Source organism: Hymenobacter plasmatis, from assembly GCF_020711255.1.
In the GTDB taxonomy this organism is placed as follows: Bacteria; Bacteroidota; Bacteroidia; order Cytophagales; family Hymenobacteraceae; genus Hymenobacter.
In genome coordinates this window covers 115,344-171,440 of the sequence record NZ_JAJFAW010000002.1, presented here as the reverse complement: position 1 = coordinate 171,440, position 56,097 = coordinate 115,344, and the positions used below count along the sequence as shown (strand labels likewise).

The following is a 56,097-nucleotide window of genomic DNA, read 5'->3' as shown; positions in this document are numbered from 1 at the left end:
GGGCAGAGTGGGGCTGCCGTTGAGCAGCTCCTGCGTGCCGTTGGCGTAGCGAATCATGTACACATCAGAACGCCACAGGCTAATAAGGGGGCCATCGGGGTTGTCGGCGCGGCGGTACTTCACTTCGGAAGGGGTTATCTCAACCACTTTCACCGAGACGGCCTCGCCGGTGCGCTTGGTGAGCAGGTCTTGCGCGTGCGCGGTGCCGGCCAGCAGGCCCAGCAATGCAAAGAGTAAAGAGGTACGCATCGGGAACGGGGTTAAATGAGACGATGCGTAAAGGTGAGCGCGCCTCATGCCGAATGCCAGCGCATTTTAGCAACTATTAGACTTTGGCAATGGGGTGTTATTGTACATAAGTAATTGAATTATAGTGCGTATTTTTGTGATTGTGGGACATTGCTCTTGCACTTTGATTCCAAAGTCCTGGGTTAGCTCAACTTTCAATCTGCCGGGGCTAAAGGCCAACAAAAAAGCCCCGCTACGGTCGTAGCGGGGCTTTTGCAAGAAATTAAGAAGGCTTACTTCTGCTTGGTAGCGGGCACTTCTTCGATAACCTTATCAGCGGGCTTGTTCCGTACCACGGCGGTATCACCGGGCTCGCGGGCGATGTCGGCTTTGGCGCTGTCCACGGCGTTGTCCATGGCGTTGCCAGCATCGGAAGCGGCGTTTTCGGTGGTGGTAGCGGCGTCATCGGCCTTCTTCTCGGAGCAAGAAGTAGTGGCGAAGGCACCGAAGGCAGACAGGACAAGCAGGGTTTTGAACGAGAATTTCATAATATTGGAAAGAAAGGTGAAGATTCTACTTTAATCACGGGAATGTGAAAAGGTAACCCGCTTTTACCTAGTTCAGACCGGTAGGGTTTCGAAGGGGTGTCGCGGCCAGTCCCGAAGCAGCGCCGCAAAGGCAGGTCGCTTGTGCCCATTTCAACGGTTGATAAGTGCTTGTCCGCGTTCACAAAAGAGTCGGTGTATACAGCTGGCATCCGTAGCGTAATTTGCCAGCATGGACGATTTGCGCACGACGCTTTTAACGCTGGGGCCCGACGAGCGGCGTGATTTTGGCGTGTTCATTCAGCGGCAGCGCCGCAAAGCCGCCGGCAGGCAAGACTCCCGCCTGTACGAGCTGCTGGTGCAGCCCAAGGAGATTGCTGGCCCCCAGCTCATCGCCGCGCTGTACCCCGACGAGCCCAACCCCGTGGCCTACTACGCGCTGCGCAAGCGTCTGCTGCGCCACCTCACCGACTTCCTGCTGCTACGCCAACGCCAGCTCGACACCACGGCGGCGGCCTCGGTGCGCGGCCAGCTCACCCTGGCCCAATACCTGTTCGAAGCCGGAATTCCGCGCCTGGCGTGGAGCACGCTGCGCAAGGCCGAAAAGCTGGCCCGCGACAACGAGCAGTATGAGCCCCTGAACGCGGTGTACAACCTGCAGATTCAGTACGCCAACTCCCCGCACGCCGAGCCGCTGCTGGAGATAATTGCCCGCCGCCACGTCAACAAAAAAGCGGCCGACGAAGAGGAGCGGGCCAACATTGCCGACAGCCTGCTGCGGCAGCGCCTGCGCGAAGCCCGCAAAAAAGGCCGTGCCGCCGCCCCGCTCGATGCCATGATGCACGACATCCTGGCCGAGTACGACCTGCAGGAAGCCTTTGCGCGCTCGCCGTCGTTGCTGTGCCGACTCATGTCCATCGCGCGCAGTGCCATGCTTGTGCGCCGGGATTTTGCCACGTTTGCCGTGTACATCGAGCGCTGCTACCGGCTCATGGAGCGGCGCCACGGGTTTGCCCCGGCCCAGCGCAGCTACCAGCTGCGGCTGCTCTACATGCTGGCGCACGCGCTGTACCGCTCCCGGCACTTTGCCCAATCCATCGCCTACCTGGAGCAGGGGCGCGCCCTACTGCAGGCATCTTCTGGCCGCAAATACGCCGAGTTTGTGCCCCGCTTCACCTTTCTGCTGGCTGCCAATTTGGGCTTTATCCACCGCAACTCGGAGGGCATCGACTTGCTGGAACAGGCGCTGAAAGCCACGCCCGCGCTGCCCCTGGTGGAGGAGCTCACCGCCCGCCTGCAGCTGGTGTTCCACTACTTTGCCGAGGGCAATTTCAGCAAAGCCAACCAGGCCCTGCTGCGCATCGGCCGCACCGACCACTGGCTCGAGGAGCAGCTGGGACTGGAATGGCTGCTGAATAAGAACATGGCCGAAATGTTCATTCAACTCGAATTGGGCCACGAAGACATTGCCCTGGGCCGCCTCAAAGCCATCGAGCGCAGCCTACGGGAGCAGTTCCCCGCCGAGGCAGCAGCGCCCTGCCCCGCCGCCGATGACGCCACCTTACCGCCCGCGGCCGAAGTTGGGCTGGTGGGCGGGCCCTACCGCTACATTCTCAGCTTTCTTGAGCTGGTGCACGACGTCATCAACGACCCCGCGGCGGCCCGCCGGCCCGCCTTTGCCGCTCGCGTAGCCGATTTGCCCACTTTCCTGCCGCTGCAGCGCGAAGACCTGCAAGCCCTGAGCTTCTATGCCTGGCTGCGGGCGCGCATGCTGGGGCGGCCGTACTACGAGGTGCTACAGGAAGTAGCAGGACTCTGACTTTAGCTCAATTCTCAAAAAGCCCGCACGCTATGCGTACGGGCTTTCTTGATATGAACTGATGTTGACTGTCAGCGAAATGCGAGCCGATGTTTATTTCCTGGCGGCCTCTTTCGCGTTTTCTTTGGCTTGGGCAGCCGTGCGTTCGGCGGCATCACCTACGGCCTTCATTTTGGCATCCAGTTTCTCTCCGGCGGCGTCCATCTTTGCACCGGCTTTCGCCATTTTAGCGTCCAGCTTGTCGCTGGCGGCATCCATTTTGGCTTCCAGCTTTTCGGTAGCCGCGTCCAGTTTTTTGCTGGCCCGGTCAAGCTTGGCGTTGGTGCGGTCGGCTGCCGATTCGGTAGCGGTTTCGGCTGTGGTAGCGGCGCTCTCGGCGGTGGCCTCGGCGTTCTTCTTATCGGTTTCGGTGCAGGCAGCGGTGCCCAGGGCCACGGCCGCCGCAACAAACAAGGTTTTGAACAACGTTTTCATGGGAGTAAACGAGTTACGATGAAAGGATAGCATTAATCAAAGCCAGGCCGGAAAGGTAACCCGCGGCTCCTCGGTGCCGCCTATGGAGCTTCCTGGGAATAAGAGGGGCTAACTTTTTAGTCTCCGCGCTAGTATAGCCCCTTATATCCTCCTTAGCTCGTAATTTTTATGGATTCCATCGCCACCACTCCGCAATCGCCCGCCACTCCCGAAGTGCCCATGGCCGTGAGCGACCAGCAAAATACCGCTCTCCTCGACGATACCCTGACCTTCCTGACGGCGAGCACGCCCACCAATGCCGGGCCGCAGGGCCGCGTCGAGATTGAGCGCTGGGAAGCTGTACTGGCTTCCACCGAGCGTCCGGGCTTAGCCAAGATTAAGCAGGGCCTCCACCAGCTCAATCTTCTGCTATCGGATGCCAAAAGCCCAGCCCACGACATTGCTGAGGTACTCGCTACTCTCGGCGCCGAAACGGCCAAAGTAGCCGAAGAAGCCGGGGGCGACTACAGCACCCCGCTACACAACTTGAGCAAGCTGCTTATCAAAGCCAGCTCGTCGCTGTCTCGCTAGCCGCGGCCAGCTCCATTTTGTAACCGCCGTAGCGCGAACTTTGCAGTTCGCGTCGCCGCGCCCGCCGGATTTGTCCGTCGGAGCGGCGGCGTGAGCTCCTAAGTTCGCGTTACTCATTTATATGCCCCAGCTCACCCCCGCCGACCTCATTCCCTACGACCCCTTCGATGGAATGCGTTTTGGCCCCCAGACGTGTTTTCTCAGCGGCCAGCCCGTAGGCCCCGATGATACCATTCCCGTGTTTGCCGAGTGGCTGCAAGCCCGCTACAACCTGGCCGACCGCCCCATTCAGCTCCTCGACCAGCGCACGGTGCTCATGCGTGACCTGCGCCTGCCGGCCAGCCCAGCGGTGCGCGCCCGCATCGAAGCCCTCGAACAGCAAGTAGAAACCGCTTCCGCGCAAGGTCCCGAGGCCCTACGGGCGTTGGGCGACGAAACGCTGTTTTTGTGGATGGGCAAAATGTTCTACGGGGTGTTCATCACCGAGCTGCTGAATGAATTTGAGCCCCTGATAAAACCCAAGTACCCCCTGGCGGAAAACGCCGCGTTGGTTCGGCGGTTTCAGGCGTTTTTCCAGCTTCTACAGGGCCTACGTGTGCCCACCGAGTACGCCGACTTTGTGCCCGGCTCCGTTTTCGTGCTCGAAGCCGACCCTGCCGAAGATGTAACCCCCTTCGAGTACGACGACGACCTGAACACCCTCGTCTTCAGCATCAAGCTTAATAAAACCGTGCTGGTGGCCTGCCTGGTGGATATTGGGCTGATTGGCCAGGCCATGGGCAAGGTATACCACGATGCGCAACGCCCGCTGCACCCGGTGCAGATTGCCGAGTTTAAGGCCCGCGTGTACTACGCCGCCCACCTCTTGCACGTGGTGCCCGACATCTACCCCCGCACCCCGCGCCCCGGCGATACCCAACTGGTGTTCGACGCCCTGCTCGACGACGTGACCGGCGCCGTGTTCAACCCGTGGGAAAACGCATCCTATACCCAGACGCTGGCCGATATGTGGTATCGCTGGAATATTAGCTTGGCCGACATCGTCGAGAAACCCCTCGAGCCCATGAGCTTGTTGTATGACGAAACTGGCAAGCCCCGCCAGCTCAAGCACTGGCCCGCTACTATTTGATTGATAGAATAGAAGCTCATGCAGCGCGCCGCGAGGCATGAGCTTCTACATAAGATTTATACCTGTGCTAATATTCATGTTCCGCCGCTTCTACCCGCTTCTGTTTTTACTGCCGCTACTGCCCCTCGCTTCCTGCCTCAACCTCCTCAAGCCGCGCCACGATTTTGTGGCGTACACCCCCGCTACCGGGCCCAACTATGCCTTGGATAGCTGTTGGGCTGCCCTACCCACGCGCCTCGACTCGGCCGATGCGGTGCCCCTAAACTCCGGCCTGCGTGACGAGCAAGCCGCCGCAGCGGCCGACGTTTTCTTTATTCACCCCACCACTTTTTACCGGCCCAAAGGCTGGAATGCCGACCTCAGCGCCAATAAGCTCAACCGCTTCACCGACCGCAGCACCATCCGCCACCAGGCTAGCGCCTTCAATGCGGCTGGGCGCATCTATGCCCCGCGCTACCGCCAGGCCACGCTCTATTCCTTCTTCGATGAGGAGACCCCCAATGGCCAGGCTGCCCTGGACCTGGCTTATGCCGACGTGAAAGCCGCCTTCCAATACTTCCTCGCCCATTACAACCAAGGCCGTCCCATCATCATCGCCGGGCATAGCCAGGGCACGGCCCACGCCACCCGCCTGCTGCACGAGTTCTTCGACACCAACCCCAAGCTCCGCCGCCAACTCGTGGCTGCCTACCTCGTCGGCTTTAAGGTGAAGCCCGATGAATATCAAACCATTCGTCCCTGCGCCGATTCGCTCGAAACAGGCTGCTTCATTACCTACAATTCCGTAGCCACTAGCTTCGATTACCTGCCTTTCCAGCCGTTTGCCGTCACCAACCCTCTCACCTGGAAACTCGATACCCTGCTAGCCCCCGCCACGCTCAACCGCGGCGGCGTCAGCCAGGACTTCAAGCGCATCGACCCGCAGGTAACCGATGCCCAAATCCACAAAGGCCTGCTCTGGATAACCCCGCCCAAGCCCGGGGGATACCCCCGCTTTCTGCTCCCCGGCCGCCCCGAACTGCGCCACTCTTTCCACATCGCCGATTATGCCTTGTTCTACATGAATATTCGGGAGAATGCCAAAGCGCGGGTACAGGCATGGCAGTTGAGCAGAAAGTAGCGCCAGCTTTAACTGTGCATCCACAAAAAAGGCCCGCTGGCATTATGCCAGCGGGCCTTTTTAATCAAAGGGCTAAACGCAATTAAGCGCCGATAGCCACACGCTTGAAGTCCGAAACCGTCATGCCTTTCGACTTGCTGTCGAGCAGGGCGGCGATGGTCAGCGAGTTGTCTTTCACGAACTCCTGGTTCAGCAGGGTGTTCTCTTTGTAGAACTTATTCAGCTTGCCTTGGGCAATTTTCTCCAGCATGGCTTCGGGCTTGCCTTCGGCACGCGCCTGCTCTTTGCCGATTTCAATTTCGCGCTCCACCGTAGCCGAGTCCACACCGTCTTTGTCAACGGCAACGGGCTTCATGGCTACAATTTGCATGGCTACGTCGCGGCCTACGGCAGCAGCGTCGGCCGAGCCGACGTTCTTCAGGCCTACGAGTACGCCTTTCTTGCTGTCGGAGTGAATGTAGGAAGCTACTTTCTCCGCGGTCAGCGTGGCGTAGGTCAGGTCCAGCTTCTCGCCGATTTTGCCCATCAGGTCGGTGATGTGCTCCTGAATGGTCAGGCCATCCTCTTCTTTGGTAGCGAGCAGGTCTTCTTTGGTAACAGCGTTGGTGCGCACAGCAGCATCAAGGATGCGCTGAACCAGCTCACGGAAGTTAGCCACTTTGGCTACCGACTCGGTTTCGCAGGCCAGGGCCACCAGCTTGCCATTGGTACCGTCTTCGCTCACGCTCACGGCTACAAAGCCTTCCGACGTTTCGTTTTCGGCACGCTTGTCAGCGATTTTCTGACCAGCCTTGCGCAAAATGTCGCGGGCAGCTTCGAAGTCGCCATCGGCTTCGGTCAGGGCTTTTTTGCAATCCATCATGCCGGCACCGGTCATGGTGCGGAGCTTGTTTACGTCTGCGGCGGTAATAGCGGCCATTAGATGTTGTGTTTGTTGGGTTGGAATTCAGGGAAATGAAAAAGGGAACCTCCGGAGCCTAGCTACTCGAAGGTTCCCTTTTTTCAAAGAGCTAAGAAGGGACTATTCTTCGTCAGCAGCCGTTTTTTCGGCGATGGCAGCCTCGTCGGCTTCCTTGCGCTCGGCGTCTTCTTTGTCAACTTTGCGCTCCGACAGGCCGTCTTCGATGGCCTTGCCAATCACGCCCACGATGAGCTGAATGGACTTCGAGGCGTCGTCGTTGGCAGGAATCGGGAACTGTACCAATTCGGGGTTCGAGTTCGTGTCGCAGATAGCAAACACCGGGATGCCCAGTTTGTGAGCTTCTTTCACGGCGATATGCTCGCGCTTCACGTCCACTACGAACAGAGCAGCGGGCAGACGGCCGAGGTCGGCGATACCACCGAGTACGCGGTCGAGTTTGGCGCGCTCACGCGACATCATCAGCTTCTCACGCTTGGCGAGAGCGGCGTAGGCCGTGTTCTCTTTCACCATCTTGTCGATGGTGGCCATCTTCTTCAGGCTCTTGCGAACCGTGGCGAAGTTGGTGAGCATGCCGCCCAACCACCGGTCGGTAACGAAAGGCATCTTCAAACGCTCGGCTTCCGTCGTAACGATTTCCTGCGCCTGCTTTTTCGTGGCTACGAACATGATTTTGCGGCCGCTCTTCGCGATGTTGCGAATAGCTTGGGCTGCGTAATCGAGCGAAACCAGCGTTTTGTTGAGGTCAATAATGTGGATGCCGTTCTTCTCCATGAAGATGTACGGCGCCATTTTGGGGTCCCACTTGCGGGTGAGGTGACCAAAGTGGGCACCTGCGTCGAGCAGGTCCTTATAGGTAGTCTGGGCCATGATATATTTCCTCCTGGATTAGCGTTTCGAGAACTGGAACGAGCGACGAGCTTTGCGCTTGCCGAATTTCTTGCGTTCCACCATGCGCGGGTCGCGGGTCAGAAAGCCTTCCTTCTTCAAAGCAGGACGGGTTTCTTCGTTGTCGCTAACCAGAGCCTTGGTGATAGCCAAACGGATAGCCTCGGCCTGAGCCGAAATGCCGCCGCCGCGCACGTTCACCTTGATGTCGTACTGGCCGACTTGCTCCAGGATTGCCAGGGGTTGGTTCACGACGTTTTCCAGCAACTCGTTGCTGAAATACGACTTCATGTCCCGGTCATTGATAGTGATATTCCCTTGCCCGGCCTGCATGTAAATGCGGGCCACCGAGGTTTTTCTTCTACCAGAGGTGTTGGTAATTGCCATTTAGTGGAAAAATAAAAGCGTAAGCCGTCGTTGGCTTACAGGTTTTTGAGTTCGATAGCAACGGGCTGCTGCGCTTCGTGCGGATGCTCCATGCCGGCGTACACGTACAGGTTGCGGTACTGAGCCGAACCCAACTTGTTGCCTTGCAGCATGCCTTTCACGGCGTGCTCAATTACACGGCGCGAGTCGCGGTTCATTTGCTCGCGTACGGTGCGACGCTTCTGGCCGCCGGGGTAGCCCGAGTGCGTGATGTAGACCTTCTCGGTCATTTTTTTGCCCGTAACGCGCAGGTTGTCGGCATTGAGAACGATGACGTTGTCACCGCAGTCCGAGTTGGGCGTAAACGAAGGCTTGTGCTTGCCGCGCAGAATGTTGGCAATCTGCGAGCAAACGCGGCCCAGCGGGGCTACGCTGGCGTCTACGATAACCCAGCTCTTCTGGGCGTTGGCCTTATTGACGTGGGTCGTCTTGAAGCTCAGGTGGTCCATGAGTCGAAAAAAAGGTATGCTAAACTATTGAATAAGAGTTCGAAGCCCCTACGGCTTCGGGAAAAACGGACACAAAGGTACTGATTTATGGGGAAATAGGCAAACATGGACGAGTAGTTTTTCTGTCGTCGTCCGAAGTTAAGCCCCGCCGCAGCTGGGCACTACTGGCAGCCAAGTGAGCACAAGCGTACTTTTGGGCCTTTCGTTCCTTATGAATCCAACGGCTCCTATTTCAGATTGTTCGGCTTCCAACGGCCGCGCCCGACTGTTACTGGCCGTATTCCTGGGGATATCGGTGGTGGTGGCGTTCCTTACGAAGAGTACCTACGATTCGGGCGACAGCATCCAGCACTACCTGTTTGCGCGCTACGCCTTTCAGTACCCCATGAATTACATGGATTCGTGGGCCAAGCCGTTGTTTACGCTGCTGGCCTCCCTGCCGGCGCAGGCCGGGTTTATGGGCATGAAGCTGTTCCAGTGCGGAGTGGTGGCGTTGTCAGCGTGGTGCGCGTTTGTGGTGGCCCGGGCCCTGCGCCTGCCTGCGCCGGAATTGGCCATTCTGTTCGCCTACGCCGCGCCCGATTATTTCTTCATTCAGTTCTCTGGCCTCACCGAGCCGCTGTTTGGCTTGGTGCTGGTAGGCTCGGTTGCGCTGGCCGTTACGGGCCGGCCTGGGTGGTCGGCGGCGCTTATTTCCCTGTTGCCCTTCGTCCGCTCCGAAGGCTTTATGCTCATCGGCATTTGGGCGGTCTACCTCGTGTGGGAGCGGCAGTGGCGGTTTTTGCCGTTGCTACTGCTGGGCTATGCAGTGTTTAGCGCCGTGGGCGCGGTAGTGCTCGGCGACTTGGGCTGGGTTTTTGGCCACAATCCCTATGCTACGGTGTCGGTGTATGGGCACGGCGACTGGGACCATTTCTGGATTCATCTGCCCTACCTGCTGGGCCGGGTGTTTTGGGCCCTCGCGCTTATCGGCGCCGGGCGCATGCTGCTCGACTGCTTCCGGTCCGAGCGCCGCCGGGCCCCGCTGTTCCGGGCCGAGCTATTCCTGATTTACGGAAGCATCGTCGTGTTCGTGGGGGCCCACACTATTTTCTGGGCCAAAGGGCTGTTCAATTCTTTTGGCCTGACGCGGGTGCTTACCGTGACCACGCCATTATTTGCCGTGGCGGCCCTCAGCGGCCTGGCCGGCGTGGCACGGGTGGGGCAGACGCTGGCCGCCCGGCGTCGCATCCGCATCGCGGTGGCGGTAGCAGCCGTGCTGTTTCCGGCTGTGGAGCCGGGCAGCGACTTTCCCTGGCAGCACGATTTTGCACGGACGCCTGACCAGCAAGTGGTGGAAAGTGCGGCGGCCTGGATACGCCGGAAATATGGCCCCGTGTCGCGGCCCTTGGCGTATGAGTTTCCTTACGTGGCCGTGGCGACGCGCAACAACTTCTTCGACCCCAAAGACCATCCCGGTATCGTCCTGGATAAAGACGGGCAGGTCGCGTCGCTGCCCGTGGGCGGCCTTCTGGTGTGGGATGATTGGTACACGCCCGTAGAGCGCCACGTGTACTTGAATAAGGTTCGGGCCGATGCCCGCTTCCGGCAAATGTGGCAAGACTCCCTGCCCCGCCACCCGCTACACCCGGAGCGCGACACCACTCGCATCATCGTGTTCGAGCGGGTGCGCTGAGGCAAGGCTATTGGTTCTGCCGCAAAGCTTCCACCAGCACTCGGAAGTCCTTGGGATAAGGAGCCTCTACCACTATTTCTTCGCCCTGCAGCCCCGTGAATTGCAGGCGCATGGCGTGCAAAGCAAAGCGCTTGATGAAGGGCTGCTCTTCCTCGCCGGCCTTCATATTAAATTTCTTCTTCAGGGAAGAAAGGAAAAAATCTTCCCCACCATAAAGCGTGTCGCCCACGATGGGGGCCTGCAAATACATGAGGTGCAGGCGAATCTGGTGCATGCGGCCCGTGACGGGCTCGCAGAGGATAAGCGAGTGGCGGGTGAAATTCTCGAGCGTGGTAAAGTGCGTTTCGGCTGCTTTGCCTTTGTAGGCGAGGCGGGCCTTGCCCCGCGTCGTGTTTTCGATGCTGCGCTCCACAATCTGATTGTCGAACTGCGGCGTGCCCCACACCACGGCGTGGTACTGCTTTTTCACCTCGCGGTTTTCGAACTGCATGGCGAGGTGGCGGTAGGCTTCGGGGTTTTTGGCGAAGGCCAGCGCGCCACTAGTTTCGCGGTCGAGGCGGTGGGCGGCCTGAATGTCGTCGTGGTGCTGGCGGGCGAGCCGCAGCATGTTGGGCGCGCCGCCCACCCGCTCGTCGAGCGTGGCCAGGAACGGGGGCTTGTTAACGACGAGGTAATCGTCGTTTTCAAAAATAACGAGGTCGGAAAAATTGGGAAGCTTCATACGAAGCCCCAAAGGTACGGCCCGCGTGCTGCCGCGCTTGCGCCGGAACGCTACCGCTTCAGGTAGCCCAATGGATTAGTTGAGCTGAATTGATGCTTTGACCCGCGCCGCAGCCCAGTCTATTTGTCGCGCGGGCTGATGTTTCCGCTTTTGGGCTTGCTCAACTTAAATTCCAGCGTCGTGCCTTCCCCGATGGTACTTTTTACCCGAATGCTGGATTTGTGGGCTTCCACAATGTGCTTGCTGATGGCGAGGCCCAGGCCGGAGCCGCCCGATTCGCGCGAGCGGCTTTTGTCGATGCGATAGAACCGCTCGAAGATGCGCGACTGGTGCTCCGGCGCGATGCCTGCGCCGTCGTCGCGCACGGAAATGCGCACCGAGCGGCCGGATTCTACCAGGCCCACCACCACCCGGCCCTGCTCGCGGCCGTACTTGATGGCGTTGTCAACCAGGTTCACCAGCACCTGGCGGATGCGGTTACGGTCGGCGACTACCTGCAGGCCCGTTTCGGGAAGGTTGGGCGGAAACAGCTCGAGGGCCGTGCCACGCCGGGCAGCCTGCTGCTCCAGCAGCTCAAATATCTCACGCACCAGCGCCACCAGGTCGAAGCGCTGGCGGCGCATGCGCACCACGCCTTTTTCGAGCTGGGCAATGGTGACTAGGTCCTGCACCAGGGCATCGAGCGTGTCGAGGCTGGCGGCGGCTTTGCTCAGAAACTTCCGGCGTGTGGCCAGGTCAATTTCGTCGTCTTCGTCGTCCAAGATGGTGTGCACGAAGCCCTGGGCGGCGAAGAGCGGCGTTTTCAATTCGTGCGAGACGTCGGCCAGGAACTCCCGGCGCAGCGCCTGCAGGCGCACTAGTTCGTCGAGCTCCTGCTGACGGCGCTCGGCCATTAGCAGGATTTCATCGCGCACGCGCTTCACGGGCTCGGGCCGAAACAGGAATTTGTTGCTCAGGCGCTTGAACTCCTTGCGCTTGATGTGCTCCAGGCCCGCGTAGATGCCGTTGATTTCCCGAAAAATGAGCGCCTCAAACGACAAATACACCAGCAAGAAGCACGCAGCTACCGTGATGCCCGCCGCCAGAAAGGCTTCCCGGAACGGCAGCATGGGCCCAAAATGGGCATAGGCAGTGAGCACACCGGCCACCAGTAGCGCAATGAGGATGGCAATGGTGCGGGAAGAGAGGTTCATTTCATTTAGCAATTAACATTTATCCTTTAACAGCCCAGAGTTCCGCCCACGAAAAGTACGGCGGGGAGCAATATCTGCCCGCTGAGCTGTCGAATGTTAATTGACAAATGGTTAAGGACAATCAGTCGGCGTTGAACTTATAACCCACGCCTTTAATGGTCTGGATGTGGTGGTCGCCGACTTTTTCGCGGACTTTGCGCACGTGCACGTCCACGGTGCGGGCCAGCACAAACACGTCGTTGCCCCATATATTCTTGAGCAGCTCTTCGCGGTTAAACACCTTGTGGGGCGAGGCCGCCAGGAACGCCAGCAGCTCAAACTCCTTCTTGGGCAGCGTGATTTTGCGCCCCGCCTGGTACACGGCAAAGCCGGTGCGGTCGATGCGCAGCCCGTTGATGTCGATGGCGTCGACGGCGGCGTGGGGGTCGTGGTCGCGGCGCTTCACGGCGGCCAGGCGGCTGAGGAGTGCGCGGGGCTTAATGGGCTTGGCGATAAAATCGTCGGCGCCAGCTTCGAAAGCGGCTACTTCGGAGAATTCTTCGGCCCGGGCCGTAAGGAATAGGATGTACGTGTCCTTGAACTTGGGCTGCTCGCGTAGGAGGCGGCAAGCCGCAATCCCGTCAAGGTTGGGCATCATCACATCGAGCAGGATGATGTCGGGGTGGAAATCGGCGGCTACGGCCAGGGCTTTGCGGCCGTCGCTGGCCGAGGCGGTCTGGTAGCCTTCTTTCTTCAGGTTGAACTCCAGCAGCTCAACAATGTCCGGGTCGTCATCGACCACGAGAATCTTGTACACGGGCGATTTGGGAGCAGTCACGGCGATTGGGCTTAAGTGAAGCAAAGCAATGGTGCTGCAAAAGTACCGATTGCTGAGTCCCTGGCTATGTTACGTTTATGTGACCAACGCTCGCCCCACGTGCGGTGTGGCTGTAGGTGTAGCTGGCGCAGCTCAACTTTAACCAGCTCAGCCCAAGACCAGCCCAACGAATCGTTATTGGGCTTAGCTGCGAATGTTCTTTGGAATTCGTTCTACCTAAAAAGATAAAAGGCCCCAGCTCAATTAAGAGCCAGGGCCTTTGTAGTTGTGAGCTGATTACCTGCCGTTTCCCAAAAGGAAATTGAGCTAGTTTGCCATGTTTAGGCGGTACTTCAGGCCCTGGTACTTCACCATGTCCACTTTCACGGTCCCCACGAACATTTCGGCCTGAAACAGCACCGGAATCTTGTTGCGGTCGTCGGAAAGGTATACGGAAATGGCGTTTTCGCCCCGGAAGAGCTTGTTGTTGGGCAGCTTGGGCACCAACTTGAACGTGTGCACGTCGCCGGCTTTGGTTTCCACAATTTCGCGGCCCTTGTACACAACTTCAAGCATGAAGTTGTCGCCGTCGAGGTAGCCAGGCACTTTGATGATTTCACCCACCCGCATGCGGTCAAAGTTGAACGTGCGCAGGTAATAAAAGCCGCTCACCAGCTCCAGGGTGTTGTTGGCCACTTTCACGGTGGTGCGCTTGGGGTTGTCCTTGTCGTGGTCCTGCACCTCGGCCACGTCGTGGATGTGGTCGTAATTGATGGTTTCCTTCTTGCGATAGTTCTTCTCCGCAATGTCGCGCTGCGAACGCAGGGGCAGGATGCTGGTCGTGTCGATGTAAGCGCGCCACTGGTCGCGGATGCGCAGGAAAAAATCGAACGAGCCCGTGGTGCGGCCGCTCACGGTGGCCTTGTAGCAGGGCCGGTCGTTCACGCGCTCCAGGCTGCCGGCGGTTTCTACCGTGGCTTCGCCGCCGTTGATGAGGCCGTAGTGCACGGTGTACCGGATGACCTCACCGCGGCCAAAGCTGGACTGCGGAATAAACCGAACGGCGTCGCCGGGGCCTAAAGCGGGCTGCATGGCCACCAAGAGCAACAAAACAAGCGGAGTAAAGAGGAGCCAAAGGCGGTTCATAAGATTAAAAAGAAGAGAAGCCAGACCCGGTCCTGACAAACGCAGTGCCAGCCTGCAGACAGGTAAAGATACGGACGTAAAAAAGCCCGCTGCGGATTGCAACGGGCTTTTGAATATTCAGGTTCAACTCGCTTACAGCGTGTCTTCGCCGTCTTCAACGATGCTCAGGTCCACGGGGATGACATCGTCGTCGCCCTTCGCCATTGCACGAATTTTGGCTTCAATCTCATTGGCCAGCTCGGGGTTGTCGAGCAGCAGGGTTTTCACCGCTTCGCGGCCCTGGCCAATTTTGGTGTCGCCGTAGTTGAACCACGAACCCGACTTGCCGATGATGCCCATGTCGACGCCCAGGTCCACAATCTCACCGACTTTCGAAATGCCCTGGCCGTAGATGATGTCGAACTCGACCACCTTGAAGGGCGGCGCTACTTTGTTCTTCACCACCTTCACCTTGGTGCGGTTACCGGTCACGTTGTCCTTGTCTTCCTTGATTTGGCCGATACGACGGATGTCGAGGCGCACCGAAGCGTAGAATTTCAGGGCGTTACCACCGGTGGTGGTTTCGGGCGAGCCGAACATCACACCGATTTTCTCGCGCAGCTGGTTGATGAACACGCAGCAGCAGCCGGTCTTGTTGATGGTACCGGTGAGCTTACGCAGGGCCTGGCTCATGAGGCGGGCGTGCAGGCCCACTTTCGAGTCACCCATGTCGCCTTCCAATTCGCCTTTCGGCACGAGGGCGGCCACGGAGTCAATCACTATGATGTCGATGGCACCCGAGGAAATCAGCTGGTCGGCGATTTCCAACGCTTGTTCACCATTATCGGGCTGAGCAATGAGCAGGTTGGTGGTGTCGATGCCGAGTTTCTCGGCGTAGGATTTGTCGAAAGCGTGCTCGGCGTCGATGAACGCGGCCATGCCGCCTTTCTTCTGCGCCTCGGCAATCATGTGCATCGTGAGGGTGGTCTTACCCGACGATTCCGGGCCGTAGATTTCCACCACGCGGCCACGGGGCACGCCGCCAATGCCCAAGGCAATGTCGAGCGAGAGCGAACCGGTGCTGATGCTCGGGATGTCGCCAACCTTGTTGTCGCTGAGCTTCATCACGGTGCCTTTGCCATAGGCTTTGTCCAGCTTGTCAAGAGTGAGCTGGAGGGCTTTCATTTTTTCGGCCGCGACGTTGGTCTCGGCCTTGTCCGCTTTTGAAGCTTTGTCAGTAGCTACTGCCATGGGGATAGGAAAAAGGAATTAGGTTTGGTAAAGTTAAGGGTTTTGGTGCCGTCGCAATCGAATAAAACTATTCCTTGGTTAGGACTACGAAGAAGCCCTTTTACGTCGGCTTTTTCTAACACAATGCTCAGCGGTTTCGTGCCGTTGAAAGCAGAAATATATGGCGAATTATCTAAAAATTTTAGTTGCCCTTGTAGGTGTGCTAATTACAGTGGGAGAAGCGCGGGCGCAACTGGATAATCGGGCCTTTATTAGTCCTCCTGCCCAGTGGCCTCAAACCAAAACAGAATCCGATGCCTTGTACAGTAAACAAGGAAAAGAGGTTGATTCGGCGACTGTAAATTCCTTGCGTTCTCATGCTCCCGCCAAGGCCGGCGACATAAGGATTTCGCTCAACGCCTTCGTTTTCTTTAAAGACAACGAGTACTTCAACAAAATCGTCGACGGCTACACGCTCTACGGCACGCAGCTCAATCCGCAGCTTGTTTATTACCCCATCAAAGACCTGCGCCTCGAAGGCGGCGTGTTTCTGTGGAAGGACTTCGGCAACCCGGTCTTGCAGCAGGTGCGGCCCACGTTCCGGGCCACCTGGACCACTGGCAAGCAGCAGATAATATTGGGCAACATCCGGCCCCATCTGGCCCACAACTACATCGAGCCAATGTTCAACTTCGAGCGGGCCATGCTCAACCCGCTAGAGGAAGGCATCCAGGTGCGCTACCAGGGCACCCGGCTGTTTGTAGACCAGTGGGTGGACTGGCAGCGCCAGCAGTACCGCTATAGCAACTACCAGGAAGAAGTGGCGGGGGGCATCAGCAGCAACTACCGCCTCAGCCGCGATGGCAGCCCTTGGGAGGTGGCGGTGCCGTTTCAGTTCACGGCCATCCACCACGGCGGGCAGATTGATACCCTCGACAAGCCCCTGCAAACGGTGTTCAACGAGGCCCTGGGGCTGGAAGCACGGCACCGTCTGGCCGGGCCCACTGTGCAGGCCGTGCGGCTCAACGGCTACGTGCTCGGCTACCAGGACTACTCCTTCACGAAGGGCCAGTTTCCCTTCCGCTACGGCCGGGCCCTGTACCTGAACGCCACCCTCGAAACCCGCTACGCCGATGTGATGCTGAGCTACTGGCAGGGTTCGCGCTTCATCTCGCCGCTCGGGGGCGACTTGTACCAGAGCGCCTCGCGCACCGTGTCGAACCCGGACTTTGTGGACCCAAAACGCAAGATTGTGATGCTGCGGCTGCTGCACGACTTCCGCATCTCCGACGCGGCCTCGCTCACGGCCCGGGTGGAGCCGCTGTTCGACCTCAATGCCAAGCTGCTGGACTATTCTTTCGGCATGTACCTGAATTTCCGGCAGGACTGGCTGCTGGGCAACGCGGCCAAACGCGTGCGCGTGGCGCAGTAATACTACGCTTTAGCTCAGAATCCGCCCAACGAAACGCTGCCTCACGCCAGCCGGCCCGCAGCCGTCAGCACAAAGCGCTGGATGTTGCCCACCGCGTCAGCGTTGCGGAACCAGAGCGGGCGCCTAGGCTGAGGCTCGGGCAGGAAGCCTGCGGCGCGGGCCACGGCCTGGCCCCGCGCGTTCTGGGCGTAGCAGCGAATGAGCAGGCGCTGGCTGCCCAGCGCACCAAAGCCAAACTGCACCACAGCAGCCAGCGCCTCCCGGGCGTAGCCGTGGCCTTCGGCGGCGGCGGCGAGGTAGTAGCCAATTTCGGCCTGGCCCTTGGACTGCGGCATAATGCAGATATCGCCCAGGTAAGTGCCGTGGGCACGATGCCAGAGCCCAAATACGTAGAAGCGGCCCGTGCGCCAGTCGTCGGCAAAGGCCCGCAGGGCCACGGTGGCGTCGGGGAGGGTGCGCACGGCCTGGAGGCGGTCGGGAAAGGAGGTGCGAAAGCGGCCGCGGTCGCCATCGAGCAGGGCGAAGAACTCGGGCGCGTCGGTCAGCTCGTAGGGGCGCATGCAAAGGCGCGACGTGAGCAGTGGAGTGCGAGGCAGCATGAATTCTTGATACGAAATAAGCCCGGCTGCGGCGACCGGCCGCCACCTGAACCCGGAGAAATAAGTTGGGCCAGTCCCTGGCTTGCTCAACTACAAGGGCTGAATAGGTACGAATAAAAAGGCCGCCTCTGTCTAGCAGAAGCGGCCTTTTTGTAAAAACATTGTCGGGTTGAGCTATTTGTTTACGCCTTCGTACTGGCTGGGGCTGCCCAGGGCCTGCTGCGTGCGCATCACGTTTACCTGGCGGGCCGCTTCGTTGAAGAATTCCAGCCGCCGGATGAGCATCTCCTTGGCCAATACCCGGCCTTCGGGGGTGCGCATGGTGCCGCGCTTGTCGGCGAGCACGCGCTCCATAGCGGCTAGGGTCTGGCCCTCGTGCTTCATAAACTGCTGCTGAAACTCGGCCAGCCGTGCCACACCGGTAGCGGTGAGCACGAAGTCTTCGCCGGCGCCTTGGTTCAGGACCTCGCACAGCACATATACTTCGATGGGCAGGCTGGTTTCAAGGGACGTGGTGCGCAGGTCTAGGCCGGCGGCAAGGGCATCGAGAATGATGCGCACGTTGCGCTCAAATTGCTGGTAGTAAGCTTGGGCTTCCATGGGCTTTCGTCATGTTGAGCGGAGCGAAACATCTTATCAGGTTCGCGCCGTCGGGAATACTAAATCTGACGAAAGCAGCTTTGATAAGATGCTTCCTTCGTCAGCATGACAGGCGAGTTTTACAAAAGTTCTTTCACAATCTGCTCCACGCCGATGCCTTCGGCTTCGGCTTTGAAGTTGCGCACGAGGCGGTGGCGCAGGATGGGCACCGCCACGGCGCGTACGTCCTCAATATCGGGCGAGTACTTGCCGTTGAGCAACGCGTTGCACTTGGCGCCCACAATGAGGTGCTGTGAGGCGCGCGGCCCTGCGCCCCACTCCAGTAGTTGCGTGGAGCGAGCCGCAGCGCGCTCGGTGCCGGGGCGCGTCTTGTGCACCAGGCTCACGGCGTATTCCACCACGTTGTCGGCCACCGGCACCCGGCGCACCAGCTCCTGGAATGCCTGAATATCGGCCGCGTGCAGGATTTTGTTTACCGAGTGCTTGCGGTCGGAGGTGGTGTTTTTGACGATGTTCAGCTCCTCAGCATAGGTGGGGTAGCCCAGCTCAATATTGAACATGAAGCGGTCGAGTTGCGCTTCGGGCAGGGGGTAGGTACCTTCCTGCTCAATAGGGTTTTGGGTGGCCAGTACGAAGAATGGGCGGGCCAACGCGTAGCGCTGCCCGGCCACCGTCACGGCGTATTCCTGCATCGACTCCAGCAGCGCGGCCTGGGTTTTGGGGGGCGTGCGGTTGATTTCGTCGGCCAGGATGATGTTGGCGAAGATGGGGCCCTTCACGAAGTGAAAATCCCGCTGCTGGTTCATCGTTTCGGAGCCCACAATGTCGGAGGGCATCAAATCCGGCGTGAACTGAATGCGGTTGAACGACAGGTCCAGGGAGTCGGCGATGGTTTGAATCAGCAGGGTTTTGGCCAGTCCGGGCACCCCCACCAGCAGGCTGTGCCCTTGCGAAAACACGGCGGTGAGCACCAGCCGCACCACTTCGTCCTGCCCTACGATGACTTTGCCGATTTCCTGGCGCAGCTTCTGGAAGGAGTCTGCCAGGGCATCGGCGGCTTCTTTGTCGTTCCTCATAGATTCAGCTAGTAGCTATTGGCAGAACACCATTAGCTATTGGTAGAGTAAAGTAAAGCGGAGGCCAGACAAAAAGCTAATGGCGCGCAGCCATTAGCCAGCGGTTTAGCGTTCGGCCACGTCCAGCACCTTGCACTGGGCGTACTCCGGCGCAATTTCCAGGTACACCGTGCCGCGGTTCTTCAGGAACCACTCGTCGAGCGCCTTGTTGCGCTTCTCGTTCAGGGCCGCGGCGGCAATCTTCTGGTAGTCTTCCTGCAGGTTGGCCTGGTGAGGCGGGGTGCTCGACTTCAGCCACAGAATACGCATGGCGTCCTTGCCGTCGTCGGTGCGGTAAGGCAGGGGCGGGGTGATGTGGCCCACCTTCATCGTGTCGATGGTAAAGAAGATGGCCGGGTCGAGCTTGTCGAGGGGCAGGCGCGAGCCACTGTCCTGGCGGTTCTGGAGCAGGCCGCCGTTGCCGACGCTGGACTTGTCCGCCGAATTGTCTTTGGCCGCTTTGGCAAAGCTGATGCTGTCGGACAGGATTTGGCGGCGCAGCTTGGTCAGGAGCTTGGCAGCTTCGCTGGCATCGGCGGCGCCGGTTTCGGGCTTGAGCAGGATGTGGCGCGTCGAAAACGTATTGCCCTTGCGTTCAATAAACTGAATAAGGTGGAAGCCGAACTGCGACTGCACTACGGGCGAAAGCTGCCCCGGCTCCAGCTTCATCGAAGCCGCTTCGTACTCCGGCACCAGCTCCCCGCGCTTGAAGAAGCCCAGGTAGCCGCCTTCTTTGGCCGAGCCCGGGTCCTGCGAGTACTGCTTGGCCAGGGTGGCAAAGTCGGCGCCGGCCAGCACCTGCGCCCGGATGTCGTTGAGCTTGGCAATGGCAGCCTGCTTGGCCTTCTCGTTCACCTGGGCAGGTACCACAATCTGGCCCACTTCCACCTCGGTGCTGAAGTAGGGCAAGCTGTCCTTGGGCACCTTGCTGAAATATTGAGCCACTTCGCGCGGGGTCACTGCCACCTTACCGGTGATGGTTTCCTGCATTTTCTGCTGCGTGAGCTGGTCTTTGATTTGCGGCCGCAGGTCGTCCTTCAGCGCCTTGATAGGCTTGTTGTATTGCTCTTCAAGGCGCTTTTCGGAACCAATCTGCTGCACGAAGTAGGCCATGCGGCGGTCTACCTCGCTGTTCACCTGCTTGTCGTCCACCGTCACGGAGTCGACTTCGGCGCGGGCCAGCATGAGCTTGTTCAGCACCAGGCTCTGCAGGATTTTGCATTTCAAGTCCGGCGGCAGGGGCTTGCCTTCGGCGCGGGCCACTTCCTGGGAGTAGATGTTTTCCACATCGGACTGTAGCACAATCTGGTTGTCCACCTTCACCACAATGCCGTCGAGCAGCTGCTGGCCTTTGGTGCGGGTAATGCCCAGCTGGGCTTGGGAAGTGGGGGCAAAGCCCAGTAGCAACAGCAGCGTAAGCAGGGCCGACGCCGCAGCGCGATTCACTTTAAAAAGCATAGGGTAGTAGTGTAAAGCCGGCCGGCCAAATGCCGGGAGCTTGAGCCGTGCACGCATAACGCGCGAACAAGCCCACAAATTTCACGATAAATCCGTTGGCAGACAAAAACAAGGAGCCCGCGCCGGCCTAGAAGGTTGCAGCGGCCCGGCAGCGCGAAGCGGCGTTTCGGCCCCCACGGCCGTAGGGAGCCGAAACGCCGCTTCGCGCTGCCGGGCCAGCCCGGGCTTTATTTAGTTATGAGCTTGTTTACCTCGCCCTCGTTCACCTTCACCGGGCGCGCAGTGCGCAACTCATTAATCCATTCCTTCTCCAGGTAAGTCTGGTAGTCGGAAGTGGCCTGGCCGCGGGCTTCGGCCAGGGTTTTGGGGCCGGCCGGCAGGATTTTCTCGATGGTCACAGCGTTGTAGCGGCCGTCTTTCTGCACGGTGTAGGTGCCGGGGCCCTTGGCCATGAGCTCATCCACCAGCTTGTTGTCGCCTTTCTGGAACACGCGCTGCGTGATTTGCACCGACAGCGGGTTCTTCTCGTTCATTTCCGATTCGATGGCGGCGGGGTTCCCCGTAACCAGCCCAATCTGTACGCTGCCCTCGGCCGCCGGAGCAGCCTGCACTGTTTTGCTGATGCGGCGGGCCGGCACGCCCTGCGTCTGCAAGTACTTGGCGGCGGCATCGGCGCGGGCGCGGGCTAGGCTAGCCTTTTCGCCTTTCTTCACGCGGCCTGTGAATGTTACGCGGGCCAGGGTGTCCTGCAACATGCGCTTGGCTATGTCGGCCAGGGCATTACCCCCGGCTTTGCTCGGCGAGGCGGTGCCGGTGCCGAACGGCGCCGTTTTGGGCACGTTCCGGGTAACCTGGAAGCGGCCGGCTTTCAGCTCTTTCTGCACACGGGCTAGCAGGGCGGGCGTGGCGGCACTCACCACGGTGCCCTGCACGCGCTGGTCCCACTGGTACTTGGCCTGGTTGGCGGCGAAGTACTTCTTCAGGCCCACCGTGTCCTCAATGGCTTTGCTCCACACCTTCTCGTCCATCAACTGGAAGAGCAGGATGCCGTCGCGGTACTCCTTTACCAGCATGCGGTAGTCTTCGTACTTGTTTTCGAGGCTGCTCTTCTCAAAGTCGGTCAGCGACTGCTCCACGTACTGCTCGTAGAGCTGCTGCATGGCAAACGAGGGCTGCGCGCCGGTGCGGGGCCGCTGGTTCTGCTGCACATAGGTCAGGAAGTCCTTCACCGTATAGGGCTTGCCCATAATGGTGAACAGGGGCGAGTTGTCGTTTACGGCGCCTTTGCCGGCCTTGGTGCCCGCGGCCGGCGCCGCGTACTTAAAGCGGCCGGCTACCAGCGCGGTATCAGCCTTGCTGAAAACGTAGGTTTTAGCAGCTGGAATTTCCACAAACTTGTCTTCCTGCCGCACGCGCTTCAGGAAAGCAGCTTTGTTGAGCTCGGAGCGCGAGTCCTTGGCCACCTTGCTTTTCAGCGAAGCTTCCATGTCGGCAAACTTGGGCACCGGCTGCTTCTCAATCAGCTTGATGATGTGCCAGCCGTAGGGCGTTTGCACCGGGGCCGAAATGTCGCCAGGCTTTTGCAGCTTAAAGGCCACTTCCTCGAAGGAGGGAATCATGCGGCCCGTGCCGAAGGGCGGCAGCTCGCCGCCGTTGGCAGCCGAGCCGGCATCCTCCGAAAATTGAGCCACGAGCTTGTCCCAGTTTTCGCCCTTCTTCAGGCGGCTGTACAATTCATCCACTTTCTTCTTGGCAGTGAGCGAGTCGGACTTGGCCGCGTTGGCGTTCATCCGAATCATAAGGTGGGCCACCTTGATTTCGCCCTGTGCGGCCCGCTTGTCATTGACCTTGATGATGTGGTAGCCGAAGCGCGTGCGAATGGGGGCCGACACCTGGCCCACGGGCGTTTTGTAGGCCGCCGACTCAAATGGGTACACCATCTGCATGGCCGTGAAGTAGCCCAACTTGCCCGCGTTTTCCTTCGCCGAGGGGTCTTCGCTTAGGGTGCGGGCCAGCTGCGCAAAATCGGCGCCGCCCAGCGCCTGCTGGCGGATGCCCTCAATCTTTTTGTACGCGGCCAGCGTGTCCTGCGGCGTGGCATCGGGCGCCACGCGAATGAGGATGTGCGAGGCGTTCACCTCCTGGCTCATGCGGTCGTAGGCTTCGCGCACCAGCTGGTCGGTCACGCTTTTCTCCGTGAGGTAGGGCAGCGAGAGCTGCTGCCGGTAGCCGTCGAGCTCGCGCTTGAACGCCTGCGTGGTATCCAGGCCTTTCTGCTCGGCTTCCAGCACCTTGAGCCGGAAGTTGGTGTACAGGTCCAGGTAGTCGGTCACGCTTTGGCGGGTGCCAAAGTCGGGCGCCGAGCTGTTGTTCTTGCGGTACACGTAGGCAAACTCATTGGCCGGCACCGGGTAGTTGCCCAGGGTTTCGACGGCGGGCCCAGCCGCGGGCGAAGCCGTGGAGGCCGAAGCAGCCGGTTTAGAAGCCTGGCATCCAGCCAGCAGCGTAACGGCGGCAGCGCCGGCGTACAGAATGCGTTTGTGCATATAAAAAGTAAGAGACGATTGCGGCAAGCGGGAAGAAGCGGGCCGCGCGGGCATAAAAGTACCGATGCAAAATTAACTATTTTCCGGAGGTAAAGCAGCAAGTCCGGCTACCGCTGCAAGCGCCCCACAGTAAGTGACGAGAGAAAGCTTCAGCCCGGGTTTAATCACAATAAAAAGCAGAAAGACCAAAGGACAAGCTGAGCAGGCGGCGGTTTTTGAAATAAAAACCGGTCCTGCCCAGCCAGCCCAACCGGGGGCTGGGAAGCTGAACAGGACCGGTTGGGAGGCTGTGGGCGCAGTTCACCGACGTTAGGCCAGGTGCTTGCTTAGGTGGCAGACGGTGTGATTGCCGCGGGTAAAGAACTCGACTTTGTCCATGAGCCGGTTCACAAGCGTCATGCCCATGCCGCCCTTACGGCCCTGGCGAATGAAGTCGCGCAAGTCGGGGCTTTGGTGGGGCGCGGGCAGGAAGATGGTGTCGCCGTTGTCGGCAATTTCCACGTTCAGCTCGTGGTCATCGAGCTGCAGCTTGAGGTCCAGAAACTGGGTCTCGTCTTCGCCGTTGGCGTGGATAATGAAATTGGCCACTACCTCGTCTACGGCCAGCACCACTTGGTTGACCGTGATTTCGGGCAGCTGCCGGCTGCTGAGGTAATTCCGCACGAAGTCCCGCACCTGCTGGAGGTGGCTGCGGGAACAAGCAATGCGGAGCGCAGATTTCACTTCGAAAGTTTTGAGTGTTAGGGTTGAATGTTGGGTGAATGTGTTGAGCAGAAGGAAGGACGATGAAATCCTAATTAGCTCAACATTCAACCCTCAACATCCAACACTTTTTTAAGCGGCTTCTGCTTCGGTGGCGCTGGGAACGATGGTCATGAGGGCATCGAGCCCAAGAATTTCAAATACGTTGAATACCTTCTCTTGCATGTTGAAGAATATCAGCTTTACGTTGGCATCCTGAAAGCGCTGCAAGTGGGAAATGAATACGCCCAGGCCAGCCGAGGAAATGTAGCTGAGCTTGGCGCAGTCGACCAGCACCTTGCGGTAGTTGAGAATGTCTGGTTTAGCGAGCTCAGTATCAAGAACAATAGCGGAGCTAGCATCCAGCTCACCGTCCAGCAGGAGGGTGAGGGTATCGGCGGAGGGTTGGGCGGTAACTTTCATAATGAGGGCGATACGTCAGGCTAACAGTGGGGGTTGAGCCGACTTGAATTTTATAACCAGCAGGGTCTGGTCATCGTGGATGGGGTAGCCGTGGGTGAAGCCGTTCAGGTCGTTCAGAATAAACGACTTAATGCTCTCGGCATCCTGGAAATAACTTTCTTCCAGGCGCAGCTTCAGGCGGTCTTCGCCGTACTCGGCGCCCCCGGCGCCCCGCGCCTCCACGATGCCGTCGGTGTATATCACCATCACGTCGCCGGGGCTGTAGTCGTAAAACTGGTTTTTGATGTGCTTCTCGTAGGTCTCGTTCCGGATAATGCCTAGGCCGAGGCCCGTCGATTCGAAGTAGAAAACCTCCTCGCGCAGGGCGTGGTAGTACAGCGTGTGGCAGTGCCCGGCGCGGGCAAAGACGAAGCCGCCCTGCTCGTAGTCGATGATGTAGAGCGACGAGGTGATGAACGACGACCGTTCCAGGCAGTGGGAGAGGGCAGTGTTGGCCTGCGCCATAAACCGACTGGGCACTGGGAACTTGTCGCGCTCGTTCTTGGCCAGCGGATTTTCCTGCATCAGCGCATGGAAAATGCCTTTCATCTGGGCCATGTGGAAGGCGGCCGTCACGCCCTTGCCGCTCACGTCGCCGATGATGACGGCCAGCCGCCGGCCCGGCAGGTGCAGGAAGTCGTAGAAGTCACCGCCTACCTCTTTCGCCGCCAGCGAGTGCGAGCTGATTTCAAACCAGTTGTCGGTAGGCAGGTTTTTTGGAATGAGGCTGTCTTGCACCTGCGAGGCGATTTTCAGCTCTTCCTGGGTGCGCTGGTTTTCGAGCGAGGTGCGCACCAGCTCCAGGTTTTCGATGCTGAGCACCGCCTGGCTGGTGAAGGTCTGCAGAATGTTGAGGTCCTCGCGGTCGAAGGTGTGGGGCTCCACTTTCAGCAAGTGGAGCATGCCGTAGTTGTAGTGCAGCCCGCGTAGCGGCAGCTGCAGCAACGACCGAAACGCCTGCGGCAGCCCCGTAAAGCCCGGCCGCACGTTCAGGTCGTTGGTGATGAACTCGCCTTCCGGCAATTCGTGGCCCTTGAGCAGCTCCCGCAGAGAGTTGGCCTGCTCGGGCTGCAGGTTGTAGTAGAACGTGGCTTCTGAAGCGTCGACGCCGGCGTGGCCCGGGTCCAGGTCCAGCCACGCGGCCTCGGCCTGCACGGTTTGCACCGCCGACTCCAGCAGAATGTTGTAAACCTCGGCCGATGTCTGGCCGCGCTGAATAATCTGGGTGAGGCGCTGCAGGCGCAGAATTTCATTACGCCGCTGGTCGATGATGTCGGCAATGGGCATGTTGAAAAACGTGACCAGCAACCCCATTAGCGCATAAAAGGCCGAAAAGAAAGCGGTGAGCAATAGAAAGGCATACTGCGGCTGTGGCGCAATAAGCTGCGGGTCGACCTGCGTGATGCGGAAGTACTGCACAAAAATCAGCACCCCAAACAACAGGGCCGCCTGCAGCAGCACGGCGTTCCACTTGTCGCGCTGGCTGAGGTAGGCCACCCACTTCTGGTGGCCGCTGAGGTAGATGCCGTACAAACCTAGCAAGACCACCAGCGGAATGCCGATGTAGTTGGGCGGGTTCACGCCCAACAGGCGAAACAGCAGGGTAGCGCCCAGTGCCACCTCAAACGCCGTCCATTCGCGCTGGAGATGGGACGTAGAACGGAACAATACCAGCGCCCGCCACGCGTAGTTGGTACGGGCCAGAAAAATCACGAACAGCCCCAGGTTCAGCGTGTAGATGCTGGTAAAGAATACGCTGTTGTTGCTGAAGACGGGCTCGTCTTTCGCCAGCCGCTCCACCAGGTGCAGCGCCACGCAGCCCAGCGCCAGCAAGCCGGGACCCAACAGCAAGCGCCGCAGCAGCGGCACAAAGGCCTGCCCCTCGAGTGGCGACGGCTGGTACCGATAATATAGAAAAACGCCCAGCACAAAAGCGGCCTGGGTCAGCTGCGTGGTCCATTCCGGCCAGTTGCCCAGCCACGGGCCCGCTCCCGAGTGGCTGAGCGCACTAAGGAGCAGCAGCACCCAACTAAGCAGGCTAAAAGGCAACAGAAGCGAGAGTAAGCGTTTAGGCACAGACAAAACCAGGAAAAACACAAGCGCACCAGCCCGCCGCGTCTTCACTGACGCTCAATCGGCATGCAAGATACAATCAGCCATGCAAAATTGCCTTACCCATTGCTGCGCAAACGCAACGGGCAACGCCAGCCGAAGCCGACGTTGCCCGTAAGTGTCCAAAGCGGGTTTTGGGCGCGCTTAGCGGCTCGAATAATTCGGTGCTTCGCGGGTGATTTGCACGTCGTGCGGGTGAGACTCGCGCAGGCCGGCGCCGGTGATGCGCACGAACTGCGCCGCCTGCAGGGCTTCCATGTTAGCAGCGCCCACGTAGCCCATGCCGGCCCGCAGCCCGCCCGCCAGCTGGTAGATGACCTCCGACACGTTGCCTTTGAACGGCACCCGGCCCACGATGCCCTCGGGCACCAGCTTCTTCACGTCGTCTTCGGCGTCCTGGAAGTACCGGTCTTTGCTGCCGTCTTCCATGGCCTCCACCGAGCCCATGCCGCGGTACGATTTGTACTTGCGGCCTTCGTAGATAATCAGCTCGCCCGGGGCTTCCTGCGTGCCGGCCAGCAGCGAGCCCACCATCACAGCAGCGGCGCCCCCGGCCAGAGCCTTCACGATGTCGCCCGAGAACTTGATGCCGCCATCGGCGACCAGCGTCACGCCGGTGCCCTGCAGGCCGCGGGCCGCTTCGAGCACGGCCGACAGCTGCGGCACGCCAATGCCGGCAATAATGCGGGTGGTGCAGATGGAGCCCGGCCCCACGCCCACCTTCACGCAGTCGGCGCCGGCATCGGCCAGGGCGCGGGCCCCAGCGGCCGTGGCCACGTTTCCGGCCATCACGTCTAGGTTAGGGTACGCGGCCTTGATGGCGCGCACCGCATCCATTACGCCCTTGGAGTGGCCGTGGGCGGTATCAAGGCTGACAATGTCCACCCCGGCTTCGACCAAGGCGGCGACGCGCTGGAGCAGGTCGGGGGTGACGCCCACGGCGGCGCCGACGCGCAAGCGGCCTTTGCTGTCTTTGCTGGCGTGGGGGGCGCGGCGGCGCTTGCGAATGTCTTTGTACGTCATCAGGCCGGCGAGGCGGCCGTCGCTGTCCAGCAGCGGCAGCTTGTCAACCTTGCTGTCGGTGAGCAGCTGCTCGGCCTCGGCCTGGTCGATGCCCGCGGGCGCCGTCACGAGGCGGGCCAGCGGAATCATCACCGTGGTAACGGGCTGGCTCAAGTCGGTTTCGAAGCGCAAATCCCGGTTGGTGAGGATGCCCTGCAGGCGCCGGTCGTCGGCGATGATGGGGATGCCACCGATGCCGTGCTTGCGCATCAGTTGGCGGGCGTCGCCGAGCGTGGCACTGGGCGCCAGGGTAAAGGGGTCCTGAATCAGGGCCGACTCGCTGCGCTTGACGCGGCGCACCTGCTCGGCCTGCGCCTTGATGGACATGTTCTTGTGGATGATGCCCAGCCCGCCCTCCTGGGCCAGGGCAATGGCCATGTCGGCCTCGGTCACAGTGTCCATGGCCGCCGAAATGAGCGGGGTGTGCAGCCGAATGTTGGGGGTGAGGCGGGTGCCGGTGTCGCAGTCTCGGGGCAGTACCTCGGAGTAAGCTGGCAGCAGCAGTACGTCGTCGTAGGTCAGCGCCTCGAAGGCAATTTTGGGGGTTGCGGAATCCGCCATGGCAAAAGGGGTTGGGGGTTGGGGCCTTTTGCCAGTCAAAGGTACGGCGGGAAATTGGGTTGCGGCCTCACCCCCACGAGACTCTGGCTTACTCTTTGGCGAATTTCACCACGGTCATCTCCTGGCCGGCTACTATCCGCGACAGATAAAGACCGTGGGCCAGCCCCCGCAGATTCACCGTTTGGCCATTGTGCACGGCAGTTTTAAGCACGGTGCGGCCCCGGGCGTCGCTTATTTCGAGTTGGGCTGCGGCCAGGGCCGGCGGCAGCTCAATCCGCAATTCCTGCGCGGCCGGATTGGGGTATACACTCGCGGCCAGGCGCTGGCTTTTGCGGGTGGCGGTAGCCGTCGCCGGGGCAAAGAGCCAGGAGTAAGCCGCTGGGAATTCGCGCTTCCAAAACCACTCCGCGTGCTGGCCATCGGCGCGGGTGTTGAAGTTGAGGTTGGCGGCTGGTACGCCACCGCGCAGCAGCGAATCGCGCATGGCCGTCATTTGCGGCACCATGGTGGTGCTTTCGGTGGTGCCGCTCACAAAGTAGAAGCGGGTACTGGGGTTGGCAGGGTGCTGGTGCACGTAGTCGAAAAGGGGCTGCGCCGCAAACCAGTAAGCGGGCGAAAACACGCCCACTTTCCCAAACACCGCCGGGTAGCGCAAGGCGGCATACGTGGCAATGAGGGCGCCCATGCTCGAGCCGGCCACGCCGGTGTTTTCGCGGCTGGTGAGGGTGCGGTAGTTGGCGTCGATGTAGGGCTTCAGGGTCTGAACCAGGAAATCCACGTACAGGTCGCCCTGGCCACCCCCGTACTGCGGGTTGTTCCAGGGCGAGTACTCGTCGAGGCGGTTGGGGCCGTTGTCGATGGCCACCACAATGCAGCCGGTGGGGTCCTGGCCGTTGCTTTGCAGCAGATTCAAGGTCTCGTCCACGCCCCACTCGCCCGCGAATGCCGTGAGGTTGTCGAATACATTTTGCCCATCCTGCATATACAGCACGGGGTAGCGGCGCCCGCTGGTGGCGTAGCCGGGCGGCAGGTACAGCCACACGCGCCGGGTGCGGCCCAGCTGCGGTATCTGAAACGTGGTGGAAATAACGCTGACATTGGCGGCTGCCGTAGATTGGCCCCCACCGGGCGTGCCGCCGGCCAGGTCTTCCCAGTTCAGCACCTGATGCAGCACGGAGCCCGTACTGCTGCCGAAAGTGTAGGTCCGGTTTGGAACCGAGCCGTTCGTGGCATTGGTTTCCACCGCGGCCCACGAGCCCCGGGTGAATTTGTACTCAATGGTGCCCGTGCTGGCTGGCAGCGTGATTTGGTAGCTGCCGTCGGTGGCGTCGCGGGTGAGGGCGTGGGCCGCGCTGGCCGGATTCCAGGCGTTGAAAGTGCCAGCTATGTAAATCGTGGCATTGGCCGGCGTATTGGCGGGCACAGCCGTGATTTTGAACGTTACCTGGGCGTGGGCTGCAAACGCCAGCAAGGTGAAAATGAACGAGAAGAGTTTCTTCATAGAGCTAACAGCGTACGAGAGGAAAGGGTGGGATTTTGCGAGGCGCGAAGGTACCGAACCGGACGTAGGCAAGCCCGCTTGGCGGACTGGCGCAAACAATTCAGCTCAATAATCCGTCTTAGCGGCTACCATTTCAAAGCCCGTTATTATGTCTGATTCCTCTTCAAAAACCTGGTTTATCACCGGCGCATCTTCCGGCTTTGGCGAAGCGCTGGCCGCTTATGTCCTCGAGAAAGGTGACAGCGTGGCCGCTACGTTCCGCAAGCCCGAGCAAGCCCAGGAGTTTACGGCCCGGGAGGCGGGCCGCACCTTCGGCGTAGTATGCGACGTGACCAACGAAGCCCAGGTGAAAACAGCCGTGGCCGAGGCCATTGCCCATTTTGGCCACCTCGACGTGGTGGTGAACAACGCCGGCTACGGCTCCATGGGCAGCATCGAAGAAGTGCCCGCCGAAGAAGTGCAGCGGCAGTTCGACGTGAACGTGTTTGGGGCCTTGCACGTGCTGCGGGCCGTACTGCCGCACCTGCGCGAGCGCCGCTCGGGCCACGTGCTAAACATCACCAGCATCGGCGGCCTGAAAACTTTCCCCGGCGTGGGCATCTACAACGCCAGCAAGTTTGCCCTCGAAGCCATTGGCGAAAGCCTGAGCCAGCAGGTGGGGCCGTTGGGCATCAAAGTCACCAATATTGAGCCAAGCGGCTTCCGCACCAAGTGGGCCGGCGAATCGGCCACCATCGCCGACACCAAAATCGACGATTACCAACCGACGGTGGGCGAGAATCTCCGCGGCATTCAGGGCTACAGCGGCAGCCAGCCCGGTGACCCCGTGCGCGCCGCCAAGGCCATGTACGACGTGGTGCAGCTGGAAAACCCACCGCTGCACCTGCCCTTGGGCAAAGCCGCCGTGAAAGGTGCCCGCGAGAAGTTCGCCAGCATCAGCAAGGAGCTGGAGCAGTACGCCCAGGTGGGCGAAGCGGCCGATTTCCCGGCGGGCGAGTAGCGACATAAGAACAAAAAACTCCCCTCCTTGCTAAGGAGGGGACGCTCAACTGCCAAGTTGAGCTGGGGTGGTTGAGCTGTTGAACGATGGGCGAACGACTTGGGCTAGCATCGTTCGGGTGTCGTGCAACGGCTCAACCACCCCCGTTTTCGCTGCGCGGAAACATCCCCTCCTCAGCTGAGGAGGGGAGTATGCCGTTCTTGCATGCTTACATCTGAGTTCTCTGCGTCCCATGCCTCTACCTGCCAACGATTACGTCGCCACTTCCTGGGAAGACCTGCAAAAGCTGCTCTTCCAGGATACCTGGGATAGCGGCCTGGGGCGGTTCCGTTCGCCGTTTGTGTACCGGGGCAGCCGCTCGCGCCATTTTCAGCTCAATACCAGCCTGCAGCGCCTGGGCGGCAAGTACTACGAGCTGGAAAACCACTTGCTGCGCAACTTCCGCAAGTACGCCCACGACACGACCCAGACCATTCAGGCCGCCAGTACCTGGGATTGGCTGGCCCTGGCCCAACACCACGGCCTGCCCACCCGCCTGCTCGACTGGACGTACTCGCCCTACGTGGCCCTGCACTTCGCCACCGACGACCTGGAGGCCTACCACGAAGACGGCATCATCTGGGCCCTCAACTACGTGAAAGCCGCCGAGCACCTCCCCCCGAGCCTGCGCCAGGCTCTGCGCAAGGAGGGCTCCAACGTGTTTACCTCCGAACTGCTCCAGCCCCTAAGCAAAAACTTAAGCGAGCTGGAAGCCCTGCAGGAGACGCCTTACGTCATGTTTCTGGAGCCGCCCAGCCTCGATGCCCGCATTGTGCACCAATACGCGCTGTTTTCACTGATGAGCACGGCCCAGAGTGTGCTGCACGACTGGCTGACCGAACGTCCCGAACTGTATTTCCGCATCGTCATCCCCGCCAAACTCAAGTGGGAAGTGCGCGATAAGCTCGACCAGGCCAATATCACCGAGCGAGTGCTGCTGCCCGGCCTTGGTGGGCTAAGCCGCTGGCTGCACCGCCATTACTCGCCCCGCAGCGGGCAGGGTGCTGGTTTTGTAGATGATAGCGAAATGCGCTGAGTGAAAGGGTACATAGAGAACGTCATGCTGAGCGCAGTCGAAGCATCTCTACCGCAATACTAAATAGAATTAGTTGCGCAGTAGAGATGCTTCGACTGCGCTCAGCATGACGTTCTTTTTTATCACTAAGCACCTACCCACCCAGCCGCTTCTTCGTCAGCCGTGTTGGAATGTGTTCCATGGGCTTATCGGGCCAGGGGTGCTTGGGGTAGCGGCCTTTCAGATCCTTGCGCACTTCAAAGTAGCCCTTCTCCCAAAAGCTGCGCAAGTCGCGGGTGACCTGCGCCGGCCGCCCACCTGGCGAGAGCAAGTGCAGGAGCAGCGGCACCCGCCCGCCGGCCACCGTGGGCGTTTCAGTCAGGCCAAACAGCTCCTGCAGCTTCACGGCCAGTACGGGCGCGGCGGGGTCGCTGTAGTCGAGGATGATGTGCGAGCCGCTGGGGACTTCCAGCGCGGCGGGGGCGAGACGGTCGAGGGTTTGGCGCTGGCTCCAGCCGCCGGGCAGGCGTGCCAGCAACGGCTCCGTGAGGTCGAGCCGCTGCACGTCGGTCAGGGTTTTGAGGCCCGTAAGGTGCGGCCCTAGCCAAGTAGAAAGTTCTTGCGCCAGCGTTTCGTCGTCGAAGGCTGGCCACCTTTCTGTTTCAGCAGTAGTATCGGAGGGCGGGAAGTGCTGGCGTACAAACTCCAGCCGCTGCTGCAGCTGCCGGGCCTCCGGTGTCCAGCTCAATTTGCTCAGGCCGGCTTCCTGCAGATAGGCCAGCAGGGCGTGGCCCACCAGCGTGGGGTTGGGCTGGCCAATGACGGTTTCGGCGAGCATCAAGGCGCCCAGCCGGCGCACGCGGCGGCCGGTCACGCGTTGGGTAGCGGGGTCGTAGCGCACCTCGTCGGTGGTGGTAATCTGGTCGGCGAAAGCCAGCTCCAGCTCGTCTCGGCCCAGCGGAGCCGCCAGCGTAGCCCGGGGCGCCGAGGCCGTGCCGGCCAGGTGGGCCACCGCGAAAAACTCCGCTTGCGGGTCCACGTCGGTGGTGTTCAGGCTTACGCGCTGGCCCGTGACGAGGCGGAGCCGGTCGTGGGTTTCGCGTTGGGCCAAGCGGTCAGGGTAGGCCAGGGCTGTGAGCAGCCCAATCGGTGCCTGAGCGGCTGAGTAACCGGGCGCAGCTTTTTTGTCGTGTCCCTGACGGCTTTGCAGGTTGCGGGCCACGTCGCGCACGCGCTGCAGCGTGGCGTGGTGCAAGGCCAACCCCGGCAGGGGTGGGCGTCCGCTTTCCAGCGCTTCCAAGCGCAGGCGCAAGTCGGGCGGGATGGGGCGCGTATCGGTGGGGCTGGCCCAACGCAGCAAGTCTCGCTCTGCCAGTAATGCAGCCAGTGCCCCCGCGGCGGCTCCATAGCCCAACTCCTGCCCGCGCACCACCAAATGGCCCAAACGCGGCGGAAGCCCCAGTGCCGCCAGTTGCCGGCCGTGTGCAGTCGGCTTTGTTCTTATTGAGGAATTAGTGCCTGAGAATTCTTCATTCCTCATTCCTGATTCCTCATTATCTAACGCCCCCAGGCGCAGCAGCAGGTCTTTGGCTTGGGCGAAGGCAGCGGACGGCGGCACATCCAGCCAGCGCAGGCTGGTGGGCTCGGTTGCTCCCCACAGGGCCAGTTCCAGTACCAGGCTACTGAGGTCGGCGGTGTGAATTTCGGGCGGACGGTGGGCCGGGAGATTGTGGTGTTCGGCTTCGGTCCAGAGGCGGTAGCAGGTGCCGGGAGCCAGGCGGCCGGCGCGGCCCCGGCGCTGGTCGGCGGCGGCGCGGGCCACGGGCACGGTTTCGAGGGTGGTGAAACCGGTGCGCGGCACAAAGCGCGGCACCCGGGCAAAGCCCCCGTCAATCACCACCCGCACGCCTTCGATGGTCAGGCTGGTTTCGGCAATGCTGGTGGCCAGAATGACCTTGCGGCGCCCCGCGCGGGCCGGGCGCAGTGCGGCGTCCTGGGTTTCGAGGGGCAGCTCGCCGTGCAGCAGGTGCAGGTCGACGGTATCGGCCAGGGCATCGGCCAGCTTGCGGGCACTGCGCTGCAAGTCGCCCACGCCCGGCAGAAACACCAGGATATCGCCTTCGGGATGGGCGTGCAGGGCCGCGCGCACCTGGGCGGGTACCAGTTCGGCCAGCCGGTCATTGGGCTTGTTAGGCAGCGCCGAGGCCCGGCGTGGGTCGAGGTAATGGGTATCAATCGGAAACAAAAAGCCCGCCGACGACACCACCGGCGCGGGCAGCCACTGGCCCAGCCGTTGCGCCTCCAGCGTGGCGCTCATGATTAAAATTCGCAGCTCCGGCCGTAGCACGGCCTGGGCATCCAGCGCCAGCGCCAGCCCCAAATCGGCATTCAGGCTGCGCTCGTGAAATTCATCGAACACCACGGCTGACACGCCTTCCAGGGCCGGGTCGTCCTGAATCATGCGCGTCAGTATGCCTTCGGTGATGACCTCCACGCGGGTTTCTTTGGAGACTTTGCTATCGAGCCGCACGCGGTAGCCAATGGTGCGGCCCACCGGCTCGCCCAGCAGCTGGGCCAGGCGGGCTGCCGCGCCGCGCACCGCCAGCTGCCGGGGCTCGAGCACCAGGATTTTATCCTGCGGACTGCGCCAGGGTGCGGCCAGCAGCTCCAGCGGCACCACGGTGGTTTTGCCGGCGCCGGGCGGCGCTTCCAGCACCACCCGGCTGTGCGCAGCCAGGGCGGCGCGCAGGGCAGGCAGCGCCGCGAGGATGGGCAAATCGGGCAGTGGCGGCAGGCTAAAGGCAGGGTTCACCCACCAAAATTACACCCGCTGCATCGGCCACAGCTCCACGCTCACGGGGCCGCCTGCGTGCACGAGGGGGCTGCCGGTGGGAGTGGGCAGGCCGAGGCTCTCCACCAGCGTCGACTCGTAGTGCAGCACCTGGGCCGCGCGCAGGGGCCACGGCCCGTGGGCCACCCGGCCGCGGTAGAGCTTGGTGCGGGCCTGGTTGCTGGTGTAGAGGCAGTAGCGCTCCGTGAGAAAAAAGGCCAGCGAGCCGGGCTCGGCAGGCGGCAGTGGGGCGCCGATGGTCCAGGTGGCGCGAAAGTGCGCGGGGGCCATGCCCGCGTGCGTGCGTTCGGCTTTGAACTGCCGCAGCTGGGCGCTGGGGCTGTCCATGCGCATGGTGGCGCGCAGGTAGGGCAGGTTGAAAAACGTGCGCGCCACCCACACGGCCAGGGCATTAGTGGCATCCAGCGAAAAGAACCACACGCCCGGCACGCCGTCGAGGTGCACGTAGGTGCGCACGTTTAGCTCAAGAAATCCGCTGGCGCCGGGTACCGGTGGGCTGATGCGGGTGCGCACTTTCGACATCCGAAACGGCACCACGGCCAGCCACGCCATGCCGTCGTAGGTATCGAGCTTGAGCCGCAGGGGTAGGTGCGGCGCCAGCAGCGCCACCGGTACCGGCCAGTGCATAAAAAGCAAGTCGCTCCACTCCTGGCGCAGGAGCGGGGCCTCCGGCGGCCGCTCGCGCAGGGCCAGGCGGCTGGCCAGGGTAGGAGCAGTAGGGTCGGGTAGAATGATGGCCGGCAGCGGGAAATCGGGCATGGCTTGGAGGGTAGGCGTTGACTACAACAAGTTCCAGCCCCAAACGATTGAGCCCGCATTTGGATACACGTGCCGCCATTTAATAGCCCAATTTAACCTCGCCATCGGGCCGCCAGCCCAGGTTGAGTTGGCTCCGCCCTGGAGTTCGGCCGCGGCGGCGCTAGTAGCGCGGAAAGTCCGGGTCGACCCGGGCAGCCCAGCCGGCCACGCCGCCGCGCAGGTTAAGCACGTTGGTGCGGCCCAGACGGTGCTGCAGGTAGCCCAGGGCCCGGGCCGAACGCACGCCGTGGTGGCAAATGAGCACCACGGGCCCCTCGGTGCGGATTTCGGTGGCCCGGCGCGTTACCTCGCCTAAGGGGAGCAGCAGGCTGCCGGGTAGGTGGCAGTATTCGTATTCTTCGGGTTCGCGCACGTCCACCAGCTGAACGTCGTCGCCGGCCTGCAGGCGGCGCTGGAGGTCTTCGGGGCTAATTTCTAACGAGGCGTGGTCCATGGCGTAGCAGTATGGGCGCAAAAGTAGGCCGTGGGGCCCTACCTTGCCGCTTCTTCCGTTTTGCTTGTGCTGGCTATTCTTCTCAGTTTTGATTTCGTGACCGCCGCCTGGGCCGCCATCCAAACGGCCGACCCGCTGGAAGTGGCCGGGGTGGTGACGGGCGTGGCCTGCGTGTGGCTCGCGGCCCGCAATTCCATCTGGAACTTCCCCATTGGCATCATCAACGGGGGGATTTACTTGGTGGTGTTCAAGCAGGCTCGGCTGTATTCGGATGCGGGCTTACAGCTGGCTTTTATTGCGCTGCTGGTGTATGGCTGGGTGAAGTGGCTGCGCAAGCCGGCCCCCGCCGATGCGGCCGCTGCGCGGGCGCTGCCCATCACGCACACGCCCCGCCGCGTAGCCGGCTGGCTCACCGCCGCGGGCCTGCTCTACGCGCTAGGAGCCGGCTTTTTGTTCAGCCGCCACACCAATGCGGCCCTGCCCTATTGGGACAGCACCACCACAGCCATCAGCCTGGCCGCCCAAACGCTGCTTTCGCGCCGCAACATCGAAAACTGGCTGCTGTGGGTGGCCGTCGACGTGGCCTACGTGGGCATGTATTGGCACCGCGAGCTTTATTTGACCAGCGTGCTTTATGCCGTCTTTCTGGTCTTGGCAGCCTATGGCTACTGGCAGTGGCGACGCGAGCTCAAGGCGCAGCAGGTCCAGGCGGCGCCAGTCCTGGCTGATAGCTAAGTAACTAAAGTCGCTGCCCAGGGGACGTGCCACACTAGTACTTCATTACTGACTCTTTTACAGAGACAATTGAAATGATAATGCCTGTATAATCGTGGAATAGTGCCAACTTTGTGGGCCGGTCATAATATTCTGTTGGGAGGCGCGTCTATTATCTGGTTAATACTCGATAATTAATAACCTCGGGCCAATTCGGCTCAATTTTCCCTTTCCACACGTTGCTGCGCGTTTCACTTACTGGCCCGGAATCCACCGGCAAATCAACGCTGGCGGCTCGTTTGGCGGCGCACTACGGTACGGCGTATGCGCCCGAGTTTGCCCGCGAATACCTGGCCGCTTCGGGCCCGCACTACACCCCGGCCGACCTGGAGGAAATTGCCCGGGGCCAGCTGGCCGCCGAGGCCACGGCAGAGGCGCAGGCCCAGCGCGTGGTGTTTCACGATACCGACTTGCTGGTGATTAAAATATGGGCAGAGCACGCCTTCGGCAGCTGTCCCGATTGGATATTGAGCCGAATGCACGAAGCCCAGTACGACCTGGTGTTGCTCATGGGCGTCGATGTGCCCTGGCAGCCCGACCCGCTGCGCGAGCACCCGCATTTGCGCCAGCAGCTCTACGACCTCTACCACCGGGAATTGCGGGAGCGGATGGCCAACTTTGCCGAAATATCCGGCGATGAGGACCGCCGCTTTGCCCACGCCTGCTTTTTGGTAGATGAGCTGCTGCGCGGCACGGCTCCACTGCCCGCTTTACCTGTAAAAACAATGCCTGATACCGCGACCCACTACACCCTTGCCACTCCCAGCTGCCGCGCCACGTTTGCGGCCCACGGCGCCGAGCTTACCAGCCTCGTGACCCTGGCCAACGGCCTCGAATACGTGTGGCCCGCCGACCCAGCCGTGTGGGCCCGCCACGCGCCGGTGCTGTTTCCGCTGGTGGGGCGCCTGCCCGGCGACACGTACCGGCACGAGGGGCAGGACTACAAACTGCCCCAGCACGGTTTTGCCCGCGACAAGGAGTTTGGGGTGCTGCGGCATTCGGCTACCGAGCTGGTGTTCCAATTGCAGCACGACGAGAGCACGCGCGCCATTTTCCCCTTCGACTTCGAGCTCACCATTACCTACACGCTGCGCAACACCCTGCTCACTGTGCGCTGGGACGTACGCAATACGGCCACCGACCAGCCCCTGTTGTTCAGCATTGGGGCGCATCCGGCGGTGCGCTGCCCGCTGCTGCCGGACGAAAGCTTCGAAGATTATTTCTTTGAGTTTGACCACCCCGTGACGCTGGAGCGCCACCTCCTGGAAGGCGGCCTGCTAACGGGCCAAACGGCCCCTGTGCTTACCAATGCCTGGGAGCTGCCGCTTACCTACGAACTGTTCTCGGACGACGCGCTGGTGTTCAAGCACTACGACTTCACGCGCCTCACGCTTCGCTCGCGCAAGTCCGCGCATTTCGTGCGGTTCCAGTTCGATGGCTTTCCCTACCTCGGCCTCTGGACCAAAGGGCCCGGAGCCGGCTTTGTGTGCGTGGAGCCGTGGCATGGTGTGGCCAGCCCCACGGGGGAGCCGGGCGAGCTACGCGAAAAAGAAGGCATTCTGACGCTGGAGCCGGGCCAGGTTTTCTCGGCCGCTTACACCATGGAAGTAGGCTAAGGCCGGGGATAACGATAAATGGCTAATGATAAATGCCTAATAATAAGACTTCGTATATATAATTGTCATGGCTACGGCCTCACAGGCCAACACGTAAGCCTTGCTGCTTGGGCTGAAAGGGGAGGTCAGACGCCGATGCGCCGCTTGTTGTAGTCCGGCTCCCAATCATTAATAGGCCGGGAGATGCCGGGCGGCAGGTCCAGGTCGGGCAGGCCCGGGTCGTGCGGTTCGCCACCGTCGTCGTCGCCGTCGGACGGCGGAGGCGGGGGCAAGGCGCGGCGCCGGCGCGGAATCACCAGCACGAACAGGAAAAAGGCGCAAAAGGCCACGGCGTAGACAAGACTGAACATGGCTAAAACAGCTGATGCGGTGCGAACCTTACAACGCAGGTTGTCGGCACGGCGTTTCACCGGCCGACGTCCCTAAATTAACTCAATTTCAGCAATTCTTCACCACCGGTGCGGCCCAAAACTTCCAAAAAAGGCCCTGCTTGCGCCGAAATAAGGTCTCAGCCCCGCTGGCCGCTTTGGCAAGGCCAAAAAGCTACACGCCCGGGCCCTCAAGAAGGGCCCGAACTGCGGAAAGCCGAGCTTAATTTCACTCAATCAAATGATTAGCCGCACGCCGCCCAATTCCGAAATCTGGTAAGGAAACCGGTCGCCGGGCGAGCCGATGAACATAAAGTTTTTGGGGATGCTCCATTTCTTCGAGAGCTCCTCAATCAGGTCGGGCCCAAAGTGGCCTTCCATGGTTACGAAGTCCACTTCAATCTCTTCGTAGGCCCGGTCCAGTACCCGGATGTCGTTCAGCAGTTCTTCGGGGTACTTTTCTCCCTTGTTCAGCAAGGTCACGATTTTGAGGCGGTTGGTAAATTCGTTTTCTACCACATAGGCCATCACCTTGTTGAGGTTGACCACGTTGTCGCCCTTGGCGAAAAACACGAACTCCTGCTCCGTGAGCTCCTTCAGGTGCTGCCGCACCTTGAGGCGCACCAGCCGCGCCGTGCGGGGCAGGTGCTGCGACAGCGACTCTACGGCCGAGAGCACCAGATTGAGGATGGCAATGCGGTTGAGCATGACGTACACCAGCGCCATGGTGGGCAGGAAGTACTGTAGGAACACAATCAGGTACTCCGGGTGAATCTTGACGTTGCCGTACAAGGCCAGCAGCACGCCGGCCATGGCCAGCGTCACGGTGAGAATGCCGGCGTACACGGGCCGGGGCAGATTGGGCCGCTTGCCCTTGAGCAGGAAGTTGCCCAGGGCAAAGAAGGCCATCACCGACAGAAACGAGATGGTGTACACGCCCGCCAGCGGCCCCAACTGCCCATTGGTAATGAGCAGCACCGACACGCACAGCAGGAAGAAGGTGATGAGGATGAAGTAGTTGCTGCCGCGCTTGTTTTCCTTCAGGAAAAACTGGGGCAGGATGCGGTCCAGGGTCATGCGCTTCATCAGGCCGCTCACGCCCACGAAGGAGGTAAGCACGGCGCCGCTGAGCACGGCCACGGCATTTACCGAGATGGCCATGCCCAGCCACGGCCCGCCCGTGACGGTGCCCAGGTACGAGAGCAGGGTTTCGGTGTGCTTGCCCACTTCGGCCAGTGGCAGCACCGCAATGGCCAGAAACGCCAGCAGCGGGTTGAACACCGTGACCACCACCCACATGTTGCGCAGCGTTTTCTGGAACACGCCCTGGGCCTGCTCCTCCACAAAGTTGGCCGAGCTCTCGAAGCCCGAAATGCCCAGCATGGCCGCGCTAAACCCAAAAAACAGCGCATTAACAATACTACCGCCCTTCACCGGCACGTGGAAGTTGAGCGACAGATTGGGCATGCCGTGCGTAGCCAGGTACCAGATGGTGACGCCCACCAGCAGCGTAAGCGAGGCCAGGTGGGTGATGAAAATGACCACCGCTACAATGGCCGACTCCGACATGCCCAGCAGCGTGAGCAGCAAAAACAGCCCCAGCAGCCCCATGGTGGCCCAGATAATGGGCAGCCCGTGCCACAGCGTGTGCAGGTAGTGCATGGCCTCGTTGGCCGAAAGCACGGCCGTGGCCATGTACGACAGGATGGTGAGGCAGGCGGCCAGCGCGGCGTTGCGCTTGCTGGTGGTGTTCAGCAGCACGTTGTAGGCGCCGCCGTTCAGGGGCAGGGCACCCACTACTTCGCCGTAGATTTTGCGAAACAGGAACAGAATGGCGCCCACCAGCAGCAGCGCCAGCCAGGCGTACTGCCCGGCATAGGAAATGGCCAGCGCCGATACATACAGGCAGGAGGAAGAAATATCGTTGCCGCAAATGGCGGTGGCCTCTAGCTCGTTTAGTTTCTTTTCGTGACTCATAAGTAGCCCAAGGAAAGGCGGGTGGGAAGGAAATGCAGGCTTTACGGCAAAGCCGCAGGGTTTGGGGCGGTAAGTAGGGAAATTATTCGCAAGCATGGGTATACTTAGGGGCAATGGCGCGGCCGTAGCCGGGGCTTGGGCCAAACTGCCCCCGGTGCGGCCTGTTATCTTTACGCGCATCTCCCACCTCACCACCCCCGCTATGTCTTCCCAAGCCGACGTCCTCTCTCCGGAGTCCAAAGCCCACTCTGCCCAGAAAGGCAGCACCAACGCCAACGGGTTTACCGATTATTTCGACCTCGACGGCCTGCTCACCGAAGAGCACCTGCTCATCCGCCAGAGCATCCGAGACTTCGTGAAGAAGGAGATTTCGCCCAACATCGAGAAGTGGGCGCAGGACGCGCACTTTCCCAGCGAAATCGTGAAGAAGTTTGGCGATGTGGGCGCTTTCGGCCCCACCATTCCGCAGGAGTACGGCGGCGGCGGGCTCGACTACATCAGCTACGGCCTCATCATGCAGGAGATTGAGCGCGGCGATTCCGGCATGCGCTCCACGGCCTCGGTGCAGGGCTCGCTGGTGATGTTCCCCATCTACCAGTACGGCTCGGAAGAGCAGCGCAAGAAGTTCCTGCCCAAGCTGGCCAGCGGCGAGTGGTTGGGCTGCTTCGGCCTCACCGAGCCCGACCATGGCTCGAACCCCGGCGGCATGACCACCAAAATCGAAGACAAAGGCGACCACTACCTGCTCAACGGCGCCAAGCTCTGGATTTCGAACTCGCCCGAGTGTCAGGTAGCCGTGGTGTGGGCCAAAAACGAAGCTGGCCGCATCAAGGGCGTGATAGTGGAGCGCGGCATGGAAGGCTTCAGCACGCCCGAAATCCACAACAAGTGGAGCCTGCGCGCCAGCACCACCGGCGAGCTGGTGTTTGAAGACGTAAAGATTCCCAAGGAGAACATCCTGCCCAACATCGAAGGCCTGCGCGGCCCGCTCTCCTGCCTCGATTCGGCCCGCTTCGGCATTGCCTGGGGCGCCATCGGTGCGGCCATCGATTGCTACGAGTCGGCCCTGAAGTATTCGCTGCAGCGCGAGCAGTTCGGCCAGCCCATCGGTGGCTTCCAGCTCCAGCAGAAAAAGCTGGCCGAGATGATTACCGAAATCACCAAGGCCCAGCTCATGGCCTGGCGCCTGGGCGTGCTCAAAAACGAAGGCAAGGCTACCAGTGCCCAAATCTCCATGGCCAAGCGCAACTCCGTGGATATGGCCCTGCACGTGGCTCGCGAAGCCCGCCAGATTCACGGCGGCATGGGCATCACCGGCGAGTACCCCATCATGCGCCACATGATGAACCTGGAATCGGTGATTACCTACGAAGGCACCCACGATATTCACTTGCTGATTACAGGCGCGGATATCACGGGCATTCAGGCGTTTAAGTAAGCCGATTTATCGTTAGCAGAAAGGCTGTTCTGGAAGCAGAGCAGCCTTTTTCTTTGCTATTTTAAATGAAGACGAGTAGCTGGTTTCTGTTAGTGCTTTTTCTGGGGCTAAGCTCTTGCAGTGCCCAGCATGTTACCGAAAGGCTGACCTATCAGCTGGCCCAATCAATCCTGCTGGAGATGCGGCCGTCCTTTGTGGATGCGAAGCTCGGCCCTGATGGCAAGTACCATCGGCAAGCCGCCGTAGCTACCGATTCGCCAACCGTGCGACTGCTCTTGCTTGACCATCCGTATTCATCCGATGATGATTACAAATTCGTGTTGGCCGGTAAGGGAAGCTATGAGCATACGCAACTCCTGAAGTATTTCTCCCCATCGGATTTAGCTTATATGCGTCGGCAACTGACGGCGAGTAAGCTATTCAAATTCGAACAAGCTAAAATTCGGCAACCTTGGGTCAGGGTGATTCCGCTGGATACCGTAATAGCCATAAATAAAAGATTAGGCTGGCGGGCACGCATTCTGGCGCGCGATTCACTGTTGCAACGCTACGGAAGTGAAAGAGCCTTCTCTCTCTCGGGTATTTTATTCTCAAAGGACCACAAACGAGCGCTGGTAAACATTAGCGATGATGGTTGGGTAACCTGCGTATACTCCAAGGTAGGAACCGCTTGGCGTGAAGGTGAACTCCTTTATCTGGTCGAATATTAGCCGCGCAGCCAACATGCATTAGCAGTTATGCGCTTGTCATCTTGAGCTGAAGCCTAACGAAAAGCCGTCCTTCAATGAGGGTCGGCTTTTTGATTTCAGGGAAGTTTTTTCTGTCATCGCAAGAGCCAGTTAACCCCCTGGCTCGCTGATTCTATCAGCCCGCTTGCAGCTCAGTAGCATAGAGCGAACGGGGCTTTTTTGCCGATTTAATGTGGGTTTGATTCAATTTTATATGGTATTATCATTATTTTAGAGTGATTTTTTCTCTCACCTATTCTACTCGACTATATGCGTAAACTCTACCAAAGCTTCCTGCTGCCGCTGATATTTTCCAGTTATTTAGCGTTAGCCCAGGCACCTGCTGGCCCCACGGCCGTGCTGCATTCGCCCTACTATCACGCCTACCAGCCCAAGGGCATTCCGGGCGCTGCAGCCCGCATTGGGGTGCTGCCCACGCGGCTGCAGCACATTGCGGCCCGGTACATCGTGGGTAAGACGCGGGCGCAGGTGCTGCTCGATTCCATTAGCGGTTTTCTGAGCCGGCAGCCGGGCATGCTGGCCGTGGCGCTACCTGCCGAAGCCAGGCCCAACAACCTGCCCGACGTATTCTTCGGCACCCGTGCCCAGGAACTGCCCGGCACCCTGCCCGCCTACGTTCAAAACCTGAAGTGCTCCAGTGCCAGCTACAACTGCGTGCAGCTGGCCGGTTGGGCTGGCCAGGGCCCCACCCGCAAAGCCCTGGTTGAGCTGATGGCCGCCCAAAAACTCGACTACCTGCTCGTGCCCATGGTACGCGAAGCCAGCCTGCACCTCTCCCGGAAAAACGAGGGTTCAAGCCTTTCGGCCAGCGGCTCGGGCATGCCCACCGATTATTATCTCGACCAAGGCTCGGGCCACGTGGCGCCGTTCAAACGCCTGGAAGACCTGACCGGCACCGTGGGCATGCTCGTGCTCACCGCCGCGCTGCTGGATGCCCAAGGCAACTTGGTAATGGTAGGGGCGGAGGGCCTGAAAAGCCTCGGCGATGGCCTCCCGCCCAAGCGCCTGGTGGTAAACGAGCCCTGTCTGGCCCTTGCTCCCGATTACGATGCCCTGCTGCTCCCGCTCCTGCGCGACGACCTGCCCACCCCGCGCCCGGCGTGGCAGGAAGCCACCGAGCAGCTGGCCCTGCGCCTCACCGGCCGCCGCCCTGCGCAGGAAGATTCGCCGTACCAGCTGCTGACTCCGGCCGCGGCGGTAGCCCAACACTAGGCGTAAGTACCGGGCATGGCTTTACTTTGCTAGCTCACTGCTCTCTTATGCCAGACGCCGCTTCCTCTTCCGCCGAACCCCTCGTGCTGCTCGAATGCCTCGTGGCCGGCACCTCGCACCGCGACAACCTCGTGCAATACGAGCCCGGCCTGACCGTGGGCCAGCCCCTGCTGCTCAGCCGCGAGCCCGCCAACAAGTACGACGATTGGGCCGTGCAAGTGCACACCGCGCCCGCCACCGACCCCGCCAACGTATGGCTGGGCTACCTGCCCGAAGGCCGCAACGAAACCGTAGCGCGCCTGCTCGACGCCGGCAAAAACCTAACGGCCCGGCTCAACCACAAATCCTGGGAATCGGACTGGCTGCACCTCGATATTGAAGTGCTGCTGCACGAGTAGCCTGCAACTCGCTCGCGCCTCTTGTCATGCAGAGCGCAGCGAATCATCTCTACCGCGCCATCTGTCATGCTGACGAAGGAAGCATCTTATCACCATGGAACGAATCGTGCTGACCTGATAAGATGCTTCGCAGGCTCAGCATGACAGACGATTAAGGGAAGGATGAAGGGAAATCTGCGAGACGCTTTCCTTTCCTCAGCACAACAGCAGCAAGAAGCATTTTTTTAAATTGTAAAGGAGCTTTTTTGCCAGCGGTGCGGTTTCTCATCTGGTTAGCAAGCTGCAACCAATAATTTTAGTAAATATCATTATGCGCGAAGCCTATCTCACTGGCGGCACCGATAATTTCGACGCCACCGACAAGGATATCGACAAGGCCCTGCGCCCGCTGTCGTTCGGTGACTTTACGGGCCAGGAAAAGATTCTGGAAAACCTGAAGGTATTCGTGGCTGCCGCCAAGCAGCGCGGCGACGCCCTCGACCACGTACTGCTGCACGGCCCTCCCGGCCTGGGCAAGACCACGCTCTCGCACATCATCGCCAACGAGCTGGGCTCGGGCATTAAAATGACCTCGGGCCCGGTGCTCGACAAGCCGAGCGACCTGGCCGGCCTGCTCACCAACCTGGAGCCGCACGACGTGCTGTTCATCGACGAGATTCACCGGCTCAACCCCGTGGTGGAAGAGTACCTGTACTCGGCCATGGAGGACTACCGCATCGACATCATGCTCGATTCGGGCCCGAATGCCCGCTCGGTGCAGATTTCGCTGTCGCCCTTCACGCTGGTGGGCGCTACCACCCGCTCGGGTATGCTCACGGCGCCGCTGCGGGCTCGCTTCGGCATTTCGGCCCGTTTGGAGTACTACGATTCGAAGCTGCTCACCACCATTGTGCTGCGTTCGGCTGAAATTCTGGGCACGCCTATTCACGAGGACGCGGCCTTTGAAATTGCCCGCCGCTCGCGCGGTACCCCGCGCATTGCCAACAACCTGCTGCGCCGCACCCGCGACTTTGCCCAGATTAAAGGCGACGGCACCATCACGGTGGAAATAGCTCAATTTGCCCTCAACGCCCTCGACGTAGACGCCCGCGGCCTCGACGACATGGACAAGCGCATTCTGACCACCATCATCGACAAGTTCAAGGGCGGCCCGGTAGGCATCAGCACCATCGCCACGGCCTGCGGCGAGGAAGGCGAAACCATCGAGGAAGTGTACGAGCCGTTCTTGATTCAGGAAGGCTACATCAAGCGCACCTCGCGCGGCCGGGAGGCCACGGAGGCGGCATACCAGCACCTGGGCCGCCTGTTGCCCCAGAACATGCGCGGCAACTCGGGCAGTTTGTTCGACGAGATAACGCAGGGGTAATTGTCATCCCCATCTGGCGTACGCGCAGCGAAGGACCTTATCACGCCGGAACGATTTGCAGCATCCCCTTGCTGTACTGATGTTGTGGCATGATAAGGTCCTTCGCTGCGCGTACGCCAGATGGGGATGACCTATTTTTGTTGGTAGTCTACTTTATAGTCAATGCTCTGCAAATCCGAATGGGCCCCTTTCATCAAGCGCCGCGCGGCGGAGCTGGGCTTCATGGCCTGCGGTATTTCCAAGGCCGAGTTTCTAGAAGAGGAAGCCCCGCGCCTGGAAACCTGGCTCACCAAGCGGATGAATGGCAAGATGGGCTACATGGAAAACCACTTCGACAAGCGCCTCGACCCGCGCCTGCTGGTGGATGGCGCTAAATCGGTGATTTCGCTGCTTCTCAACTACTACCCCGCGCCCGAAGACCAGCAGCCCGACGACACGCTTAAAATCAGCAAATACGCCTACGGCCGCGATTACCACTTCGTCATCAAAGACAAGCTCAAGACGCTGCTGGCCGACATGGAAGCCGAAATCGGCGCCATCGGCGGGCGGTGCTTCGTCGATTCGGCGCCAGTGCTCGACAAGGCCTGGGCTAAAAAAAGCGGCCTGGGCTGGGTAGGCAAAAACTCCAACTTAATTACGCCCGGCACCGGCTCATTCTACTTCATTGCCGAGCTGATAGTGGACGTGGAGTTGCCCGCCGACGGCCCCATCCGGGATTACTGCGGCACCTGCACCAAATGCCTCGACGCCTGCCCCACGCAGGCCATTGCTGAGCCCTACGTGGTGGACGGCAGCAAGTGTATCAGCTACTTCACCATTGAGCTGAAGGACCAGATTCCGACCGAGGTAGCCGGGCAGTTTGGCAACTGGGTGTTCGGCTGCGACATCTGCCAGGACGTGTGCCCCTGGAACCGCTTCTCGCAGCCGCACCAGGAGCCACAGTTCAACCCCGCGCCCGGCCTTAAAGACCTGACGCCCGGCGACTGGCGCGAAATCACCCACGAATTATTCACGGAGCTGTTCCGCCAGTCGGCCATGAAGCGCACTGGCTACGAGGGGCTGAAACGCAATATCAAGTTTGTGCTCGATGGCGAGTAGCCACCAGCAGGCACTCCGCAGTCGTTTTCCAAGGACTGCCCACACCCAGGCTATCCCACTACGGGCTGATTACCCAAGGCCGACTTCTAAAGTGTTTTGGTCGAGCCTACCAAATACACGCTTGAGCACCTTGCGGTAAATTCTGGCGAACTGCTGGTAGCACCAGCTGCGAAAATCGGGCACTTCCGTGGGCACGAGCATCTTGAGGGCCTTGCGGAGTTCTTTTTCAAAAAGTGCCTTGTTGAAGCTTACTTTCAGCAGAATCATTTTCACGTAATCTAGCATAGCAACAGGAGTACGAATGAAGAAGAGAGATGACTAAATGAGGCGCAAAGTTCTACGGAAGAGCTTGGCTGCCAACTAGTATAAAGATACGATAGAAAGTAGGTCTGCGCAAAGGCAAATGCCTTTTTTGCCCTGCCTGCGGGGGCCATACGCAAAAGGAGCGGCCCTGGCCGCTCCTTCGCATACTAAAGCCAAAATCTTGTGTTCGCCTAGCTAAAGAGGTTAAGCAGGGCCGTGGCCTGGGCCGTGGGCAGCGGCTCGTCAAACGCGGAGGCGTAAGCCCCGGCTTGTACGGCGATGCTGCCGGTCAGGAGGCTGGCAAACGGCACCACGTTGGCGCCCGTCACCACTTGCTTTTCGTTGGTTTCAAAGCTGTAGATAGATACGGGCGCGGCGCTACCGCCCGCGGGGTTGGGCACGAGCACAGCTGAGTTGAACGGCGTATCGGCCGCGCTGGGCCAGTTTTTTACCACAACCCCACTCTGGGCGTTGCGGCGCAGTGTGCGGATATGCGAGGCGTGCCGGGCTTCTACCGATTGCATGCGGAGCACCACATCGAGTAGCAGCCGGTCGCCCGTGAAGGTGGCCATTTGGCCCAGGTAAATGTCCGCACTGGCGTCTTCAAGCTGCTGGGCCAGCTGCAGGAAGGCGTTGTAGTCGGTCATCACGTTCGGAAACAGCTCGGGGTTGCCGGCGTTGTTCTTGCGGCCGCTGAAGTCGAAGGTGGGTGTGGCAGGCGGCGTGAGGCCACCCGTCGTCAGGGAGGTGCGCAGAAACCGGGCGTGGTTCTGCTGCTGGGCCAGGATGCGTTCGAAGTCGGGCCGCACGGCCGCCTGCGCGGCGTTGGAGAGCACGGCACCCGCGGCTAGGGCCTGCGTGTAGAAAGCAGCAAGCAGCTCTTCGAGCTTGAGCAGCAGCAGGGTGCTGTCGAGGGAAGCGTCGGTGGGGGCGGCTTGGGCCGGCAAGGCCAGGGCTAAGGGCAAAGCCGCCGCGGCAGCCTTGGCACCGGCCTGGCCCAACTGGCGCAGCAGGTGGCGGCGCGGGGCAGCATCCGAGGAAGCATCGACGGCGCTAAGCTGGTCGAGAAGGGAGAAAAGGTTCATGCGGGAACGGGCAAAAAGAGCGGCCGGCTTAAGCCGTGGGCAGCGAATCGGTGGATACCACGATGGGCAGGAAAAAAGCTTTGGCCTCGGCCACTACTTGCACGGGCGTTTTGGCCAGGCTCACGCTCTGCAGCGCGCCGGTGCTTATCACTACGTCGTCGCCGGCAAACGAGCCCGGCGTGCGCAGGTCGCGGACCAGGGCGGCGTGGCGGGCTTCTACCGAGACCACCTTGGCCAGCAAACTCACGGTGGTAATGGTCTTGAGCAGCCGCAGCGCGCCGGTGTAAGCCGCTACGCCGAGGTCTTCAAGCTGCTGCGCACCGGCCAGCACCCCGGCCCGGGTGGTGAGGGTGAGCGACGAAAAGTCAAAAGCCAGCGGCTTGGAAAGCGCGGCGTCGAAGGCGTCGGTGCCTAGGATGTAGCGCAGGGTTTCGCGGTGCACCAGTTCGTGGTCGCGCAGGTCGTCGAAGATGGCCTTTTCGCCCGTGCGCAAATCAGCCGGCGGCGCGTCCACCACTTTCTGGTAAAAAGCCGTTTTGAGCTGCTCCAGCAAGTAGAGGTAGTTGAGCAGGCCGGTGTCCGCGCTGCCCAGGGTGAGCAGGTTGGGGTTGACGGGGGTAGGAGTGGGCGTGTCGGTAGAGCAGCCGGCCAGTACCAGCGACGCCGTAGCCGCCGAGGCGCCCGCTACCCGTAAAAAAGTGCGACGATGCAGGGCCCCGGGCTGGGAAAAATACGAATCAGACATAAGAAAAGAACCGGTGGATGCCCAAGCGCACCCGGCCGCTATCGACAAAGATACTCGCAGAGCCGCAGGGGTGGCATGCCCGCCAAAAAAGCTTGCGGTGCGACTGAATTCGATGGGCAGAAATAAAATGCAAAAGCCGGCCCCGCGTGAGCAGGACCGGCTTTTAAGCAGTATTCTATATCTGTTGGCTAGCCCACCAAGCCCCCGGCGCGGCTCATGTCAAGCACTTCGGCAGGAGTGAGGGGCTCGTCAAACGAGGCAGCCACGTCGGCGGCCGAGTAAGGCGTGCCGAGTTGCGTGGTCAGGTTGAAACCGGCTTGGGTCACGTTGCTCTCCGGGATGGCGCCGGTGTAAGCCGCGTTGCTCGAAACGTCTTCGCCGGTGGTAACCCATGGGTTTTTACCGCGCATGTAGCGGATGTGCGACGCGTGACGCGCTTCCACCGAGTGGATTTGCAGGGCCACGGTCAGCAGGTTCACATTGCCAATGCCCGTGATGTTCTGGTCGGCCGTGGCAGTCAGCTCAGCCGCGCGGCCTTTGTAGGCCCGCACGCCGGTATCTTCCAGTACCTGAGCCACCACCAGTTGGTCGGCATAGGCCGCTGGGAAAGCCGATGTCTTGAACTTAACGCCCGTTTTGGGGGTGCCGCCCAGTGCTTTAATCACATTGGTGAGCAGGGCCACGTGGGCGTCTTCGTGCTTCTTAATCTGGGCAATGGCGGCTACGCCGGCGCCGGTGGCAGTGCCAGCGGCTACAAACTGACGGTAGAAGTCGGCTTCCAGCAGCTCCAGCGTCAGGGCGTAGTTCAGAATGTCGATGGGGGTGTCGACGCTCGTGCCGGCGTACGCTTTCTGGAACATGCTGCCCAGCAACACGGGCGTGGTGGCCAGGGCCGAGCGCTTGGCAAACGTGCCCAGGGACTGAAACACGGCGCGGCGCGAGTCGAAGCGGCCCAGTGCGTCGCTGTCCACTTCGGCGAGTTGTTCGATAATCTTGAAGAAATTCATAACAAAAGGTATTTACGAAGTGGAAGGAGTTATTTACCGACGTTATCGGCGTTCAACGTCTGGGTGATGTACTTGCCGGCAATGGCCAGTACTTCGGCCGGCGTCATGGCCTTGTCGAGGCCGTTGGCGTCCACCTGGTCGTCGGCGGCAAACGAGCCGGGCGTAATCAGGTCGCGGAGGAAGGCAGCATGCCGCGCTTCAACCGACACAATCTTGCCGGCCAGCACCAGGAAATCAGGCGTTTTGAGCAGTTTGCCCGCGCCGTTGTAAGCCGCTACGCCGAGGTCTTCGAATGCCTTACCGGTACCGAGCACGCTGTCGCGCTTGGTGAAGTCGATGGAGCTGAAATTGGGCGTCAGGTCCTGCAGCGGCGTTACTTTGGCTACGTTGGTCAAAGCAGCCTTGAAGAAGTCGCGGTGAATTGCTTCGTGGGCGGCTACTTGGGTGAAGTAGGCTAGCTCACCGGCTTTGAAGTCGGCAGCTGGGGTTTTCACTACCTGCGCATAGAATGCGGCTTCGAGCTGCTCCAGGGCATAAGCGTAGTTGAGCACGCCTACATCGCCCGAGCCCAGGCTGATGCCACCGCTGGGGGTATTGTCGGAGTCCTTCGAGCAACCTGCCAGCACAAGGGCGGTAGCACCGGCCGTGGCACCGGCATACATGAAGAAAGAGCGCCGCTTGATGGGCGTGTACAGCGGCTGGGCGAACGTAGCATCGTCGGAGCCACGGGGCTGAAGGTTGTCAGACATGAGATAGGAACGGTTAGGTGAAAAATTGAAAGCTTAGGGGAAAGGCAATAGGATTCCAGCCGGTGCAAAAGGCCCGATTTTTAGCGGCTTAAACCAGAACAGCTGGGGGATTTGGAGGCAGATACGTTAATAGTTGTACTAAAGGATTTGCAAAACCCAAATTATTTTAACCCAACAGTGTTTTGGTGTTAATCTTCGTAATTGTAATTCTTCGAGAAAAATTAGATTGCGGCGTTTAAAGCTACTTTTAGGGGCGCGTAACGAGCCGTAGACTATGGGAAAGTATTTTGGGTGGGTGGCATTGTTGGTGGGCTGTTTGGGCGTGGGCATAGCCCGCGCGCAGCCCACCACGCCGCCCACTTCCAGCCCAACCCCTGCTGCTCCCGCTGCCCAGCCCAAGCCTATCCCAGCTGCCCCTGTCACTCAGCCTCAGCCCCAACCCTCGGCTACTGCTCCGGTTCTTCAGCCCAAGCCTGGCGCGCCCGCCCCGGCTACTCAGCCCAAGCCTGGCCCCACCGTTCCGGCGGCGCCCAGCCCGCTCCCGGCAATACCCAAACCCAGCGCCGTGCCGCCCAAGCTTGGCGCTACGGCGCCCTCGGAGGTGGCGCTGGTGCCCGGTCCGGCCATGCTGCCGGTCACGGGAGTGTTCACGTTGGGGTTTCGGCTGCATGGTGGGGTGCTGGAGAAGTATTCGGAGTTTCCCGAGCTCGAAGGCTTCAAGAAAACCGGCAAAACCAGCACCACCACCACGCGCATTGTGCAGGGCCGTCGCTTCACCGACCTCACCATTACGCAGCGCTACATCCCGTATGGCGAGGGCGAATACACCATCAAGCCGTTTCAGCTCACCGTGAACGGCGTGGTGCTGCGCAGCACTGGCGCTACGGTGCGGGTAGGACCGGCCCCGACCGCCAACCCGGCGGCGCTGACTAAACCGGCTAATTCCGCGGCCCCGCTCCAGGCGGTGGGCGACCTCGACAAGCTCTTTGGCAAGCCCAAGCCCGCGCTGTACCAGGAACTGCCCGACCGGGCCTTTCTGGCCGTAGTGGCCGACCGACCCAGCGTGTATGTGGGCGAAGGCGTACGGGTGGGGCTGTATTTCTACCTCACTCCCGCCGACCAGGCCCAGCTGGCGTTTCACGACTTCAACGACCAGCTGCCGCCGCTGCTGCGCGAGTTGCATCAAGCCTCGGCGTGGCAGGAGCCCGGCCCGGAGCCCAGCGTCACGCCCGATACCGTGCGCAGCAAAGGCCAGCTCTACCTGCGCTTCCGGCTGGCCGAAAACGTGTATTACCCGCTCACGACACAGCCCCTGCACTTCCCGCCCCTGGCCCTGACCATGGTGAAGTTCAAGTTTCTCAAAAAGCCCGAGCCAGGGCAAGACAACCGGCTGGCAGGTTACAAGACCTACCTGTCTTTGGGCACCACGGTGCAGGTGCGGCCGCTGCCGCAGCAGGCCCAGCGCGGCGCCGTGGCAGTGGGCAGCTACCGAGTGCGCGAAGCCATCAGCCGGACCACGTTTCGGGTGGGGCAGTCGTTTGCGTACACGTTTGGGGTGGAGGGGCGCGGCAATTTGTCGGCCATTCTGGCGCCGGCTTTTGCCGCCCGGCCGGGGCTGGAAGTGTACGGGCCCGAGGTGAGCGAAGTGCCCGCGCCGGGCGGCGGCCGCAAGCTGTTTCGCTACCGGCTGGTGGCGCGGCAGCCCGGCACCCTGCCCCTCGATAGCCTCCTGCAACTAGTTGTGTTCAACCCTGCCACGGCCCGCTACGATACCCTTCGCCCGGAGCTACGGCCCAAGGTGCGCGGCGACGCGGGCACGCCCGCGCCGCTGCCCAAGCCCGAAGATGACCCATTCTACGGCCCGGCGCTGGCCAATGCTGATACCACTATGCAGTCGTTGGACGTGTACCGCGACGTGCGGCGCTACTCCGATTGGGTGCTGCTTGGGCTGGCCGGGGTGGCTGGGTTTGGCTGGTGGCGGGCGGGCCGGCGCCGTTAGCTCAATCTCAGCCCAAGGGCTGGGATAAGCCCGGCGGCATGCCGACCTTTGCGCGGGCTTATTGCTCCGGCGTCGTTTCCTTTTTCATCCGTTTCATGTCCAATTCCTTCGGCTCCCTCTTTCGCATTACCACCTTCGGCGAGTCGCACGGGGCGGGCATCGGCGTCATCATCGATGGCTGCCCCGCGGGGGTGCCCGTCGAAGCCGCCCACATTCAGGCGGCGCTGGACCGGCGCCGGCCCGGCCAGTCCGACCTCACCACCCCGCGCAAGGAAGCCGATACGGTGCAAATCCAGTCGGGCCTGTTTGAGGGTTTCAGCACGGGCACGCCCATCAGCCTGTTCATTCCCAACGCCGACCAGCGCTCCGACGACTACTCCCACATTGCCCACGCCTACCGCCCCAGCCACGCCGACTACACCTACGACGCCAAGTATGGCCGGCGCGACCACCGCGGCGGCGGCCGCAGTTCGGCCCGCGAAACGGCGGCGCGCGTAGCCGCCGGAGCCGTGGCCGCGCAGTTGCTCGCGCATTTCGGGGTTGAGGTGGTGGCGTATGTATCGGCCGTGGGCGAAGTAGAAGTGCCGCTCGAGTACCAGGACCTGGATTTGAGCCTTATCGACACCAACCCCGTGCGCTGCCCGCACCCCGACACCGCTACCCGCATGGAAGCGCGCATTCGCGAGGCCCAGGCCACGCACGATACCGTGGGCGGCGTCATCACCGGGGTGGCGCGCCACGTGCCCGCCGGCCTGGGCGAGCCGGTGTTCGACAAGCTGCCCGCCGTGTTGGGCCACGCCTTGCTCAGCATCAATGCGGTGAAAGGCTTCGAGTTTGGCTCTGGCTTCGCCGGCACCCGCCTGCCGGGCTCAGTGCACAACGACGAATTCTATACCGACGAAGCCGGGGCCGTGCGCACCCGCACCAACCACAGCGGTGGCAGCCAGGGCGGCATCAGCAACGGCCAGGACATCTATTTCCGCGTGGCCTTCAAGCCCGTAGCCACGCTGCTGCAGCCCCAGCAGACCATCAACGACCAGGGCGAGGCCATTACGCTGGTGGGCCGGGGCCGCCACGACCCCTGCGTGCTGCCCCGCGCCGTGCCCATCGTAGAAGCCATGACCCAGTTGGTGCTGGCCGATTTACTGCTGCGCGCCCGCGCCAACCGGCTGTAGGAACGCACCTTGGCGCGTTCAATCCTTGAACAGTATCATGAAGCAATGCGGCGTCGTTTGGCCGCCGAATGCGCCAAGGCGCGTTCCTACAACCCGAATGCAGCGTTAAGCCAAATGATGTAGGTACATTTGCAACCTCTGCCGCCCCAACGCGGTTGTACCTTAGATGTGTCGCAGGCGCTGCGACATTCCCCTCCTGATATTAAGCCCCAAGCCATGTCCGCTGTTTCTATTTATGCCGAAGCTTCTCCAAACCCGGAGAGCATGAAATTTGTCCTCAACTCGAACTTGCTGGCCGATGGTGTGAGCGTGGATTATCCCACCCTCGAAGCCGCTGCCAACTCGCCGTTGGCGCAGGAGTTGTTCGGCTTCGATTATGTGGGCCGTGTGTTCATCGCCCAGAACTTCGTTACCGTTACCAAAAACCAGCCCGAGCTGGCTTGGACCCAGCTCATCCCCGAGCTGCGCCAGTTTCTGAAGAGCTACGTAGAGGCCGGTGGCCCCATTTTCCTGGTTGACCCCGCCGCCGAGCAAAAGGCTGCCCAAGCCGCTACCGCCGGCGACCCCACCCAGCAGGAAGGCCAGATTGCCCAAAAAGTAATCGACCTGCTCGACAACTACGTGCGTCCCGCCGTGGAGCAGGACGGTGGCAACATCACCTTCAAAAGCTACCACGAAGGCATCGTGACCGTGAACCTGCAAGGTTCGTGCTCGGGCTGCCCGTCGGCCACCGTTACCCTCAAGTCCGGCATCGAAAACCTGCTCAAGCGCATGGTGCCCGAAGTGCAAAGCGTAGTTGCCGAAGGCATTACGGTTTAATTTAGAATCTGTCATTGCGAGCGCAGCGCGGCAATCCGTCCTGTTCCCAGCGATAACCTTAATAATGTAAAAAGCCCCACACTATGCAGTGTCGGGGCTTTTTCTATAAAAGGGCGGTGTCACATCTTAAGGGCTGGTCGCATTGGGAGGACGGATTGCCACATTCCGCTGCGCTCCACTCGCAATGACAGGCGAACCCTTAAATCTGCGACTTAATCGTGAAGTTCCGGACGATGGTAAAGCCGAAATAAATGTCGCCCTTGAAGAAATTGCCATCCGTTTGGGGCACGAAGAACTTCTCCGTCATGCCCTTGGAATTGGTGAAGTGGAGCTGAAAGACGTGGCCGCCGGTTTCGATGTCGACCCCGACGCCGAGGGCGTTACGAAACGTGTCGGCCGTATTGCCGGGGAGCAGGTAGAAGTAGTCGGCGGTGAAGGCAATGCGCTTGGTGAGCTTCTGGCGCAGGCCCGCCCCAATGGCGTACACGTCGTTTTGCATGGCCGGAGTAGCCACAAAGTTGCGGTGAACGAGCGTGGGCATGAGCTGCACCGAGAGGTCAGGGCTGACCTTGCGCGCAATCAGGGCCTGGTACACGTATTCGAGGCGCGAAGCCGGCGTGCGCTCCACGGTGGGGTCGTTGAAGCGCAGGGTGGTGATGGCCGACGATGCCAGCAGCGTGACCGAAACCGGCACGGCGTGCGGGCCCGTGGTTTGGCGCAGGGCCCGGTACTTGAGGAAGCCGTCGAAGGTTTTGTCTTGCGAGCTGCGGCCAATGCCGGCGGCCAGGCGGCTGGTGATGCCGTACTCAAAACTCAGGCGCAGCACGGCCTGGTCGAGCCCGAAGAAATTGTAGGCGCCGCTGTTGAGCGTGCCGAAGCGGTGCTGAATGAGGAATGCCAGCATGCCCGGTCCCGTAGTCTCCACCGACTGGGCGTTGATGATGTGCGTGCCCTTGAACGTGGCCGCCACCACCTCGCTTTTCGCCGAATCAGCGGTCTGTTTCTCGAGGTCGTTCAGCAGGTCGGTTTGGGCCCGGGCGGGGCTGGCCAGGGCGAGCAGACCGGCCAGGAGCAGGCCGGTAGCGTAAGGGGTGGAGCGGGCGGAATGGGCCATAGCAGCGGAAGGGGACGAATAAAAACAGCTCAACGGGCGGCGCCTACTGCGCCGGGAGCAGGGTCGCAGGTCAGGTCCACGCGCACGCTCACCACCTTGGCAATGTGGTCGCGCACGAGGGCCGGTATTTTGATATTGTAATCGGCGGGGGCCACCGGGAACATTGAAAACGCCACCAGCTGGCTACCGCGCAGCTCCACACTGGCGGGCACCTGAATGTGGTGCGTGACCCCGTGTATCATTAAGTCGCCCTCCACCTGCACGTTGTGCGGGCCGGCCGTGGCCAGCGTGGTCGCATCAAACCCCAGAAAGCGGCCCGAAAAGGTGGCTTTGGGGTACTTGTCCGACTCCATGAAGTTCTCATTGAAGTGCTCCTGCATCAGGCTCCGCTTGAACACAAACCCCTTGATGGGCACCGCGAAGGCCAGCTGGCTGGTATTAAAATCCAGCAC

At 60.8% G+C, this 56,097-nt stretch carries 53 protein-coding genes (2 of these 53 running past the window's edge); 19 read left to right on the top strand and 34 right to left on the bottom strand.

Annotated elements, in window-relative coordinates; all coding sequences use genetic code 11:
• Both LJ738_RS02045 and LJ738_RS02040 read right to left on the bottom strand, forming a co-directional pair.
• Window positions 1–249, bottom strand: partial view of a hypothetical protein gene (locus LJ738_RS02045; RefSeq protein ID WP_227784664.1) — the beginning only. Its footprint begins 552 nt before the window's first position; only the first 249 of its 801 coding nucleotides appear in the window; it begins with the start codon at window positions 247–249; its stop codon lies beyond the left edge, outside the window.
• Between the two features lie 272 nt (window positions 250–521).
• Entirely contained in the window at window positions 522–776 is a 255-nt protein-coding gene (locus LJ738_RS02040; protein ID WP_227784663.1) for a hypothetical protein, read from the bottom strand.
• A 229-nt stretch (window positions 777–1,005) separates the two neighbouring features.
• Here LJ738_RS02040 and LJ738_RS02035 point away from each other — a divergent pair, with 229 nt between their 5' ends.
• Window positions 1,006–2,592 (top strand): hypothetical protein, encoded by a 1,587-nt coding sequence (locus LJ738_RS02035; protein ID WP_227784662.1) that lies wholly within the window; start codon window positions 1,006–1,008, stop codon window positions 2,590–2,592.
• A gap of 93 nt (window positions 2,593–2,685) precedes the next feature.
• Here the strand turns inward: LJ738_RS02035 and LJ738_RS02030 are convergent, their stop codons facing one another.
• Window positions 2,686–3,066, bottom strand: a complete 381-nt coding sequence (locus LJ738_RS02030; RefSeq protein WP_227784661.1) for a hypothetical protein — start codon at window positions 3,064–3,066, stop codon at window positions 2,686–2,688.
• Window positions 3,067–3,234: 168 nt separating this feature from the next.
• On the opposite strand from LJ738_RS02030, the gene LJ738_RS02025 reads away from it, so the two are divergent.
• The 3 genes from LJ738_RS02025 to LJ738_RS02015 all read left to right on the top strand — a co-directional run bounded on the left by LJ738_RS02025 (window position 3,235) and on the right by LJ738_RS02015 (window position 5,885).
• The gene (locus LJ738_RS02025) at window positions 3,235–3,636 is read left to right on the top strand and encodes a hypothetical protein (RefSeq protein ID WP_227784660.1); all 402 of its coding nucleotides are present in this window, start codon (window positions 3,235–3,237) and stop codon (window positions 3,634–3,636) included.
• A 121-nt stretch (window positions 3,637–3,757) separates the two neighbouring features.
• A complete protein-coding gene (locus tag LJ738_RS02020) occupies window positions 3,758–4,765 on the top strand; it encodes a hypothetical protein (protein ID WP_227784659.1) in 1,008 nt (335 codons plus the stop codon).
• A gap of 76 nt (window positions 4,766–4,841) precedes the next feature.
• Window positions 4,842–5,885 carry a DUF3089 domain-containing protein gene (locus tag LJ738_RS02015; protein WP_227784658.1) on the top strand — a complete coding sequence of 348 codons (1,044 nt, stop codon included), beginning with the start codon at window positions 4,842–4,844 and terminating at the stop codon, window positions 5,883–5,885.
• Window positions 5,886–5,967: 82 nt separating this feature from the next.
• Here LJ738_RS02015 and tsf read toward each other — a convergent pair whose 3' ends face one another.
• The 4 genes from tsf to rplM form a co-directional block, all read right to left on the bottom strand.
• A complete protein-coding gene (gene tsf / locus LJ738_RS02010; RefSeq protein WP_227784657.1) occupies window positions 5,968–6,804 on the bottom strand; it encodes a translation elongation factor Ts in 837 nt (278 codons plus the stop codon).
• Between the two features lie 102 nt (window positions 6,805–6,906).
• Complete coding sequence (gene rpsB / locus LJ738_RS02005; RefSeq protein WP_227784656.1) at window positions 6,907–7,674, bottom strand: 30S ribosomal protein S2; 768 nt, start codon at window positions 7,672–7,674, stop codon at window positions 6,907–6,909.
• An 18-nt stretch (window positions 7,675–7,692) separates the two neighbouring features.
• A complete protein-coding gene (gene rpsI / locus LJ738_RS02000) occupies window positions 7,693–8,079 on the bottom strand; it encodes a 30S ribosomal protein S9 (protein ID WP_046246877.1) in 387 nt (128 codons plus the stop codon).
• A 35-nt stretch (window positions 8,080–8,114) separates the two neighbouring features.
• The gene (rplM, locus tag LJ738_RS01995; protein WP_068191134.1) at window positions 8,115–8,567 is read right to left on the bottom strand and encodes a 50S ribosomal protein L13; all 453 of its coding nucleotides are present in this window, start codon (window positions 8,565–8,567) and stop codon (window positions 8,115–8,117) included.
• A 211-nt stretch (window positions 8,568–8,778) separates the two neighbouring features.
• On the opposite strand from rplM, the gene LJ738_RS01990 reads away from it, so the two are divergent.
• Entirely contained in the window at window positions 8,779–10,242 is a 1,464-nt protein-coding gene (locus LJ738_RS01990) for a hypothetical protein (RefSeq protein ID WP_227784655.1), read from the top strand.
• Window positions 10,243–10,249: 7 nt separating this feature from the next.
• Here LJ738_RS01990 and LJ738_RS01985 read toward each other — a convergent pair whose 3' ends face one another.
• The 5 genes from LJ738_RS01985 to recA form a co-directional block, all read right to left on the bottom strand.
• Entirely contained in the window at window positions 10,250–10,963 is a 714-nt protein-coding gene (locus LJ738_RS01985) for an RluA family pseudouridine synthase (protein ID WP_227784654.1), read from the bottom strand.
• A gap of 119 nt (window positions 10,964–11,082) precedes the next feature.
• Entirely contained in the window at window positions 11,083–12,156 is a 1,074-nt protein-coding gene (locus tag LJ738_RS01980) for a sensor histidine kinase (RefSeq protein WP_227784653.1), read from the bottom strand.
• A gap of 121 nt (window positions 12,157–12,277) precedes the next feature.
• Window positions 12,278–12,979, bottom strand: a complete 702-nt coding sequence (locus LJ738_RS01975; RefSeq protein WP_410779905.1) for a response regulator — start codon at window positions 12,977–12,979, stop codon at window positions 12,278–12,280.
• A 300-nt stretch (window positions 12,980–13,279) separates the two neighbouring features.
• The gene (locus LJ738_RS01970; protein WP_227784651.1) at window positions 13,280–14,044 is read right to left on the bottom strand and encodes a DUF3108 domain-containing protein; all 765 of its coding nucleotides are present in this window, start codon (window positions 14,042–14,044) and stop codon (window positions 13,280–13,282) included.
• Window positions 14,045–14,230: 186 nt separating this feature from the next.
• Entirely contained in the window at window positions 14,231–15,328 is a 1,098-nt protein-coding gene (gene recA, locus LJ738_RS01965) for a recombinase RecA (RefSeq protein ID WP_227784650.1), read from the bottom strand.
• A gap of 346 nt (window positions 15,329–15,674) precedes the next feature.
• Here recA and LJ738_RS01960 point away from each other — a divergent pair, with 346 nt between their 5' ends.
• Window positions 15,675–16,739 carry a hypothetical protein gene (locus LJ738_RS01960; protein ID WP_227784649.1) on the top strand — a complete coding sequence of 355 codons (1,065 nt, stop codon included), beginning with the start codon at window positions 15,675–15,677 and terminating at the stop codon, window positions 16,737–16,739.
• Between the two features lie 41 nt (window positions 16,740–16,780).
• Here LJ738_RS01960 and LJ738_RS01955 read toward each other — a convergent pair whose 3' ends face one another.
• From LJ738_RS01955 to LJ738_RS01910, 10 genes are all read right to left on the bottom strand, one after another.
• On the bottom strand, window positions 16,781–17,338 hold the full coding sequence (locus LJ738_RS01955) for a GNAT family N-acetyltransferase (protein ID WP_227784648.1): 558 nt from the start codon (window positions 17,336–17,338) through the stop codon (window positions 16,781–16,783).
• Between the two features lie 174 nt (window positions 17,339–17,512).
• A complete protein-coding gene (locus LJ738_RS01950) occupies window positions 17,513–17,938 on the bottom strand; it encodes a hypothetical protein (protein WP_227784647.1) in 426 nt (141 codons plus the stop codon).
• Window positions 17,939–18,057: 119 nt separating this feature from the next.
• Window positions 18,058–19,014, bottom strand: coding sequence for an AAA family ATPase (locus LJ738_RS01945; RefSeq protein ID WP_227784646.1), 957 nt, complete (start codon window positions 19,012–19,014; stop codon window positions 18,058–18,060).
• A gap of 105 nt (window positions 19,015–19,119) precedes the next feature.
• Complete coding sequence (locus LJ738_RS01940; protein ID WP_302715997.1) at window positions 19,120–20,499, bottom strand: peptidylprolyl isomerase; 1,380 nt, start codon at window positions 20,497–20,499, stop codon at window positions 19,120–19,122.
• A 239-nt stretch (window positions 20,500–20,738) separates the two neighbouring features.
• The gene (locus tag LJ738_RS01935) at window positions 20,739–23,057 is read right to left on the bottom strand and encodes a peptidylprolyl isomerase (protein ID WP_227784644.1); all 2,319 of its coding nucleotides are present in this window, start codon (window positions 23,055–23,057) and stop codon (window positions 20,739–20,741) included.
• A 309-nt stretch (window positions 23,058–23,366) separates the two neighbouring features.
• The gene (locus LJ738_RS01930; RefSeq protein ID WP_227784643.1) at window positions 23,367–23,780 is read right to left on the bottom strand and encodes an ATP-binding protein; all 414 of its coding nucleotides are present in this window, start codon (window positions 23,778–23,780) and stop codon (window positions 23,367–23,369) included.
• 111 nt (window positions 23,781–23,891) lie between these two features.
• Window positions 23,892–24,221, bottom strand: a complete 330-nt coding sequence (locus LJ738_RS01925; protein WP_227784642.1) for an STAS domain-containing protein — start codon at window positions 24,219–24,221, stop codon at window positions 23,892–23,894.
• 15 nt (window positions 24,222–24,236) lie between these two features.
• Window positions 24,237–26,336, bottom strand: coding sequence for a PP2C family protein-serine/threonine phosphatase (locus tag LJ738_RS21415; RefSeq protein WP_227784641.1), 2,100 nt, complete (start codon window positions 26,334–26,336; stop codon window positions 24,237–24,239).
• 180 nt (window positions 26,337–26,516) lie between these two features.
• Window positions 26,517–27,995, bottom strand: a complete 1,479-nt coding sequence (gene guaB / locus LJ738_RS01915; RefSeq protein ID WP_227784640.1) for an IMP dehydrogenase — start codon at window positions 27,993–27,995, stop codon at window positions 26,517–26,519.
• Window positions 27,996–28,083: 88 nt separating this feature from the next.
• Window positions 28,084–29,496, bottom strand: a complete 1,413-nt coding sequence (locus tag LJ738_RS01910) for an alpha/beta hydrolase-fold protein (RefSeq protein WP_227784639.1) — start codon at window positions 29,494–29,496, stop codon at window positions 28,084–28,086.
• Between the two features lie 148 nt (window positions 29,497–29,644).
• Between LJ738_RS01910 and LJ738_RS01905 the strand changes: the two genes are divergently transcribed.
• Complete coding sequence (locus tag LJ738_RS01905; RefSeq protein WP_227784638.1) at window positions 29,645–30,496, top strand: oxidoreductase; 852 nt, start codon at window positions 29,645–29,647, stop codon at window positions 30,494–30,496.
• A gap of 232 nt (window positions 30,497–30,728) precedes the next feature.
• Complete coding sequence (locus tag LJ738_RS01900) at window positions 30,729–31,571, top strand: FRG domain-containing protein (RefSeq protein ID WP_227784637.1); 843 nt, start codon at window positions 30,729–30,731, stop codon at window positions 31,569–31,571.
• Window positions 31,572–31,704: 133 nt separating this feature from the next.
• Here LJ738_RS01900 and hrpB read toward each other — a convergent pair whose 3' ends face one another.
• The 3 genes from hrpB to LJ738_RS01885 all read right to left on the bottom strand — a co-directional run bounded on the left by hrpB (window position 31,705) and on the right by LJ738_RS01885 (window position 35,674).
• Window positions 31,705–34,362 carry an ATP-dependent helicase HrpB gene (gene hrpB / locus LJ738_RS01895; protein ID WP_227784636.1) on the bottom strand — a complete coding sequence of 886 codons (2,658 nt, stop codon included), beginning with the start codon at window positions 34,360–34,362 and terminating at the stop codon, window positions 31,705–31,707.
• Between the two features lie 9 nt (window positions 34,363–34,371).
• The gene (locus LJ738_RS01890) at window positions 34,372–35,160 is read right to left on the bottom strand and encodes a YqjF family protein (RefSeq protein ID WP_227784635.1); all 789 of its coding nucleotides are present in this window, start codon (window positions 35,158–35,160) and stop codon (window positions 34,372–34,374) included.
• Window positions 35,161–35,320: 160 nt separating this feature from the next.
• Window positions 35,321–35,674: a rhodanese-like domain-containing protein gene (locus LJ738_RS01885; protein ID WP_227784634.1), complete on the bottom strand. Its 354-nt coding sequence runs from the start codon at window positions 35,672–35,674 to the stop codon at window positions 35,321–35,323.
• Between the two features lie 45 nt (window positions 35,675–35,719).
• Here LJ738_RS01885 and pnuC point away from each other — a divergent pair, with 45 nt between their 5' ends.
• Window positions 35,720–36,388 carry a nicotinamide riboside transporter PnuC gene (gene pnuC / locus LJ738_RS01880; RefSeq protein WP_227784633.1) on the top strand — a complete coding sequence of 223 codons (669 nt, stop codon included), beginning with the start codon at window positions 35,720–35,722 and terminating at the stop codon, window positions 36,386–36,388.
• Between the two features lie 218 nt (window positions 36,389–36,606).
• Complete coding sequence (locus LJ738_RS01875) at window positions 36,607–38,043, top strand: aldose epimerase family protein (RefSeq protein WP_227784632.1); 1,437 nt, start codon at window positions 36,607–36,609, stop codon at window positions 38,041–38,043.
• Window positions 38,044–38,168: 125 nt separating this feature from the next.
• On the opposite strand, the gene LJ738_RS01870 is transcribed toward LJ738_RS01875, so the two are convergent.
• Together LJ738_RS01870 and LJ738_RS01865 are read right to left on the bottom strand one after the other, a co-directional pair.
• Complete coding sequence (locus tag LJ738_RS01870; RefSeq protein ID WP_227784631.1) at window positions 38,169–38,393, bottom strand: hypothetical protein; 225 nt, start codon at window positions 38,391–38,393, stop codon at window positions 38,169–38,171.
• 255 nt (window positions 38,394–38,648) lie between these two features.
• On the bottom strand, window positions 38,649–40,388 hold the full coding sequence (locus tag LJ738_RS01865; RefSeq protein ID WP_227784630.1) for an APC family permease: 1,740 nt from the start codon (window positions 40,386–40,388) through the stop codon (window positions 38,649–38,651).
• Window positions 40,389–40,590: 202 nt separating this feature from the next.
• Between LJ738_RS01865 and LJ738_RS01860 the strand changes: the two genes are divergently transcribed.
• From LJ738_RS01860 to queG, 6 genes are all read left to right on the top strand, one after another.
• Window positions 40,591–41,826 (top strand): acyl-CoA dehydrogenase family protein, encoded by a 1,236-nt coding sequence (locus LJ738_RS01860; RefSeq protein ID WP_227784752.1) that lies wholly within the window; start codon window positions 40,591–40,593, stop codon window positions 41,824–41,826.
• Window positions 41,827–41,891: 65 nt separating this feature from the next.
• A complete protein-coding gene (locus tag LJ738_RS01855; protein WP_227784629.1) occupies window positions 41,892–42,536 on the top strand; it encodes a hypothetical protein in 645 nt (214 codons plus the stop codon).
• Between the two features lie 288 nt (window positions 42,537–42,824).
• Window positions 42,825–43,787 (top strand): hypothetical protein, encoded by a 963-nt coding sequence (locus LJ738_RS01850; protein WP_227784628.1) that lies wholly within the window; start codon window positions 42,825–42,827, stop codon window positions 43,785–43,787.
• Between the two features lie 47 nt (window positions 43,788–43,834).
• Window positions 43,835–44,185 carry an HIRAN domain-containing protein gene (locus LJ738_RS01845; RefSeq protein WP_068191188.1) on the top strand — a complete coding sequence of 117 codons (351 nt, stop codon included), beginning with the start codon at window positions 43,835–43,837 and terminating at the stop codon, window positions 44,183–44,185.
• A gap of 310 nt (window positions 44,186–44,495) precedes the next feature.
• The gene (gene ruvB, locus LJ738_RS01840) at window positions 44,496–45,551 is read left to right on the top strand and encodes a Holliday junction branch migration DNA helicase RuvB (RefSeq protein WP_227784627.1); all 1,056 of its coding nucleotides are present in this window, start codon (window positions 44,496–44,498) and stop codon (window positions 45,549–45,551) included.
• Between the two features lie 162 nt (window positions 45,552–45,713).
• Entirely contained in the window at window positions 45,714–46,649 is a 936-nt protein-coding gene (gene queG / locus LJ738_RS01835) for a tRNA epoxyqueuosine(34) reductase QueG (RefSeq protein WP_227784626.1), read from the top strand.
• 69 nt (window positions 46,650–46,718) lie between these two features.
• Here queG and LJ738_RS01830 read toward each other — a convergent pair whose 3' ends face one another.
• From LJ738_RS01830 to LJ738_RS01810, 5 genes are all read right to left on the bottom strand, one after another.
• On the bottom strand, window positions 46,719–46,934 hold the full coding sequence (locus tag LJ738_RS01830) for a hypothetical protein (protein ID WP_227784625.1): 216 nt from the start codon (window positions 46,932–46,934) through the stop codon (window positions 46,719–46,721).
• A gap of 209 nt (window positions 46,935–47,143) precedes the next feature.
• Window positions 47,144–48,037 carry a ferritin-like domain-containing protein gene (locus LJ738_RS01825; protein ID WP_227784624.1) on the bottom strand — a complete coding sequence of 298 codons (894 nt, stop codon included), beginning with the start codon at window positions 48,035–48,037 and terminating at the stop codon, window positions 47,144–47,146.
• Window positions 48,038–48,065: 28 nt separating this feature from the next.
• On the bottom strand, window positions 48,066–48,782 hold the full coding sequence (locus tag LJ738_RS01820; protein WP_227784623.1) for a ferritin-like domain-containing protein: 717 nt from the start codon (window positions 48,780–48,782) through the stop codon (window positions 48,066–48,068).
• A gap of 188 nt (window positions 48,783–48,970) precedes the next feature.
• Window positions 48,971–49,789 carry a ferritin-like domain-containing protein gene (locus LJ738_RS01815; RefSeq protein ID WP_227784622.1) on the bottom strand — a complete coding sequence of 273 codons (819 nt, stop codon included), beginning with the start codon at window positions 49,787–49,789 and terminating at the stop codon, window positions 48,971–48,973.
• A 29-nt stretch (window positions 49,790–49,818) separates the two neighbouring features.
• Window positions 49,819–50,538, bottom strand: coding sequence for a ferritin-like domain-containing protein (locus LJ738_RS01810; protein ID WP_227784621.1), 720 nt, complete (start codon window positions 50,536–50,538; stop codon window positions 49,819–49,821).
• 274 nt (window positions 50,539–50,812) lie between these two features.
• Here LJ738_RS01810 and LJ738_RS01805 point away from each other — a divergent pair, with 274 nt between their 5' ends.
• The 3 genes from LJ738_RS01805 to LJ738_RS01795 all read left to right on the top strand — a co-directional run bounded on the left by LJ738_RS01805 (window position 50,813) and on the right by LJ738_RS01795 (window position 54,531).
• Complete coding sequence (locus LJ738_RS01805; protein WP_227784620.1) at window positions 50,813–52,537, top strand: BatD family protein; 1,725 nt, start codon at window positions 50,813–50,815, stop codon at window positions 52,535–52,537.
• 95 nt (window positions 52,538–52,632) lie between these two features.
• Entirely contained in the window at window positions 52,633–53,712 is a 1,080-nt protein-coding gene (aroC, locus tag LJ738_RS01800) for a chorismate synthase (RefSeq protein WP_227784619.1), read from the top strand.
• A gap of 264 nt (window positions 53,713–53,976) precedes the next feature.
• Entirely contained in the window at window positions 53,977–54,531 is a 555-nt protein-coding gene (locus LJ738_RS01795) for a NifU family protein (protein ID WP_410779904.1), read from the top strand.
• A gap of 199 nt (window positions 54,532–54,730) precedes the next feature.
• On the opposite strand, the gene LJ738_RS01790 is transcribed toward LJ738_RS01795, so the two are convergent.
• Both LJ738_RS01790 and LJ738_RS01785 read right to left on the bottom strand, forming a co-directional pair.
• Window positions 54,731–55,645, bottom strand: coding sequence for a DUF5777 family beta-barrel protein (locus LJ738_RS01790; protein ID WP_227784618.1), 915 nt, complete (start codon window positions 55,643–55,645; stop codon window positions 54,731–54,733).
• 29 nt (window positions 55,646–55,674) lie between these two features.
• Window positions 55,675–56,097: the 3' portion of a YceI family protein gene (locus LJ738_RS01785; protein ID WP_227784617.1), read on the bottom strand. 153 nt of this gene lie beyond the right edge of the window; the window shows 423 of its 576 coding nt (coding positions 154–576); the start codon falls outside the window, past its right edge; its stop codon occupies window positions 55,675–55,677.

Bases quoted from the DNA above. Each gene is read 5' to 3' on its own strand.
- LJ738_RS01855 (WP_227784629.1), top strand. From the start codon at position 41,892: ATGAAGACGAGTAGCTGGTTTCTGTTAGTGCTTTTTCTGGGGCTAAGC.
- LJ738_RS01935 (WP_227784644.1), bottom strand. From the start codon at position 23,057: ATGCACAAACGCATTCTGTACGCCGGCGCTGCCGCCGTTACGCTGCTG.
- LJ738_RS01850 (WP_227784628.1), top strand. From the start codon at position 42,825: ATGCGTAAACTCTACCAAAGCTTCCTGCTGCCGCTGATATTTTCCAGT.
- rpsB (WP_227784656.1), bottom strand. From the start codon at position 7,674: ATGGCCCAGACTACCTATAAGGACCTGCTCGACGCAGGTGCCCACTTT.
- LJ738_RS02020 (WP_227784659.1), top strand. From the start codon at position 3,758: ATGCCCCAGCTCACCCCCGCCGACCTCATTCCCTACGACCCCTTCGAT.
- LJ738_RS01980 (WP_227784653.1), bottom strand. From the start codon at position 12,156: ATGAACCTCTCTTCCCGCACCATTGCCATCCTCATTGCGCTACTGGTG.
- LJ738_RS01845 (WP_068191188.1), top strand. From the start codon at position 43,835: ATGCCAGACGCCGCTTCCTCTTCCGCCGAACCCCTCGTGCTGCTCGAA.
- LJ738_RS01890 (WP_227784635.1), bottom strand. From the start codon at position 35,160: ATGCCCGATTTCCCGCTGCCGGCCATCATTCTACCCGACCCTACTGCT.
- LJ738_RS01820 (WP_227784623.1), bottom strand. From the start codon at position 48,782: ATGTCTGATTCGTATTTTTCCCAGCCCGGGGCCCTGCATCGTCGCACT.
- LJ738_RS01970 (WP_227784651.1), bottom strand. From the start codon at position 14,044: ATGCAGCCCGCTTTAGGCCCCGGCGACGCCGTTCGGTTTATTCCGCAG.
- recA (WP_227784650.1), bottom strand. From the start codon at position 15,328: ATGGCAGTAGCTACTGACAAAGCTTCAAAAGCGGACAAGGCCGAGACC.
- guaB (WP_227784640.1), bottom strand. From the start codon at position 27,995: ATGGCGGATTCCGCAACCCCCAAAATTGCCTTCGAGGCGCTGACCTAC.
- LJ738_RS01805 (WP_227784620.1), top strand. From the start codon at position 50,813: ATGGGAAAGTATTTTGGGTGGGTGGCATTGTTGGTGGGCTGTTTGGGC.
- LJ738_RS01815 (WP_227784622.1), bottom strand. From the start codon at position 49,789: ATGAATTTCTTCAAGATTATCGAACAACTCGCCGAAGTGGACAGCGAC.
- LJ738_RS01860 (WP_227784752.1), top strand. From the start codon at position 40,591: ATGTCTTCCCAAGCCGACGTCCTCTCTCCGGAGTCCAAAGCCCACTCT.
- LJ738_RS01925 (WP_227784642.1), bottom strand. From the start codon at position 24,221: ATGAAAGTTACCGCCCAACCCTCCGCCGATACCCTCACCCTCCTGCTG.
- queG (WP_227784626.1), top strand. From the start codon at position 45,714: ATGCTCTGCAAATCCGAATGGGCCCCTTTCATCAAGCGCCGCGCGGCG.
- LJ738_RS01870 (WP_227784631.1), bottom strand. From the start codon at position 38,393: ATGTTCAGTCTTGTCTACGCCGTGGCCTTTTGCGCCTTTTTCCTGTTC.
- LJ738_RS01950 (WP_227784647.1), bottom strand. From the start codon at position 17,938: ATGGAAGCCCAAGCTTACTACCAGCAATTTGAGCGCAACGTGCGCATC.
- LJ738_RS02030 (WP_227784661.1), bottom strand. From the start codon at position 3,066: ATGAAAACGTTGTTCAAAACCTTGTTTGTTGCGGCGGCCGTGGCCCTG.
- LJ738_RS01825 (WP_227784624.1), bottom strand. From the start codon at position 48,037: ATGAACCTTTTCTCCCTTCTCGACCAGCTTAGCGCCGTCGATGCTTCC.
- LJ738_RS01905 (WP_227784638.1), top strand. From the start codon at position 29,645: ATGTCTGATTCCTCTTCAAAAACCTGGTTTATCACCGGCGCATCTTCC.
- ruvB (WP_227784627.1), top strand. From the start codon at position 44,496: ATGCGCGAAGCCTATCTCACTGGCGGCACCGATAATTTCGACGCCACC.
- LJ738_RS02040 (WP_227784663.1), bottom strand. From the start codon at position 776: ATGAAATTCTCGTTCAAAACCCTGCTTGTCCTGTCTGCCTTCGGTGCC.
- LJ738_RS01955 (WP_227784648.1), bottom strand. From the start codon at position 17,338: ATGCTGCCTCGCACTCCACTGCTCACGTCGCGCCTTTGCATGCGCCCC.
- LJ738_RS01910 (WP_227784639.1), bottom strand. From the start codon at position 29,496: ATGAAGAAACTCTTCTCGTTCATTTTCACCTTGCTGGCGTTTGCAGCC.
- LJ738_RS01900 (WP_227784637.1), top strand. From the start codon at position 30,729: ATGCCTCTACCTGCCAACGATTACGTCGCCACTTCCTGGGAAGACCTG.
- LJ738_RS01985 (WP_227784654.1), bottom strand. From the start codon at position 10,963: ATGAAGCTTCCCAATTTTTCCGACCTCGTTATTTTTGAAAACGACGAT.
- rplM (WP_068191134.1), bottom strand. From the start codon at position 8,567: ATGGACCACCTGAGCTTCAAGACGACCCACGTCAATAAGGCCAACGCC.
- LJ738_RS01795 (WP_410779904.1), top strand. From the start codon at position 53,977: ATGAAATTTGTCCTCAACTCGAACTTGCTGGCCGATGGTGTGAGCGTG.
- rpsI (WP_046246877.1), bottom strand. From the start codon at position 8,079: ATGGCAATTACCAACACCTCTGGTAGAAGAAAAACCTCGGTGGCCCGC.
- LJ738_RS01810 (WP_227784621.1), bottom strand. From the start codon at position 50,538: ATGTCTGACAACCTTCAGCCCCGTGGCTCCGACGATGCTACGTTCGCC.
- LJ738_RS01790 (WP_227784618.1), bottom strand. From the start codon at position 55,645: ATGGCCCATTCCGCCCGCTCCACCCCTTACGCTACCGGCCTGCTCCTG.
- LJ738_RS01945 (WP_227784646.1), bottom strand. From the start codon at position 19,014: ATGAGGAACGACAAAGAAGCCGCCGATGCCCTGGCAGACTCCTTCCAG.
- LJ738_RS01990 (WP_227784655.1), top strand. From the start codon at position 8,779: ATGAATCCAACGGCTCCTATTTCAGATTGTTCGGCTTCCAACGGCCGC.
- LJ738_RS02015 (WP_227784658.1), top strand. From the start codon at position 4,842: ATGTTCCGCCGCTTCTACCCGCTTCTGTTTTTACTGCCGCTACTGCCC.
- LJ738_RS01865 (WP_227784630.1), bottom strand. From the start codon at position 40,388: ATGAGTCACGAAAAGAAACTAAACGAGCTAGAGGCCACCGCCATTTGC.
- aroC (WP_227784619.1), top strand. From the start codon at position 52,633: ATGTCCAATTCCTTCGGCTCCCTCTTTCGCATTACCACCTTCGGCGAG.
- tsf (WP_227784657.1), bottom strand. From the start codon at position 6,804: ATGGCCGCTATTACCGCCGCAGACGTAAACAAGCTCCGCACCATGACC.
- LJ738_RS01830 (WP_227784625.1), bottom strand. From the start codon at position 46,934: ATGCTAGATTACGTGAAAATGATTCTGCTGAAAGTAAGCTTCAACAAG.
- LJ738_RS02035 (WP_227784662.1), top strand. From the start codon at position 1,006: ATGGACGATTTGCGCACGACGCTTTTAACGCTGGGGCCCGACGAGCGG.
- LJ738_RS02025 (WP_227784660.1), top strand. From the start codon at position 3,235: ATGGATTCCATCGCCACCACTCCGCAATCGCCCGCCACTCCCGAAGTG.